At 67.8% G+C, this 55568-nt stretch carries 52 protein-coding genes and 1 pseudogene (1 of these 53 cut by a window edge); 29 read left to right on the forward strand and 24 right to left on the reverse strand.

Going from position 1 to position 55568, the window contains the following annotated elements; translation table 11 throughout:
• Positions 1 to 9: 9 nt before the first annotated feature.
• From HMPREF2914_RS13340 to HMPREF2914_RS13345, 4 genes and pseudogenes are all read left to right on the forward strand, one after another.
• Entirely contained in the window at positions 10 to 702 is a 693-nt protein-coding gene (locus HMPREF2914_RS13340) for a transposase (RefSeq protein WP_023092233.1), read from the forward strand.
• Positions 703 to 1049: 347 nt separating this feature from the next.
• Positions 1050 to 1643, forward strand: coding sequence for a hypothetical protein (locus HMPREF2914_RS31565; protein WP_071537894.1), 594 nt, complete (start codon positions 1050 to 1052; stop codon positions 1641 to 1643).
• 112 nt (positions 1644 to 1755) lie between these two features.
• Positions 1756 to 1952 (forward strand): annotated as a pseudogene (locus HMPREF2914_RS32370) (transposase); the annotation flags it as partial.
• Positions 1953 to 2132: 180 nt separating this feature from the next.
• Positions 2133 to 2528 carry a hypothetical protein gene (locus HMPREF2914_RS13345; protein WP_003083536.1) on the forward strand — a complete coding sequence of 132 codons (396 nt, stop codon included), beginning with the start codon at positions 2133 to 2135 and terminating at the stop codon, positions 2526 to 2528.
• A 270-nt stretch (positions 2529 to 2798) separates the two neighbouring features.
• Here HMPREF2914_RS13345 and HMPREF2914_RS13350 read toward each other — a convergent pair whose 3' ends face one another.
• Positions 2799 to 4208, reverse strand: coding sequence for an MgtC/SapB family protein (locus HMPREF2914_RS13350; RefSeq protein ID WP_031278341.1), 1410 nt, complete (start codon positions 4206 to 4208; stop codon positions 2799 to 2801).
• 163 nt (positions 4209 to 4371) lie between these two features.
• Between HMPREF2914_RS13350 and exoT the strand changes: the two genes are divergently transcribed.
• The 4 genes from exoT (at position 4372) to HMPREF2914_RS13370 (ending at position 7973) form a co-directional block, all read left to right on the forward strand.
• Positions 4372 to 5745, forward strand: coding sequence for a T3SS effector bifunctional cytotoxin exoenzyme T (gene exoT / locus HMPREF2914_RS13355; protein WP_023092236.1), 1374 nt, complete (start codon positions 4372 to 4374; stop codon positions 5743 to 5745).
• A 495-nt stretch (positions 5746 to 6240) separates the two neighbouring features.
• Positions 6241 to 6927, forward strand: coding sequence for a CsgG/HfaB family protein (locus tag HMPREF2914_RS13360; RefSeq protein ID WP_003104306.1), 687 nt, complete (start codon positions 6241 to 6243; stop codon positions 6925 to 6927).
• 30 nt (positions 6928 to 6957) lie between these two features.
• The gene (locus HMPREF2914_RS13365) at positions 6958 to 7311 is read left to right on the forward strand and encodes a DUF4810 domain-containing protein (protein WP_003083569.1); all 354 of its coding nucleotides are present in this window, start codon (positions 6958 to 6960) and stop codon (positions 7309 to 7311) included.
• Entirely contained in the window at positions 7308 to 7973 is a 666-nt protein-coding gene (locus HMPREF2914_RS13370) for a DUF799 domain-containing protein (RefSeq protein ID WP_003083573.1), read from the forward strand. Before HMPREF2914_RS13365 ends, HMPREF2914_RS13370 begins: the two co-directional genes overlap by 4 nt.
• Before the next feature lie 14 nt (positions 7974 to 7987).
• Here the strand turns inward: HMPREF2914_RS13370 and HMPREF2914_RS13375 are convergent, their stop codons facing one another.
• Both HMPREF2914_RS13375 and HMPREF2914_RS13380 read right to left on the reverse strand, forming a co-directional pair.
• Positions 7988 to 8371 carry a helix-turn-helix domain-containing protein gene (locus HMPREF2914_RS13375; RefSeq protein WP_023092237.1) on the reverse strand — a complete coding sequence of 128 codons (384 nt, stop codon included), beginning with the start codon at positions 8369 to 8371 and terminating at the stop codon, positions 7988 to 7990.
• 281 nt (positions 8372 to 8652) lie between these two features.
• The gene (locus HMPREF2914_RS13380) at positions 8653 to 10314 is read right to left on the reverse strand and encodes a hypothetical protein (RefSeq protein ID WP_023092238.1); all 1662 of its coding nucleotides are present in this window, start codon (positions 10312 to 10314) and stop codon (positions 8653 to 8655) included.
• A gap of 611 nt (positions 10315 to 10925) precedes the next feature.
• Between HMPREF2914_RS13380 and HMPREF2914_RS13385 the strand changes: the two genes are divergently transcribed.
• Positions 10926 to 11066: a PA0050 family protein gene (locus HMPREF2914_RS13385; protein WP_003083582.1), complete on the forward strand. Its 141-nt coding sequence runs from the start codon at positions 10926 to 10928 to the stop codon at positions 11064 to 11066.
• A gap of 822 nt (positions 11067 to 11888) precedes the next feature.
• The gene (gene asnB, locus HMPREF2914_RS13390; RefSeq protein ID WP_023980974.1) at positions 11889 to 13721 is read left to right on the forward strand and encodes an asparagine synthase (glutamine-hydrolyzing); all 1833 of its coding nucleotides are present in this window, start codon (positions 11889 to 11891) and stop codon (positions 13719 to 13721) included.
• 52 nt (positions 13722 to 13773) lie between these two features.
• On the opposite strand, the gene HMPREF2914_RS13395 is transcribed toward asnB, so the two are convergent.
• Entirely contained in the window at positions 13774 to 14202 is a 429-nt protein-coding gene (locus tag HMPREF2914_RS13395) for a cupin domain-containing protein (protein ID WP_003083588.1), read from the reverse strand.
• A gap of 266 nt (positions 14203 to 14468) precedes the next feature.
• Here HMPREF2914_RS13395 and HMPREF2914_RS32650 point away from each other — a divergent pair, with 266 nt between their 5' ends.
• Positions 14469 to 14639, forward strand: a complete 171-nt coding sequence (locus tag HMPREF2914_RS32650; RefSeq protein WP_003111525.1) for a hypothetical protein — start codon at positions 14469 to 14471, stop codon at positions 14637 to 14639.
• Positions 14640 to 14641: 2 nt separating this feature from the next.
• Positions 14642 to 15112: a type II toxin-antitoxin system death-on-curing family toxin gene (locus tag HMPREF2914_RS13400; protein ID WP_003111524.1), complete on the forward strand. Its 471-nt coding sequence runs from the start codon at positions 14642 to 14644 to the stop codon at positions 15110 to 15112.
• Between the two features lie 16 nt (positions 15113 to 15128).
• Here the strand turns inward: HMPREF2914_RS13400 and HMPREF2914_RS13405 are convergent, their stop codons facing one another.
• The 3 genes from HMPREF2914_RS13405 to osaR form a co-directional block, all read right to left on the reverse strand.
• A complete protein-coding gene (locus HMPREF2914_RS13405; protein WP_003104297.1) occupies positions 15129 to 15677 on the reverse strand; it encodes an RNA 2'-phosphotransferase in 549 nt (182 codons plus the stop codon).
• A gap of 38 nt (positions 15678 to 15715) precedes the next feature.
• The gene (locus tag HMPREF2914_RS13410; protein ID WP_003083593.1) at positions 15716 to 16222 is read right to left on the reverse strand and encodes a DUF1993 domain-containing protein; all 507 of its coding nucleotides are present in this window, start codon (positions 16220 to 16222) and stop codon (positions 15716 to 15718) included.
• 65 nt (positions 16223 to 16287) lie between these two features.
• Entirely contained in the window at positions 16288 to 17208 is a 921-nt protein-coding gene (gene osaR / locus HMPREF2914_RS13415) for an oxidative stress response transcriptional regulator OsaR (protein WP_003083596.1), read from the reverse strand.
• Positions 17209 to 17315: 107 nt separating this feature from the next.
• On the opposite strand from osaR, the gene HMPREF2914_RS13420 reads away from it, so the two are divergent.
• The 4 genes from HMPREF2914_RS13420 to HMPREF2914_RS13435 all read left to right on the forward strand — a co-directional run bounded on the left by HMPREF2914_RS13420 (position 17316) and on the right by HMPREF2914_RS13435 (position 19853).
• Positions 17316 to 18203, forward strand: coding sequence for an MBL fold metallo-hydrolase (locus HMPREF2914_RS13420; protein WP_003083599.1), 888 nt, complete (start codon positions 17316 to 17318; stop codon positions 18201 to 18203).
• Positions 18204 to 18265: 62 nt separating this feature from the next.
• A complete protein-coding gene (gene dsbM, locus HMPREF2914_RS13425; protein ID WP_003136951.1) occupies positions 18266 to 18970 on the forward strand; it encodes a disulfide reductase DsbM in 705 nt (234 codons plus the stop codon).
• Positions 18971 to 19053: 83 nt separating this feature from the next.
• On the forward strand, positions 19054 to 19509 hold the full coding sequence (locus tag HMPREF2914_RS13430; protein WP_003118563.1) for an OsmC family protein: 456 nt from the start codon (positions 19054 to 19056) through the stop codon (positions 19507 to 19509).
• Between the two features lie 110 nt (positions 19510 to 19619).
• Positions 19620 to 19853, forward strand: coding sequence for a DUF1161 domain-containing protein (locus tag HMPREF2914_RS13435; RefSeq protein WP_023083844.1), 234 nt, complete (start codon positions 19620 to 19622; stop codon positions 19851 to 19853).
• Between the two features lie 11 nt (positions 19854 to 19864).
• Here HMPREF2914_RS13435 and HMPREF2914_RS13440 read toward each other — a convergent pair whose 3' ends face one another.
• Entirely contained in the window at positions 19865 to 20302 is a 438-nt protein-coding gene (locus tag HMPREF2914_RS13440; protein ID WP_003083612.1) for a PA0061/PA0062 family lipoprotein, read from the reverse strand.
• Between the two features lie 56 nt (positions 20303 to 20358).
• Positions 20359 to 20775, reverse strand: a complete 417-nt coding sequence (locus tag HMPREF2914_RS13445) for a PA0061/PA0062 family lipoprotein (RefSeq protein ID WP_003083614.1) — start codon at positions 20773 to 20775, stop codon at positions 20359 to 20361.
• Between the two features lie 91 nt (positions 20776 to 20866).
• On the opposite strand from HMPREF2914_RS13445, the gene HMPREF2914_RS13450 reads away from it, so the two are divergent.
• Positions 20867 to 21994, forward strand: coding sequence for an aminopeptidase (locus HMPREF2914_RS13450; RefSeq protein WP_023092240.1), 1128 nt, complete (start codon positions 20867 to 20869; stop codon positions 21992 to 21994).
• 7 nt (positions 21995 to 22001) lie between these two features.
• Here the strand turns inward: HMPREF2914_RS13450 and HMPREF2914_RS13455 are convergent, their stop codons facing one another.
• The 3 genes from HMPREF2914_RS13455 to HMPREF2914_RS13465 are packed head-to-tail and all read right to left on the reverse strand — an operon-like array spanning position 22002 to position 24218.
• Positions 22002 to 22985 (reverse strand): hypothetical protein, encoded by a 984-nt coding sequence (locus HMPREF2914_RS13455; RefSeq protein WP_003114660.1) that lies wholly within the window; start codon positions 22983 to 22985, stop codon positions 22002 to 22004.
• A 32-nt stretch (positions 22986 to 23017) separates the two neighbouring features.
• Positions 23018 to 23683, reverse strand: coding sequence for an HAD family hydrolase (locus HMPREF2914_RS13460; RefSeq protein WP_003111507.1), 666 nt, complete (start codon positions 23681 to 23683; stop codon positions 23018 to 23020).
• Positions 23676 to 24218, reverse strand: a complete 543-nt coding sequence (locus tag HMPREF2914_RS13465; RefSeq protein WP_003083618.1) for a gamma carbonic anhydrase family protein — start codon at positions 24216 to 24218, stop codon at positions 23676 to 23678. Before HMPREF2914_RS13465 ends, HMPREF2914_RS13460 begins: the two co-directional genes overlap by 8 nt.
• A gap of 77 nt (positions 24219 to 24295) precedes the next feature.
• On the opposite strand from HMPREF2914_RS13465, the gene prlC reads away from it, so the two are divergent.
• The 3 genes from prlC (at position 24296) to HMPREF2914_RS13480 (ending at position 27760) form a co-directional block, all read left to right on the forward strand.
• Positions 24296 to 26341 carry an oligopeptidase A gene (gene prlC / locus HMPREF2914_RS13470; RefSeq protein ID WP_016852309.1) on the forward strand — a complete coding sequence of 682 codons (2046 nt, stop codon included), beginning with the start codon at positions 24296 to 24298 and terminating at the stop codon, positions 26339 to 26341.
• Positions 26338 to 26613 carry a YheV family putative zinc ribbon protein gene (locus HMPREF2914_RS13475; RefSeq protein ID WP_003083624.1) on the forward strand — a complete coding sequence of 92 codons (276 nt, stop codon included), beginning with the start codon at positions 26338 to 26340 and terminating at the stop codon, positions 26611 to 26613. The genes prlC and HMPREF2914_RS13475 overlap by 4 nt, the downstream gene beginning before the upstream one ends.
• An 88-nt stretch (positions 26614 to 26701) precedes the next feature.
• Positions 26702 to 27760 (forward strand): PA0069 family radical SAM protein, encoded by a 1059-nt coding sequence (locus HMPREF2914_RS13480; RefSeq protein WP_003083628.1) that lies wholly within the window; start codon positions 26702 to 26704, stop codon positions 27758 to 27760.
• Positions 27761 to 27990: 230 nt separating this feature from the next.
• Here the strand turns inward: HMPREF2914_RS13480 and tagQ are convergent, their stop codons facing one another.
• From tagQ to tagH, 12 genes are all read right to left on the reverse strand, one after another.
• A complete protein-coding gene (gene tagQ, locus HMPREF2914_RS13485; RefSeq protein WP_003083630.1) occupies positions 27991 to 28905 on the reverse strand; it encodes a type VI secretion system-associated lipoprotein TagQ in 915 nt (304 codons plus the stop codon).
• Positions 28906 to 28966: 61 nt separating this feature from the next.
• Positions 28967 to 30679, reverse strand: coding sequence for a type VI secretion system-associated regulator TagR (gene tagR / locus HMPREF2914_RS13490; protein ID WP_003106615.1), 1713 nt, complete (start codon positions 30677 to 30679; stop codon positions 28967 to 28969).
• Entirely contained in the window at positions 30672 to 31871 is a 1200-nt protein-coding gene (gene tagS / locus HMPREF2914_RS13495; RefSeq protein WP_003128189.1) for a type IV secretion associated ABC transporter permease TagS, read from the reverse strand. Before tagS ends, tagR begins: the two co-directional genes overlap by 8 nt.
• The gene (gene tagT, locus HMPREF2914_RS13500) at positions 31871 to 32590 is read right to left on the reverse strand and encodes a type IV secretion associated ABC transporter ATP-binding protein TagT (RefSeq protein ID WP_023092241.1); all 720 of its coding nucleotides are present in this window, start codon (positions 32588 to 32590) and stop codon (positions 31871 to 31873) included. Before tagT ends, tagS begins: the two co-directional genes overlap by 1 nt.
• A complete protein-coding gene (gene ppkA / locus HMPREF2914_RS13505; RefSeq protein ID WP_023092242.1) occupies positions 32587 to 35685 on the reverse strand; it encodes a serine/threonine protein kinase PpkA in 3099 nt (1032 codons plus the stop codon). The genes tagT and ppkA overlap by 4 nt, the downstream gene beginning before the upstream one ends.
• Before the next feature lie 7 nt (positions 35686 to 35692).
• Positions 35693 to 36421 (reverse strand): serine/threonine phosphatase PppA, encoded by a 729-nt coding sequence (pppA, locus tag HMPREF2914_RS13510; protein WP_003083639.1) that lies wholly within the window; start codon positions 36419 to 36421, stop codon positions 35693 to 35695.
• Positions 36422 to 36430: 9 nt separating this feature from the next.
• Entirely contained in the window at positions 36431 to 37111 is a 681-nt protein-coding gene (tagF, locus tag HMPREF2914_RS13515) for a type VI secretion system-associated protein TagF (RefSeq protein WP_023092243.1), read from the reverse strand.
• Positions 37108 to 40647 carry a type VI secretion system membrane subunit TssM gene (gene tssM / locus HMPREF2914_RS13520; RefSeq protein ID WP_023092244.1) on the reverse strand — a complete coding sequence of 1180 codons (3540 nt, stop codon included), beginning with the start codon at positions 40645 to 40647 and terminating at the stop codon, positions 37108 to 37110. The genes tagF and tssM overlap by 4 nt, the downstream gene beginning before the upstream one ends.
• A complete protein-coding gene (locus HMPREF2914_RS13525; protein ID WP_003118500.1) occupies positions 40644 to 41993 on the reverse strand; it encodes a DotU family type VI secretion system protein in 1350 nt (449 codons plus the stop codon). The genes tssM and HMPREF2914_RS13525 overlap by 4 nt, the downstream gene beginning before the upstream one ends.
• 6 nt (positions 41994 to 41999) lie before the next feature.
• Positions 42000 to 43334: a type VI secretion system baseplate subunit TssK gene (gene tssK / locus HMPREF2914_RS13530; RefSeq protein WP_019485614.1), complete on the reverse strand. Its 1335-nt coding sequence runs from the start codon at positions 43332 to 43334 to the stop codon at positions 42000 to 42002.
• Positions 43335 to 43349: 15 nt separating this feature from the next.
• Positions 43350 to 43814, reverse strand: coding sequence for a type VI secretion system lipoprotein TssJ (gene tssJ, locus HMPREF2914_RS13535; RefSeq protein WP_023092245.1), 465 nt, complete (start codon positions 43812 to 43814; stop codon positions 43350 to 43352).
• Positions 43815 to 43858: 44 nt separating this feature from the next.
• On the reverse strand, positions 43859 to 45328 hold the full coding sequence (gene tagH, locus HMPREF2914_RS13540) for a type VI secretion system-associated FHA domain protein TagH (RefSeq protein WP_070702825.1): 1470 nt from the start codon (positions 45326 to 45328) through the stop codon (positions 43859 to 43861).
• Between the two features lie 367 nt (positions 45329 to 45695).
• Here tagH and tssA point away from each other — a divergent pair, with 367 nt between their 5' ends.
• The 9 genes from tssA to tssH all read left to right on the forward strand — a co-directional run.
• Complete coding sequence (gene tssA, locus HMPREF2914_RS13545) at positions 45696 to 46730, forward strand: type VI secretion system protein TssA (protein ID WP_023092247.1); 1035 nt, start codon at positions 45696 to 45698, stop codon at positions 46728 to 46730.
• 88 nt (positions 46731 to 46818) lie between these two features.
• The gene (tssB, locus tag HMPREF2914_RS13550; protein WP_003083666.1) at positions 46819 to 47337 is read left to right on the forward strand and encodes a type VI secretion system contractile sheath small subunit; all 519 of its coding nucleotides are present in this window, start codon (positions 46819 to 46821) and stop codon (positions 47335 to 47337) included.
• A gap of 12 nt (positions 47338 to 47349) precedes the next feature.
• On the forward strand, positions 47350 to 48846 hold the full coding sequence (gene tssC / locus HMPREF2914_RS13555) for a type VI secretion system contractile sheath large subunit (protein ID WP_003111626.1): 1497 nt from the start codon (positions 47350 to 47352) through the stop codon (positions 48844 to 48846).
• A gap of 75 nt (positions 48847 to 48921) precedes the next feature.
• Positions 48922 to 49410: a type VI secretion system receptor/chaperone Hcp gene (gene hcp / locus HMPREF2914_RS13560; protein WP_003083670.1), complete on the forward strand. Its 489-nt coding sequence runs from the start codon at positions 48922 to 48924 to the stop codon at positions 49408 to 49410.
• Between the two features lie 167 nt (positions 49411 to 49577).
• Positions 49578 to 50423, forward strand: coding sequence for a type VI secretion system accessory protein TagJ (gene tagJ, locus HMPREF2914_RS13565; protein ID WP_073665600.1), 846 nt, complete (start codon positions 49578 to 49580; stop codon positions 50421 to 50423).
• 1 nt (position 50424) lies between these two features.
• Positions 50425 to 50934, forward strand: coding sequence for a type VI secretion system baseplate subunit TssE (tssE, locus tag HMPREF2914_RS13570; protein WP_003111625.1), 510 nt, complete (start codon positions 50425 to 50427; stop codon positions 50932 to 50934).
• Positions 50931 to 52790 carry a type VI secretion system baseplate subunit TssF gene (gene tssF / locus HMPREF2914_RS13575; protein ID WP_003083676.1) on the forward strand — a complete coding sequence of 620 codons (1860 nt, stop codon included), beginning with the start codon at positions 50931 to 50933 and terminating at the stop codon, positions 52788 to 52790. Before tssE ends, tssF begins: the two co-directional genes overlap by 4 nt.
• A complete protein-coding gene (tssG, locus tag HMPREF2914_RS13580; protein ID WP_003104969.1) occupies positions 52754 to 53800 on the forward strand; it encodes a type VI secretion system baseplate subunit TssG in 1047 nt (348 codons plus the stop codon). The genes tssF and tssG overlap by 37 nt, the downstream gene beginning before the upstream one ends.
• Positions 53793 to 55568, forward strand: the 5' portion of a protein-coding gene (gene tssH / locus HMPREF2914_RS13585) for a type VI secretion system ATPase TssH (protein WP_023092249.1). It continues 933 nt past the right edge of the window; the window shows 1776 of its 2709 coding nt (coding positions 1–1776); the start codon lies at positions 53793 to 53795; its stop codon lies off the right edge, out of view. The genes tssG and tssH overlap by 8 nt, the downstream gene beginning before the upstream one ends.

The raw sequence follows: 55568 nt of genomic DNA on the forward strand, positions 1-55568 counted from the left end.
GGCTCCGCGATGCCTAGGCAAGGGCGAGTGGTTTTACCGAATTATCCGTTTCACGTGGTCCAGCGGGGACACAATCGGCAAGTGGTATTCGCCGAGGACGAGGACTACCAGCGTTACCTCTCCGATCTACGGGACCTCAAGGATGCCTTTGGTATCAAGGTCTACGCATTTTGCCTGTTGACCAACCATGTCCATCTGCTCTTGGCGCCTGGTGATTCGCTGTCTGGCTTGGCGCAACTGATGAAAACGCTGGCGGCGCGCACGACACGATATCGGAATCGCTTGGAGGGCCGTTCCGGAACGTTGTGGGAAAGTCGCTATAAATCGAGTGTCGTACAGAGCGATGCCTACCTGCTGGCGTGTTGCCGGTACATCGAACTGAACCCTGTTCGGGCGCGGATGGTGGACGATGTGGCGGCCTATCCCTGGTCAAGTTATGGGCTGCGGGCGGATTGGTTGAAGGAGCCAAACTGGTTGGATATGGATCCCTGCTTCATTGAGCTAGGTCAGACGGCCGAAGAGAGATATCGGCGATACGTAACGTTCATGAAAGAGGCGATACCGGCCGAGGAATTGAGGCTGATTCGCGAGGCGGTTCAGCGTGGACAACTGACGGGCAATCAACGGTTCGTGGACGAGACCGAGCGGGTAGCCGGGGTGAGAATAGAGCGGCGTGGGCAAGGGCGGCCGAGATTAGAGTAGGGAAAATAAATCTGTCCCCTTTTTTCCGCAAGGGATAATTCGCTAGGAGAGGTTGTTGCTAGTAACCCGTTCATTCCAAAGAGTGCGGGCGGTACTAAATCAATGATGGATTTTCTGCCGGAAGCTACTCGTGTGATAGAGCCTGGGGGAAAGATATTTATCAATGCGAACGCTGCAAACCCTTACGGAAAGATCCCAAGTGCATCTGAATTAGAGTCTCTAGGGCTGCGAATTATACAAAATGGCCCTCTTGACTCCAGATTCTCAGGGCAAACATTTCTCCGTACAGATGGAAGTGTAATTACGAATCTCGACAGCATGAAAACTATCGTTCTGGAGAAAATCAAATGATGATTTTCGTTGATTTTGATGAGCTTGATACATTTAACTGCACATATGGGTTTTCGGAAGAAAAGTCTGGTGCGCTTAGAGTCTTTGTTGAGGGTGGGCTGGCGTTCCCATATGGGATTTTTTTAAAGGAAGAAAATGGTGTTCGCTTTTTTAAATGTGAAAAAGATAATTCTGAGAATGTGGGGGAGATATTTCCAAGACACTATATTTACGATCCATCAAGGCGGGTTGAATATGTTGAATGGGAGTTGAGTGACGATCATCTTTTGAGGGCTCGCACTAAATCTGGCGAGTGGGTTCAATATACAAGCAAAGCCGACAGTCAATACGCTATGCATGAGTTTGTTGGTGGTTGCTGGTTTGTTTTTGAAGGCGCTCACTTTTCAAAAAGGATAACTAATGAATATACAGATGGTCGAGAAAAGTCTGCTGGAAATAAAGTGATTCAAGAGTTTGGTTCCCGTTCTTGTATTGATGCTCTTTCCAGAGAGTATTTGTTAGAGGGGGTTCTCGAAGTTCAGCCGGGGCCGGGCTGGATGCTTTGGTATATTTATGCGAAGTCATTTCACATTGAGATTCCAGACGTTTGAAGCCCCCCCGGTTCTCGCCCGGGATAGAGAACAAAGGGGACAGATCTATTTTCCCTACTCTAATTCTCTAAGCAGGGAGGCTCCAGCGCAGACGCCGTAAGGAGGCTCCGCGATGCCTAGGCAAGGGCGAGTGGTTTACCGAATTATCCGCTTCACATGGTCCAGCGGGGACACAGTCGCCAAGTGGTATTCGCCGAGGACGAGGACTACCAACGCTACCTCTCCGATCCTCAAAACCTCGAGGATGCCTTCGATAACAAGCTCCATGCATTTTGCCGAATAACCACCCATATCCATCTGCTCCTGGCGGCTTGCCGGTCCTCCTTTCTACTGCTCCCGTCGCACAGCGCCCCAATGTACTAGTACACCGGAAACCGCCGTCTCCCGTTGAACGGGCGGGCCCCGGCCCCCTACCATTCGCAGCACACCGACCCGCGCAAAGGGAGCGGGATGCCGCGCAGGCAGACCGCCATGGAAGGAGAAGCACATATGCCGGTACTGGCTCTGAGACTCACCGCCCTGGCGGCCCTTGCGATCAGCGTGTCGGGGTGCGTCATGGAGGCCTATGGCAGTCGCGCGCGTAGCGATGCGCAGTCCTGGATCGGCTTGCCGATCCAGGACGTGATCAAGCGCTTCGGCGAGCCGGAACGCGTGACGGGGGATGCCGCCAGGCAGAAGTACGTGTGGAAGGAGTACGAGAACTATAGCCACGACTACGACTACACCTACTACGAGCAGGGCCATGGCAATACGCCCAACAGCTCGGTCCTGAACCAGAAGACCGGCACGGCCAACCAGAGCGGCTATTACACCTGCATCTACGAGTTCTTTGCCGACGCCTCGGGCAGGGTGGTCGATGCGACCGCGCGGGGTGAGTGCCGCTAGTTCCAGGCGCTCTTCACGCCGCAAAGGGCGATTGGCTCAGCCAGCCACCGCCTTGTCTCCGACGTCGCAGAGACGCCTCAGTCCAACGCGGAGGCGTCCCCTCCCCTCGCTCCGCCGTGATCGCCAGGCCGCCCTGCCTCACCCGGGTCCTGGTTCGGTCCTTGGCCTTGAAACCCGGCCGTTGCAGCCAGTAGCCGCGCAGGTTGATGCGGGGCGCCAGGCGGTTGTCGTCGCGTTCGCCCAGCGGCGCTCCGGAGTTTCCCCGGCGCCTCACAACAGGATCAGCAGCGCTCCTACCAGCAGCCCCGCCAGGCTGAAGGGCAGCGTTTGCAGGGCCAGCCGCTTGCCGCCCACCAGCACGACCAGGCCGGCCTTGACCAGGCTGTTGCTCAGGGCGGCAAGGGCGATGCCGCGGCTGGCCACGCCTGGATCGAGTTCGCCCTGCGCCGCGCGGGCCAGGGACAGGGTGATCGCGTCGACGTCGGCGAGGCCGGAGAGCAACGCGACCGCATAGATGCCGGCGTCGCCGAACAGCCGCCGGCCGACCTCCACCAACAGCAGGATCGTGCTCAGCAGGGCGGCGAAACGCAGGGCCGGGAGCAGTTCGAAGGGGTTGCGCAGGCCTGGCTCGTCGGGTGCCTCCTGGCTGGCGCGGCCGCCGCGCAGGGCGTGGAACAGCGTGCCGCCAAGGTAGACGAGGGTGGTGGCGGCGAATGGCAGGGCCAGTTCCTTCAGCAAGGCCGGGTGTATCGCGCCGATCTCGACGAGGATGCGCGGGAACATCAGCGCCGAGGTCGCCAGCAGGGCGCACGCCAACAGGGCGTCGGGCATGCGCTCGCGCAGGCGCGCCAGGGTCAGGGTCATCACCGTGGAGGACACCAGGCCGCCGAGCACCGCGGTCAGCAACAGGCCCTTGCGCGAGCCGATCAGGCGGATGGCCAGGTAGGCGGAGAAACCGAGGGCGGCGATCAGCACCACCATCCACCAGGTCAGGTAGGGATTGAAGAACGCCCAGGGACCATAGCCCTGGTTGGGCAGCACCGGCAGCAGGACCACGGAAATGAACAGCAGCTTGAGGGTGCCCGATAGCTCCTCGGCGGTCAGGCGCTTCAGCAGGGCGTGGAGCTTGTCCTTGAGGCTCAGCAGCAGGGTCAGCACGATGCCGCCGGCGGCAGCCAGCAGGCGCTGTTCGGTGAGGGCGAGGCTGCCGAGGAGGAAGGTCATCAGCAGGGCGATCTCGGTGGTCATGCCCTGGTCGCCGCCACGCCTGACATCGCTCACGTAGCCGGCCACGGCCAGCGCCGCGAGGGCCAGCAGCAAGGCTACCCAGACTGCGCTGCCCAGTTCGCCAGCGAGCAGGGTGGCGAAGCCGCCGAGCAGGCCGGCCAGGCTGAAGGTGCGGATTCCGGCGATCTGCCGCGCATCTTCGTGGTCGCGCTCCTGCCAGCCGCGCTCGGCGCCGATCAGAAGGCCGATGGCCAGGGCCGTGCACAGGCTCAACAACAGATCCAGGGAAAGCGTCATGCTCGATTCCATTCGCCGGGAGAGAGGATGGCGACGTGCCTGTGCGCACCATAGCAGCAGACGACCCCGAGGTGCCTGCACGGTGGTACGCCGTCCGCCATGAGGCCGGCGCTGCCGCCGGTATCCATCGGGTTCTCCGCCCCGGTGTAGGCGCACGGGAGCTGGCGTAGGGAAAGTCCGCTGTTTTTCGGCCGCTGACGGTTCTCTTTCCGCGTGCTCCGACGGCCGCCAACAGTAAAAAAACCACGGCCAATCCTGATAGGCGGAGGGGCGCCTCGTTCCTAGACTGGCGGGGAAACATCAGGAGACGTCAATCATCATGCATATTCAATCATCTCAGCAGAACCCGTCTTTCGTGGCTGAGTTGAGCCAGGCCGTGGCCGGGCGCCTGGGACAGGTCGAGGCCCGCCAGGTGGCCACTCCCCGGGAGGCGCAACAACTGGCCCAGCGCCAGGAAGCACCGAAGGGCGAGGGCCTGCTCTCCCGCCTGGGGGCCGCCCTCGCGCGTCCCTTCGTGGCGATCATCGAGTGGCTGGGCAAACTGCTGGGGAGCCGTGCCCACGCCGCCACCCAGGCGCCGCTCTCCCGTCAGGACGCGCCGCCTGCCGCCAGTCTCTCTGCCGCCGAGATCAAGCAGATGATGCTGCAAAAGGCACTGCCCCTGACCTTGGGCGGACTTGGCAAGGCGAGCGAGCTGGCGACTTTGACAGCGGAGAGACTGGCGAAGGATCACACGCGCCTGGCCAGCGGCGACGGCGCCCTGCGCTCGCTGGCCACCGCCCTGGTCGGGATTCGCGATGGCAGCCTGATCGAAGCTTCCCGTACCCAGGCTGCCCGCCTGCTCGAACAGAGCGTTGGGGGGATCGCGCTGCAACAGTGGGGGACCGCGGGCGGTGCCGCCAGCCAGCATGTACTCAGCGCAAGCCCGGAGCAACTGCGCGAAATCGCCGTCCAACTGCATGCGGTAATGGACAAGGTCGCCCTGTTGCGCCACGCGGTAGAGAGCGAGGTAAAGGGCGAGCCTGTCGACAAGGCACTGGCGGATGGCCTGGTGGAGCACTTCGGGCTGGAGGCGGAGCAGTACCTCGGCGAACACCCGGGCGGGCCGTACAGCGATGCCGAGGTGATGGCGCTCGGTCTCTATACCAACGGCGAGTACCAGCACCTGAATCGTTCCCTGCGTCAGGGACGGGAGCTGGATGCGGGCCAGGCGTTGATCGACCGGGGCATGTCTGCCGCGTTCGAAAAGAGCGGACCGGCTGAACAGGTCGTGAAGACCTTCCGCGGCACCCAGGGCAGGGATGCCTTCGAGGCGGTGAAAGAGGGCCAGGTCGGCCACGACGCCGGCTATCTCTCCACCTCCCGGGACCCCGGCGTTGCCAGGAGCTTCGCGGGCCAGGGCACGATAACCACCCTGTTCGGCAGATCCGGGATCGATGTCAGCGAGATATCGATCGAGGGCGATGAGCAGGAGATCCTCTACGACAAGGGGACCGACATGCGCGTGCTTCTCAGCGCCAAGGATGGGCAGGGTGTGACCCGTCGGGTGCTCGAAGAGGCCACGCTGGGGGAACGGAGCGGCCACGGTGAGGGACTGCTCGATGCCCTGGACCTGGCAACCGGGACGGATCGTTCAGGCAAGCCCCAGGAACAGGACCTGCGCCTGAGAATGCGCGGCCTCGACCTGGCCTGACCGGTCGACGGCAGAGACGGACACTCCCAAGGGGTGTCCGTTTTCATTTGCGCCGTACAGCGTCGGGCGCAATGGGCGGCAAGGATGCCTGCCTGGCTGCCACCGGTTGGTGGCGGACACCGGTGCCCGGCGTCCCACCTCGATCCTGCGAACGAGACGCAGTCAGAATTCTCCGAGTATGCTTCCTGCATAACGAAACGATCGGAATAACTGTGGTAACTTTGCCGCCCACCGAGATGGCCTATTGATGGCTCATACGGTTCGTGCATCGCTTCCCGCACGATTGTTTCGGATTTCCAAGGCCGGCCGGGAGCGCCGGTTGATCGACGCATTCGTATTTCAAGGAAAGAAAACGTGGCCACCCCATTTCGCCCCTCGCCTTGGCGCGCCGCCGTGCCGCCTGGCCTTCCTCGATTTTCACTACGCCCTCTTTTCCGCACACGGGTCGGCTAGAAGCCGCTCCGCGTCGATAGCGTTTTTTTCCAGGAGAACCCCATGAGTCACAGCGCCAAGAAAACACTACTGCCGCTCCTCGCCGTCGCCACCCTGGCCGGCCTGGCGGGCTGCGCCACCGAGACCTCCACCGCGTTGCCGGTACAGCAGGTCGAGAGCGTCAACCGACCCTACAGCGGCGTGCGTTCGCCGATTGCGGTAGGCAAGTTCGACAACCGCTCCAGCTACATGCGCGGGATCTTTTCCGATGGCGTCGACCGCCTCGGCGGCCAGGCCAAGACCATTCTCATCACCCACCTGCAGCAGACCAATCGCTTCAACGTGCTGGACCGCGACAACATGAGCGAGATCCAGCAGGAAGCGGCGATCAAGGGCCAGGCCCAGCGCCTGAAGGGTGCCGACTACGTGGTGACCGGCGACGTCACCGAGTTCGGCCGCAAGGAAGTCGGCGACCGCCAGCTGTTCGGCATCCTTGGCCGCGGCAAGTCGCAGATCGCCTACGCCAAGGTGGCGCTGAACATCGTCAACATCTCTACCTCGGAGGTCGTCTATTCGACCCAGGGCGCTGGCGAGTACGCCCTGTCCAACCGCGAGGTGATCGGCTTCGGCGGCACCGCCAGCTACGACTCGACCCTCAACGGCAAGGTTCTCGACCTGGCCATGCGCGAGGCGGTGAACAAGTTGGTCAACGCGGTCGATAGCGGGGCCTGGAAGCCACAGAACCAATAATCCACCAGAAACCAGGGAATCACGGCACACATGAGCAAGACGATCACATGGACGGCGGCGCTGCTGGGGAGCATGGCGCTGGCCGGGTGCAGCGGACCGAAGACGCTGTACCAGTGGGAGGGCTACCAGGCCCAGGTCCACGAATACTTCAAGGGTGAATCCAAGGAGGCCCAGGCGCAGGCGCTGGAAGCCGACCTCGAGAAGATCCGGGCGAAGAATGGCGCGGTGCCGCCGGGCTACCACGCCCAGCTGGGGCTGCTCTATTCCAGCATCGGCAAGGACGACCAGATGGTCCGCGAGTTCGAGACCGAGAAGGCGCTGTTTCCCGAGTCGGCGACCTACATGGACTTCCTCCTGAACAACGCCCGTGGAGGTGCCCGTTGAAACTCGCCCGACTGTCCGGCCTGGTGGCCGGTTTCACCCTGCTGGCCCTGCTCGGCGGCTGCGCGCCGACCAAGAGCGTCGACTACTCGGCGTTCAAGCAGGCCAAGCCGCGCTCGATCCTGGTCCTGCCGCCGCTGAACGAGTCGCCCGACGTGAAGGCGACCTACAGCATGCTCTCGCAGGTCACCTTCCCGCTGGCCGAGGCCGGCTACTACGTGGTGCCGGTGGCGCTGGCCGACGAGACCTTCCGCCAGAACGGCCTGACCAGCGCCGGCGACGTGCACCAGGTGTCCCCGGCCAAGCTGCGCGAGATCTATGGCGCCGACGCGGCGCTGTACGTCACGGTGAGCGACTACGGCACGCGCTACATGGTGATCAGCAGCGCGACCATCGTCACCGCCAGCGCCAAGCTGGTCGACCTGCGATCCGGCACCACCCTGTGGACCGGCTCGGCGACCGCCTCCAGCGAGGAAGGCAACGGCGGCAACAACGGCGGCCTGGTGGGCATGCTGATCACCGCGGCGGTCAAGCAGATCATCAACAGTTCGGTGGAGGACGCCGGTTATCCGATCGCCGGGATGACCAGTGCGCGCCTGCTCTCGGCCGGCCAGCCGGGCGGACTGTTGTACGGCCCGCGCTCGCCGAGGTACGGCAGCGACTGAGCCGTGCGCCGGGGCTACGGGGACGTTTCCGTGGCCTCGGCGCAAGCCGCCGGGAGGGGCTTGGCCGCTGCGTTGCGCTTGGCCATGTACTGGCGGATCAGGTCGTCGAGCAACGCCCGGATGGCGCGCCGCTCGTCCAGCCGCAGGCGGCCGATGGCCTCGAACTGCAGGCGCAGGTCTTCCGGTAGCGCCTGCCGCTCGCTGCGCTCGCAGACCAGCCAGTCGAGGGGCACCGCGAAACGTCCGGCGATGGTTTGCAGCACCACCAGCGACGGCTGCCCGCCCTTGGTTTCGAAGTGCCGCAACTGGCTCACGGTGATGCCCAGTCGCTCGGCCATCTGCCGTTGGGTCAGGGCGTTCTGCTGGCGTAGGCGTAGGAGATTCTGCGCGAAGCTCATGGAAAACTCTCCAAGTCAGGGGAAATCCTTGCCACCGCCCCGGTGATGCGGGCGATGGCGGTTGTCTCCATCATCGGCGTTCGCACTCTTCGACTCTGCCCTACCGTTCCGGCGCGGGCCTGGGAAAGCTCCGGGTGGTGAGTCCGAGGTTTCCCCGCGTGCCGCCTTTTTCGATTCAGTAGAGGCGGAAGCGACGGGCTACCGTCCCGTTGGCCTGCGTCGGCGGCAGTTCGGCTCTGCGGCGAAGCGATAGATCGCGAGGGCCTTACGCCTGGCAAGGACTAGTCCGCTTGCGCCCCCTGCGCCAGGGCGTTGCCGACGCCCACCAGCAGCGCCCGGGTCTGCGCCACGATGGCGCTGCGGTAGGCCTCGTAGCGGGCGTCGCTGATGGCGTTGTCGTTGCGCGCGCCGCCGCCGCTCGCCGGTACGCCGGTGTAGTAGTTGTTCATCACCGGGACATGGATGTGCCCGGCGGGAATCTCCAGGCGGAACGCGTCGCGCAGCACCGTGTTGCGGTAGGCGCTCTCGTTGGACAGGTAGTCGCCGCCACCGCCGTTGCGCGCGCAGATCCGTCGGTTCGGCGGGAGCACCAGGGAGGGATCGGGCATGGCGTTCATCACCCCGTTGGTCGGCACGTTTTCGGTGCGCGGGTTGGCGCAATCGGGGAAGAAGTCGTAGTTGGTGTGCCAGGTGACGTCGAAGCCTTCCGCGGCCTGGCTGGTAGCGCCCGGCGGCCGCTCGATGCCGCGCCAGGTATCGGCGGCGAGCAACTGGCGGACCGGCAGCGAGGCCTTGGAGAACTGCGCCGGCAGGTTCTGCCGCCAGCGGCTGGCGCTGTCGTAGCCGAGCCAGCGGCGCGGCGGGTTGATATTGCAGCCGGAGCCCCGCAGGGAAATCGGTGCGGTGCCGGGATTGGTCACGCTGCCCAGGGGAAGCACGTAGTTGGGCAAAGCGCTGTCGGCGGGGCAGTAGACGATGCCGTCGTTGCCGGCGGAGGAGCCGTGGAAGCGGCCGTTCCAGGCCTCCAGCCAGAACTGGTTGGCGCCGCCCTGGCTGATGGTTATGGAGGCGTCGACCCGGCGCGGGCCGGGGCGGAACCAGGGGCCCAGGGTGTCTTCCTGCATGCCGCGGTTGAACGGGTCGTAGCTGACCGGCAACAGGTAGGCCTCGATACGCAGCAGGCTGCCGTCGGCCAGCCTGAACTCGCGGCCGTCCAGCGCAAGGGCGGTGGCGCCCGAGGGGTTGCCGTTGCGCAGGCCGGTGTTCGCTGTCCCGGGAGTGCCCAGGGTGAAGACGTCGAAGCCGCTGATGATCATCCGCCGGTAGCGCGAGCCGTCGGCGGCGTAGCGGCGCGGCAGGTCGATGTCCAGCTGTCCGCGCGAGGCGCGTTCGAAGCGCCATTGCAGCGCCTGGGCCTGGGCCTTGCCGAGGTGGAAGGATGGCGCCCACTGGCGCAGGGTGCGGGTCATGTAGAGGCGCGTCCAGTAGAGCATGCGGTCATCGCTGGCCGGCAGCGCGCCGGCGGGAATGGCACGGCGCCCCTGGGCCCGGTCGACGGCGGCGCGCCACAGCGCGCGGCCCTCTTCGGTGACCAGCTTCAGTGCCTTGGCGTAGCTGGTGACCGGGGTGCGGCCGTCGGCGGCGCACAGGCGCTTGGCGAAGGCCGGTTCGAAGCCGTCGAAGCCGGCGCCCTTGACGATGCGCTCGGCCAGCGGCGTCTGGTCGTGGGTGACGACGTTGGCGCCGCTGAATGGCAGCGGCGTGTCGAGCCGGCGCTCCTCGTAGGACAACGCTGCCTCGCGGTTCCAGGAACAGGCAACGCTGGGCGGCTTGCGGGCGCCGGCGAGGTCGCCGTTGGCGGCCCAGCCGGCGCCGGGCAGCAGGGCCGCCGAGACGGCCAGGGCGAAGAGGGAGTATCGGCTTGCGTGAGGGGCGTAGCGCATCGGGTGGACTCCTGTTCTTGTTCGGTTCATGGGTCGATCGGTGCGGCGGGCGGAGCGCGGGCGAGCGGCGCCCGCCGGCGGCGCGGGGGCCGGCGCCGACGCAAGGTGCGTCGCGGGTTGCTGCGGTGGCGGACGGGAGGGCGGTGCTAGGGGGCGCGTGTCGCCGGTAGACGGAGGCGCGCGGAGGGAGGGTTGCGGGACGACGCGGAGGCGTCTGGGGAAGTCAGGTCCTTTGCCATGGATGCACCGATCGTTGTTCTTGCTGTTGTGGGGCGTCGGTGGGTGCACGGCCGGACTTCGCACCCGTGCGGCATTCTTGGAGGCGCCGGAGCGAGGCGTCCAACGAATTTATGTGGCCGCCGGGGATAGGAAAAGTTGATGGCGAACCGGTGCCGAAGCCCCCTGCCCCGGTACTTTCGCTGGCGCTGCGGCAATCCACCGCACTGGCGCGTTCGCTCGGGCTGGTCTTTGCTCTCCGGGGTCCGGCGGCTCGCCGGCGAGTCTTGCGGTGCGCCGCGAGCGGACGGGCGTTCGGTCCTTCTGCAGGCAAATGCCCTTGTTTTCGGAGAAGGACACGGATCGTTGATCGCTGTTTCGACCAAGGAGGTCAGATGAAAAGGAAGATGCTGGCGGCTTCGCTGCTGCTGTGGATGTTCTCGCTCACGGCGCAGGCGGACTGCGCGGTGCTCGGGCCGGGGGAAGATCCCTGCGCGGGCCCGGTGCTGGGACCGACCGTCTGCGAGTGCCCGTGATGACCGACTGTACCCTCGACCAGGGACAGGGAGCGTTCGATTACCAACCAGGAGGTTGCAAATGAAGAAAGTACTGTTGGCTGTGTTCCTGCTCTGTAGCTTCTCTCTTACCGCCCAGGCCGCGTGCCCGGTTTTCGGCCCATCCGAGGACCCGTGCAGCGGGCCGGTGTTCGGTCCGTCGACCTGCGAATGCCCTTGAGGTAGGTCGTCTGGCGGGCCCGGTGCAGCGGGCCCGCTTCCGGATGGATCGCTCGAAGTTGCCTGCTTTAATTCTCCATTCCCCGCGCCGCCCTACTTTTCCCGCTCGTCCATCGTCGCGTCGAACGTTGCCACGAAATCAGCGTCGGTGGACAACTCTTATATTCAATAGTTGTACGATCTGAGTTTGTTGTAGTCATTTGCTTAGTTGGCTATCCATATGATTGCCGTAAAGCAATTATAAGTTTAATTGGATTAGCTTTCTAAGTCTTTGGAAAGAGCCGGGAACGACCCTGTAATATCTGGTTGTAGAGGCCGCGTAATGATGTTTCAGGATGTTTCATTAATTTTGTAGATTATTGTTTTTCCTTTGTTTTTTTAAAAACAGCTACCAGATTTAGATAGATATTAATTAACTCGGCCACGTTTTTTCCTGTTCTATCATTGGCCTTCCTTGGGCGCAGGCCTGCCGAAACTGCTTATCTTCAGGTCCTCGAAAAGTTCATACATCGACCGCCTTGGGCGAAGCATTCGTACGCCGGCAATCTGGCCGGCCGCACGGATGTTTTCAGCATGTTCTCTGGATGAATTTCCCGATAAAACATCAATTAGAGGAGTTTCCCTATGTGCGGTCTCGCGGGTTGGGTGGATTACACGCGCAAGCTCGACGACGAATTTCCGGCGATTTTCGCCATGACCGATACGCTCGCCTTGCGCGGGCCGGATGCCGAGGGCATCTGGAAGCACCGCAACGCCCTGCTGGGTCACCGGCGGCTGGCGGTCATCGACCTCAGCGGCGGCGTGCAGCCGATGTCCTATCGCTTTCCCACCGGCCAGGAGGTCACCCTCGTCTACACCGGCGAGGTGTACAACCACGATGCCCTGCGCGAGCGGTTGCGCCGGGCCGGACACGAGTTCCGCACCCGCAGCGATACCGAGGTGGTCCTGCACGCCTATCTGCAATGGGGCGAGCGTTGTTGCGAGTACCTGACCGGGATGTTCGCCTTCGCCGTCTTCGATGGCCGCGACGGCCACCTGCTGCTGGTGCGCGACCGCTTGGGCATCAAGCCGCTGTATTACGCGCGGCACCGCGAGGGACTGCTGTTCGGCTCGGAGATCAAGTCCATCCTGGCGCATCCGGAATTCGCCGCCAGGCTCGACGCGGTCGGCCTGGCCGACCTCCTGACGCTGTCCCGGGGCACTTCGCAGACGCCGTTCCGCGAGGTCCAGGAACTGCTGCCCGGCCACCTGCTGTCCTGGCGTCCCAATTCCCAGGCGAAGTTACGCCGCTACTGGGAGGTGCGCCGCCAGGAGCATGCCGACGACCTGCAGAGCACCGTGCAGCGCACCCGCGAACTGGTCACCCGCGCCCTGGGGTCGCAATTGCACGCCGACGTTCCGGTGTGTTCGCTGCTATCGGGTGGGCTCGATTCGACCGCCCTGACCGGCATCGCCCAGCGCATCGCGAAGGCGGAGCACGGCGGCGACATCAATTCATTCTCGGTGGACTTCGTCGGTCAGGCCGAGCAGTTCCGCAGCGACGACCTGCGTCCCGACCAGGACCAGCCGTTCGCCCTGCTGGCCGCGCAGTACATCGGCAGCCGTCATCGCACCGTGCTCATCGACAATGCCGAACTGGTCTGCGAACGAGCGCGCGAAGAGGTATTCCGGGCCAAGGACGTACCTTTCACCTTCGGCGACATGGATACCTCGCTGCACCTGATGTTCGGCGAGATCCGCCGGCATTCCACGGTGGCCATCTCTGGTGAAGGCGCCGACGAGCTGTTCGGTGGCTACGGCTGGTTCCGCGATCCGCAGGCGGTGGGTGCGGCGCGCTTCCCCTGGGCCTCCAGGGTGCATTTGCCGGCCGGCTTCATCGACGCCGGTTTCAACCGCCGCTGCGATCTCCTCCAGTACCAGCAGGCCAGCTACGACGATGGGCTGCGCCAGGTCGAACACCTGGCCGGCGACAGCCCGGAGGAGCGGCGGATGCGCGAGTTCAGCCACCTGCATCTGAAGCGCTGGATGGTGCTGCTGCTCGAACGCAAGGATCGCCTGAGCATGTGCAACGGCCTGGAGGTGCGGGTGCCCTACACCGACCATGAGCTGGTGGAGTACGTCTACAACGTGCCCTGGTCGATCAAGAGCCGGGACGGCGAGGAGAAGTGGCTGCTCAAGCGGGCCTGCGCCGACTATGTCCCGGAAGCCGTGCTCAAGCGCCGCAAGAGCCCTTATCCGACTTCTGCCAACCTCGGCTACGAGCGTTTCCTGCGCGGGAGCGTGCGGCGCTTGCTGGAGGACGCGGCGAACCCGGTGTTCGGCATCGTTTCGCGAGAGTTCCTGGCCGCCGAACTGGAGCATCCGGAGGGGTACTTCAACACCCAGGTGAGCCGCCACAACCTGGAGACCGCGCTGGCGCTGGAAGGCTGGCTCAGGTTGTACGGGCTCTCCGCCTGAGCGTGACGCGGGGCGTGGCGGGTTCGGGCTGCTGTCCGGCCCGCCGGCGTCTTCAGGCGTCGGGCATTTCGCCGCGTTCGCCGAGCCCCACCGGCATGCCTTCCACGCCGGCATGGAACAGCAGGGCTTCCACCGGTTCGGCCCCGGCTATGAGGCGATGGATGATGTTCATCAGGCAGCCCGCCGCCTCGCCTTCCAGCACCCGGGTGCTCTGGGCACCGTCGCGGGTCTCCAGGCGCAGTTCGCCCTTGAGCACGTAGAGCGCGCTGGGCATCGGATGGACCTGCCAGTCCAGGCGTTCGTGGGCGGCCAGGCTCAGGCGCTGCACGGTGAGCTGTGGCTGGCCGAGGGGATAGCCGAGGTAGAGCGAGCCGTTCCAGGCGCAGCCGCTGCGCAGCAGGGTTTCGCGGTGCGGACTGGTTGCGGCCGGGAGGTCGCGGCTGGGTGGGAACACATGCACGTGGCTGGGGCGAAGGTCCATCGGGCGTCCTGCGCTTGTCGGTATCTTTCCTCAGTCAAGCCGGCTTTCACCGCCTGCTCCACTGCCGCTTCTGCTAGGCGGCAGCGGGCCATCAACGTTCGAGGCTGGTCTGCAGGCTGCTAGGCCATGTTGCGGTGCGCCTTGCCAGTGCTTCCGGTTTCGAGAGGACATCTGTTCCCTGCCTGCACTGGTATATGCTTGAACACTGAATATTCGTCCCCTGCCCGGGGCAGGCAGGTCCGGGAAGTGGATCCTTGGAGGTACATATGTCGCGATCGCTGCGCAAATCGAAGAAACTCGTCATTCCTCCCCGTCCTCGCGATGAGGTCGTGCGCGCGCGCCCGGCCTTGGGAGAACATCAGAAGCAGGTCGAGAACGCCTTTGCCCTGGCCTTCGAACGCTACGAAAAAACCTTCGAAGAGCTGGCCAAGGTTTAAGCATGTCGCAAGACCAGCAAGGGATACGCTATCTCTCCGTTGCAGATCTCGTTCGCCTCAATGAGTTGCTCATCCTGGCCCAGACTCCGGACGAGCCGATAGGCGTCCTCAAACCGAACGAGTTGGAGTCCGCACAGCAACGGCCAGCCAACCATCGTTACTATGCTCGAACCGACGATATCATCACGCTGGCTGCGGTCTTTGCGGAAAGCTTGGCAATGAACCACTGCTTTGCCAATGGCAACAAACGCACGGCGGCGGCGGCCGCTACGGTTTTCCTCCTGCTCAATGGCATAGAGCTGACGGGGCCCGCTCAGGACTTCGTCGACATCATGGTCGCCCTCGTGACTCGTGAAGCGAGCGTTCAGGACCTGGAAGACTGGATGTTCTACTGGCACAGACCATTCGACGCTTACAACCTGCCGGACAGCGACGCTTTCGAGCGAATGGTCGCCCGCTTGGGCATTGGTTAGTCCGTAGAACGCCTTCTCAAGCCTCGCGGATGAACCGCACGGGTACCCGCTCGGTCAGCCAGACGCCGTTCTCCGCCTGGTGGAATAGGTGCCCGGCCAGGTGCATGTCGCGCGCGTCGATTTCCAGCAGAACCGGGCTGCCGTAGCGGCGGCCGACTTCCAGGGCGGTGGCGCGGCGGGCGGAGAGATGGACGTGGTGGCGGCTGCCGGGAACCAGGCCGCGCTCGCGGATGGAGTCGAGGAAGCGGCTGGCGGTGCCGTGGTAGAGCACTGCGGGCGGGACCGCGGGGGCGTAGGCGATGGCCACCGCGGCATGCGAGTGGCCTTGCACGGCGCGGATGCGCTGGCCATCGGCGGAGAGGGCGAAGCGCTTTTTGTCGTTGTTCTCGACCACCGCGCCGAGCAGCACGCGGTCGAGGGCGCGGCCGTCCCGCGCCGCGCCGGCGATCAGGGCGTCGATGTCGGCCCAGCCTTCGCCGTCCAGCGTCAGGCCGATGGCCTCGGGCTGGTGGCGAAGGACATAGCTGAGGAACTTGCTGGTGTCGTCGAGGGTTTTCCGATCCATTCCATGGTCCTTGTGCGTGCCATCCCGGCGCGGGAACCTCAGGCGCCGCCGAGGAAGTCCATCTTGCCCAGTTCGACGCCGTTGTGGCGGAGGATGGCGTAGGCGGTGGTGACGTGGAAGAAGAAGTTGGGCAGGGCGAAGCCGAAGAGGAAGTCGCGGCCGTTGAAGCTGATCTCCTGGCCGCGCACCTTGAGGGTCACGTTGCGCTCTTCGGCGCCGTCCAGTTGTTCCTCGCGGATGCCCTCGAGGAACTCGACGGTGCGGGCGATGCGTGCCTGGAGTTCGTCGAAGGTGGTTTCCGTATCCGCGTAGCTCGGCACTTCCAGCCCGGCCAGCCGCGCGCCGGCGCCCTTGGCGGCGTCGCTGGCGATCTGTACCTGGCGCGCCAGGGGGAACATGTCCGGCGCCAGCCGGGCGTCGATGAAGATGCGCGGATCGATGTTCTTCGCTTCGGCGTGGGCGGCGGCTTTCTTCAGGATCGCCGAGAGGTTGCCGAGAGTGCGCAGGAAGGTCGGGATCGAAGCCTGGTAGATCGACAGGGACATGGACGTGCTCCAGACAGGGGATAAAGGTGCGTCGAAGGCGGCGCGTCCAGCAGTCTACCCGGCTTTCACGCCAGCGCCAGGGGGCCCGCCTCGTCCCAGTGCGGATCGGCCGCCATCCGTTCGACCAGGAAGTCCAGCAGCGCCCGCAGCGCCGGCGGCATCTGCCGGCGCGAGGCGTACACCGCGTGGATGCCGAGCACCTGCGGCGACCACTCCGGCAGCAGCGCCACCAGGCGTCCGCTACGGATCAGCGGGGCTGCCGAGTACAGCGGCTGCTGGCTGATCCCGGCACCGGCGGCGGCGGCCTCCAGCAGCACGGTGGATTCGTTGGCGCTGAGACTGCCACCCACCGGCACGCTGGTCGGCTCGCCGTCGCGCTCGAACTGCCAGAGACTGCGGCCGAAGTAGGAGTAGGTCAGGCAGTTGTGCAGCGCCAGGTCCTCCGGGCGTCGCGGAGTGCCGTGGCGGCGCAGGTAGTCCGGCGCGGCGCAGATCACCGAGCGGCATTCGCCGAGGCGGCGGGCGATCAGGTTGGGGTCGAGCTGGTTGGCGATGCGCAGGGCCAGGTCGATGCGCTCCTCCACCAGGTTGACCACCTGGCTGTTGACCTGCAGGTCGATGGCGGTGCCCGGGTAGCGCTCGACGAAGGCGGCGGCGGCACGGGTCAGCCAGGCCTGGGCGAAGGACAGGCTGCTGGTGATGCGCAGGGTGCCGCGCGGGCTGTCGCGGCGGGTCTGGCCAGTGGCCTGCATGGCGTCGGCCACGGCGAGCATCTCGCGGCACTGCGGCAACAGCTCCGCGCCGGCGTCGGTCAGGCTCAGGCGGCGGGTGCTGCGGTGCAGCAGGCGTGCGCCGACCCACTCCTCCAACTCGGCGAGGTAGCGCGAGACCATCGCCCGGGACATGTCCAGACGCTCGGCGGCGGCGGTCTGGCTGCCGCTGTCGATGACCTCGACGAAGACGCGGGTGGCGGTCAGGCGGTCCATGATTCGCTCGATCCATGCAACAAAGCTGTGATTATTGCGGGGCTTTTTGCGCGCTTTCAAGCAACTAACATGGCAAGCCTCTGATCCCACTGCCTGGAGAACCGCTCATGTCGCGCCATGGATTGCTTCGTTCCCTGTTCGCCGCCGCCGCCCTGCTGGGTGCCGCCGGCGTCTTCGCCGCCAGCGCCGAACCGCTGCGGCTGGAGGTCTACAACCCCGGCGAGAAGGCGATCTTCGCCGTGTCCTCGGAACTGCTGGTGGGCCAGCGCGAGGCGATGCTGATCGACGCGCAGTTCTCCCGCGCCGACGCCGAGCAACTGGTCAAGCGTATCCAGGCCAGCGGCAAGACCCTCAGCACTATCTACATCAGCCACGGCGACCCGGACTTCTACTTCGGCCTCGACGTGCTGAAGGCCGCCTTCCCCGAGGCGAAGATCCTCGCGACGGCGCAGACCGTCGCACACATCCAGGCGACCAAGGACGCCAAGCTGGCCTACTGGGGGCCGATCCTCAAGGACAACGCGCCGACGTCGCTGGTGGTGCCGGAGCCGCTGAAGGGCGACCAGTTGAAGCTGGAAGGCCATGCCCTGAAGGTGGTCGACCTGAAGGGGCCGAGCCCGGACCGCACGGTGCTGTGGATTCCGTCGCTGAAGACGGTGGTTGGTGGCGTGCTGGTGGAATCCGGTTCGCACGTCTGGACCGCCGATACCCAGACCCAGGCCTCGCGCCAGGCCTGGGTGGCGATGCTCGACCGGATCGAGGCGCTGCAACCGCGGCGCGTGGTGCCCGGCCATTTCACCGGCGAGGAGCCGAAGGGCCTGGACGGCGTGCGCTTCACCCGTGACTACCTGAAGGCCCTGGAAGCCGAACTGCCCAAGGCCAGGGATTCCGCCGCGCTGGTCGAGGCGATGAAGCGCCGCTACCCGAACCTGCCGGGCGAGGAAGGCCTGGAGCTGAGCGCCAAGGTGCTCAAGGGCGAGATGCAGTGGCCCTGAGCCGCGCCCGCCGATAGCCGCTGATCGAGGCGTCCCCTGCGGGGCGTCTCGTGGAGACCGAGATGAACGACCTCACCCTGCATTACCTCTACGATCCGCTCTGCGGCTGGTGCTACGGCGCCTCGCCGCTGCTCGCCGCCGCCCGCGAGGTGACGGGTCTGGACGTACGCCTGCATGGCGGCGGCATGATGACCGATGCCAACCGCCAGCCGGTCGGCGCCGGTCTGCGCCACTACGTGATGCCCCATGACCTGCGGATCGCCCAACTGACCGGCCAGCCGTTCGGCAAGGACTACTTCGACGGTCTGCTGCGCGACACCAGCGCGGTATTCGACTCGGCCCCGCCGACCGCCGCCGTGCTTGCCGCCGAAGCGCTCGACGGCCTCGGCGCGGCGATGCTGGCGCGGATCCAGCGTGCCCACTACGTCGAGGGCCGGCGTATCGCCGAGCGTCCGGTGCTGCTCGAGCTGGGTGCCGAACTGGGGCTTGGCGAGGGCTTCGCCGAGGCGTTCGACGCCTGCTCCGGCGAGCCGCTGCGCGCGCACTTCGCCGACAGTCGGCGGCTGATGAACCGTCTCGGCGCCGCTGGCTTCCCGACCTTCGCCCTGGAGCGCGACGGCCGCCTGCAGGTGCTCGACACCGGGCGCTACCTCGGCCAGCCGGACGACTGGCGGGCTTTCCTCGAAACGCAGCTGCGCCTTGCCGGCGGCAGCGGTGCCTTGGGCGGGGCCGCGGCGCCGCTCTGCCGCATCGACGGTTGCGCCTGAATCCCGCCGCCGCGCAAGCGGACTGAACTTGTCCGGCTGCGTCGTCCTCCCATGTAGACATGCCCGCTCGCCGACGCGAGCGGATGTCCATCCACAGCTCCGGAGGAGTCGACATGAAGAAGACGGCATCGGCGGTCTGGCAAGGCGGCCTGAAAGACGGCAAGGGCACCCTTTCCACCGAAAGCGGCGCGCTCAAGGACAACCCCTATGGCTTCAATACCCGCTTCGAGGGCGCACCGGGAACCAACCCGGAAGAGCTGATCGGCGCGGCCCACGCCGGCTGCTTCAGCATGGCCCTGTCGATGATGCTCGGTGAGGCCGGCCTGACCGCCGAACGTATCGAGACCCGCGCCGAGGTCACCCTCGACAAGCAGTCCGACGGTTTCGCCATCACTGCCGTGCACCTGGTGCTCAGGGCGCGCGTGCCGGGGGCGGACGCGCAGACCTTCGAGCAGATCGCCAACAAGGCCAAGGCCGGTTGCCCGGTATCCAAGGTGCTCAACGCGAAGATCAGCCTGGACGCCAGCCTCGACGGCTGAGCGGAACGCTTCCCCAGCCCGGCGAACTGGCCCTGGCCTGCCGCAGTCGAATGCGGCAGGATGCGCTGCGCAGCACTCGGCTGCCAGGCATCGACGAGGAGTGACGGGTCATGAAAACCATCGGGCTGGGGATTGTCGCCTTGCTGTTCAGCGCCACGGCGCTGGCCGCGCCGAAGCCGTGCGAGGAACTCAAGGCGGAGATCGAGACCAAGATCCAGTCGGCCGGGGTGACCTCCTACACCCTGGAGATCGTGCGCAACGACGAAGTCAGCGACCCGAACATGGTGGTCGGCAGTTGCGAGAACGGCACCAAGAAGATCATCTACCAGAAGAACGACGACTGAGCCGCTGCGTTTCAGTACGGCGGGCAGCGGCTGGTCTGGAAGTTCGAACGGGCGACCACCTCGCCACGCTCGTCGCTCAGTAGCGCCAGCGCCCTGCGCAATTGCGGGCGCACCTCCAGGCGATAGCGCCGGCCCGCCTCGAAGCCGTCATAGACCACCTGCTGGTAGCAGTTGATCTGCACCGGCTCGCCGAAGCCGCCGCCCCCGCCGCCGGAACCGCCATAGAGTTCGTACTGGAAGCGCACCTCCAGCACATGGCGTCCCGGGGTGACCTGGAAGTAGCGCCCGTCGCTCAACCGCTCGCCGTCCAGGCGCTCGGCCAGCAGGGTATTGGCCGGCGCGCTGCGCAGCTCGACCCAGGCCATCTGCGGGTCCGGCTGCGGCAGCGGTCCGGCGCAGCCGGCGAGGAGCAGCAGCGCGAGCGGGACGAGACGGGTGAGTGGACGCATGGGGCGGGCTCCGGAGGGCGTTCAGCTCCTAGCATAGCGCCCTCGCCTTGCGCCGTTCAGACCTTCGCGCAGCGCCCCTCGCGGCCGCGCGCCAGTTCCCTGTTGTCCTGGTCGTAGAGCTTCGCCCAGGGACGGAAGCCGATGTGCCCGGCCTCCAGGCGGTAGCGCTGGCCGGCGCTGAAGTCCTTGAACTTGAGGTTGAGCTGGCAATCGCGCCAGAGCGGGCTGTCCACGGGGCCGATGTTGGTCGGGTCGACGGTGAACTGGTAGCGCACCGTGAGTTCGCGGGTGCCGGGATCGACCTCGAAGTAGCGCGTGCGGTCCCAGCTCTTGTCGTCGACTTCCACGGCGGCGAGATCGGCGTCGGGCTGGGTATCGAGGTCGACCCAGGCGCGGTTCGGGTCGGGGGTGGGCATCAGCAGTGAGCAGCCGCTCAGGACGAGCAGGCCACCGGCAAGCAGCAGCGTACGCATAGAAGACTCCGAAGCTCCTTTAACCCGGCCGCCATCCGTCGCGCCTTGGAAAAACGCCTTGCGTTCCTCCGCCTCGCCGGATCGCGGACCGGTGCTGGTAGGGCGGCGGGCGGTCCGCGTGCTGTGCTATGTTCCGCCCATGCCACGCCGCCTTCGCCATCCGCTTGCTGACCTTCGACTGCCCCGTTGGGTTCCCTGCCTGGCGCTGTTGGCGCTGAGCGGTTGCTCGACCGTCTCCTACTACGGGCAACTGGCCAGCGGCCAGTTCGCCCTGCTGCGCGCCCGCGAGCCGGCCGCCGCGGTGATCGCCGACCCGCAGCGCGACGCGCGCTTGCGCGAACGCCTGGCGAAGGCGGAAAAGGCCCGGCAATTCGCCAGCGAACGCCTCGGCCTGCCGGACAACCGCAGCTATCGCCTGTACGCCGATATCGGCCGGCCCTACGTGGTATGGAACGTGTTCGCCACCCCGGAGCTGTCGCTGCAGCCGGTCACCCATTGCTTCCCCATCGCCGGCTGCGTGGCCTACCGCGGCTACTACAGCGAGGCCGCCGCGCGCGCCGAGGCGGCGCGCCAGCGGGCGCTCGGCGACGACGTCTACGTCGGCGGGGTGCAGGCCTACTCGACCCTCGGCTGGTTCGACGATCCGATCCTCAGCAGCATGCTGCGCTGGGACGACGAACGGCTGGCGACCTTGATCTTCCACGAACTGGCGCACCAGAAGTTCTACCTGCGCGACGACACCGCCTTCAACGAATCCTTCGCCACCTTCGTCGAACAGGAAGGCACCCGCCAGTGGCGCGAGTATCGTGGACTGCCGCCGGCGGACGGCCGCGAGGAGAAGCGCCGCGAGCAGTTCACCGCGCTGGTCCTGGCCAGTCGTGCGCGCCTGGAAGCACTCTATGCCGGGCCGTTGGACGATGCCGCCAAGCGTGCCGGCAAGGCTGCCGAATTCCAGCGCCTGCGCCGCGAATATGCGGCGCTGAGCCAGCGCGAATGGGGTGGCGAGTCGCCGTTCAAGGCCTGGATCGACGCGCCGTTCAACAATGCCAAGCTGCTTCCCTTCGGCCTCTACGACCAATGGGTGGCGGCGTTCGCCGCGCTGTTCCGCCAGGTCGGCGGCAACTGGCCGGCGTTCTATGCGCGGGTCCGTGCCCTTGGCCAGCTCCCCCTGGCAGAGCGCCAGGCGGCGTTGCAGCGGCTGGCCGTCGCAGCGCCCTGACGCCTGCTCAGGCGGCGAGCTGGTCGGCGTAGCACCAGCGCGTGGCCAGCCGGCCGATCGGCCAGAGCAGCGCCAACAGGCCGACGCCGAGCAGCGCCACCAGCAGCGTATAGCCGATGCCAGCGGGCGCCAGGCCGAGGATCATCAGCAGCGCCAGCCCCCCGCCGACCGCCAGCAGCGCCACGCTCCAGAGCAGCATGGCGACCACCGCGAGCAGCAGCGCGCGACCGGCGGCGAAGCGCTGCAGGCGCGCCGGCAGGCGCGTGCAGACGGCGCCGAAGAGCAGCGCCGCGGGCAACGCCACGCCGCTCAGGTACAGGCCGTATAGCCAAGGCTCGTCGTAGCGCAGCAGGGCGTAGGGAAGGAACTGCATCAGCTTGAAACACAGCGTGGCGAAACACAGCGCGGCGCCCAGGGCGACCTGCCAGGCAGCGACGCGGGCTTCTTCCCCTTCGGCCAGGCGCGGCGAGTTCACCCGGCTGCCGAGCAGCACCAGCCCCAACGGCAGCAGGCTGCCCAGGAGCAGGTAGACCCAGCTCATCGCTTCGTTGAACGCCATCAGCCAGACGCCGTAGCTGGATTGCGCCGTCACCCACTGGTAGAACGGCAGCGTCAGCGGTGCCAGGCCGATCCCGGCGAGCATGCCGCAGACCAGGTTGAGTAGGCCGTAGCCGATCAGCAGCAGCGCCAGCGGGCGGAACTCGACGAGCTGCCGCTTCTCGCGGTAGGCATGCAGCACCAGCAGGTTGGCCGCCGCGTAGAACACCAGGCCGGTGAACCAGTGCGGCGCCATCAGTTGCAGGTGCTCGGAGAAACGCTGGCGGATCTCGCCGATGTCGTTGTACCACTGGATGCCCAGGCTCACGGCGAAGGACAGGCAGGTGACCAGCGCCAGCACCGCGATGAACGCATAGGGCTGGGTGGTGGCGGGCACCTCTCTGGCCGGCGGCTGCACCGGGGCGGTGGGGGTGGCGAAGGGATTGTCGGTCATGTCAGGCGTCCTTGTCTGAAACGGAGCATGGGTCAGTGGGATTCCAACACCTGCCGCAGGGCGGCGAGGTCGGCGCAGTAATGGGTCGGCTGGTGCGCGCGCAGTTCGTCTTCGCTGCCGAAGCCGTAGCCGACGCCGATGCAGGCGACACCGTTGCGGCTGGCGCCGAGCAGGTCGTGCATGCGGTCGCCGATCATCAGGCAATGCTCCGCTGCCAGGCCTTCGCTGTCGAGCAGATGGCGGATCAGTTCGTCCTTGTGCGTGCGCGTGCCGTCCAGCTCGCTGCCGTAGATCGCCTTGAAGTGACGGTCGAAGGCGAAGTGGCGGGCGATCTCGCGGGCGAACACGCCGGGCTTGCTGGTCGCGACGTAGAGCGTGTGGCCGCGTCCGACCAGGGCTTCGAGCAGCTCGGGAATGCCGTCGAACACGCGGTTCTCGTAGAGACCGGTGACCCTGAAGCGCTCGCGGTAGTGGTTCACCGCCTCCCAGGCGCGCGCTTCGTCGAAGCCGTAGGTCTGCATGAAGCACTGCAACAGCGGGGGGCCGATGAAGTGTTCCAGGCGCGCCAGGTCCGGCTCGTCGATGCCCAGGCGGGCGAGGGCGAACTGCACCGAGCGGGTGATGCCCTCGCGCGGGTCGGTGAGGGTGCCGTCGAGATCGAAGAGGATGTTCGGGTAGTGCAGCGCGGCGTCACGCATGGTAGTCCTCGGCGATGTGCAGGTCCTTGAGCTTCACGTAGTTGCCGGCGGTGTAGGCGAAGAAGCCGCGCTCCTTGTCGCTCAGCGGACGGGCCTTCTTCGCCGGGCTGCCGACGTAGAGGAAGCCGCTCTCCAGCACCTTGCCCGGCGGCACCAGGCTGCCGGCGCCGAGGATCACTTCGTCCTCGATCACCGCGCCGTCCATGACGATCGAGCCCATCCCCACCAGCACCCGGTTGCCGATGCTGCAACCGTGCAGCAGGACCTTGTGCCCGACGGTCACTTCGTCGCCGATGCTCAGCGGAAAACCGTCCGGGTTGAAGGGGCCGGCGTGGGTGATGTGCAGCACGCTGCCGTCCTGGATGCTGCTGCGCTGGCCGATGCGGATGCGGTGCATGTCGCCGCGGATCACCACCAGCGGCCAGACCGAGCTGTCGGCGCCGATCTCGATGTCGCCGACGAGCACGGCCGAGGGATCGACGAAGACCCGCTCGCCGAGCAGTGGCGTTTTGCCCTGGTAGGAACGAATGGTCACGATAGTTTTCCTCAGGCTGCGGATGCCGCCGATTGTATTTAAGATGGTCGGGTATTTCCTTAGCCAAGGTTGCCAACGTGAGCGCGAATCCCCTTCTGCAGGCCTACGACCTGCCGCCTTTCTCCTCCATTCGCCCGGAACACGTGAAGCCGGCCATCGAGCGGATCCTCGCCGATAACCGCGCCGCCATCGCCCGCCTGCTGGAAACCCAGCGCGAGCAGCCGACCTGGAAGGGCCTGGTGCTGGCGATGGACGAACTCAACGACCGCCTGGGCGCCGCCTGGAGTCCGGTCAGCCACCTCAACGCGGTGTGCAACAGCGCCGAGCTGCGCGAGGCCTACGAGGCCTGCCTGCCGGAGCTGTCGGCCTACTCCACCGAGCTGGGGCAGAACCGCGCCCTGTTCGAGGCCTACGAGGCGCTGGCGAAGAGCCCCGAGGCGGCCGGCTTCGACGTGGCCCAGAAAACCATCCTCGAACATGCCCTGCGCGACTTCCGCCTGTCCGGCATCGACTTGCCGGCGGACAAGCAGAAGCGCTATGCCGAGGTGCAGTCGCGCCTGTCCGAGCTGGGTAGCCGTTTCTCCAACCAGCTGCTCGACGCCACCCAGGCCTGGACCAAGCATGTCACCGACGAAGCCGCGCTGGCCGGCCTGACCGATTCGGCCAAGGCCCAGATGAAGCAGGCCGCCGAGGCCAAGGGCCTGGACGGCTGGCTGATCAGCCTGGAGTTCCCCAGCTACTACGCGGTGATGACCTATGCCGATGACCGCGCCCTGCGCGAAGAGGTATACGCCGCCTACTGCACCCGCGCCTCCGACCAGGGCCCGAACGCCGGGCAGAACGACAACGGTCCGGTGATGGAAGAGATCCTCGACCTGCGCCAGGAGCTGGCCGGCCTGCTCGGCTTCGCCAACTACGCCGAGCTGTCGCTGGCGACCAAGATGGCCGAGTCCAGCGACCAGGTGCTCAGCTTCCTCCGCGACCTGGCGGTGCGCAGCAAGCCGTTCGCCGCCCGCGACCTGGAGCAGCTGCGCGCCTACGCCGCCGAGCAGGGCTGCGCCGAATTGCAGAGCTGGGACGCCGGCTACTACGCCGAGAAACTCCGCGAGGCGCGCTACAGCGTGTCCCAGGAGGCGCTGCGGGCCTACTTCCCGGTGGACAAGGTGCTTTCCGGCCTGTTCGCCATCGTCGAGCGCCTCTACGGCATCCAGATCCGCGAACTGCACGATTTCGAACGCTGGCACGCCGACGTACGCCTGTTCGAGATCCTCGAGAACGGCGAGCACGTCGGCCGCTTCTACTTCGACCTCTATGCCCGCGCCAACAAGCGCGGCGGTGCCTGGATGGACGGCGCCCGCGACCGCCGGCGCGACGCCCAGGGCCGGCTGATCGACCCGGTGGCCTACCTGGTGTGCAACTTCACCCCGGCGGTGAACGGCAAGCCGGCGCTGCTGACCCACGACGAGGTCACCACCCTGTTCCACGAGTTCGGCCATGGCCTGCACCACCTGCTGACCCGCGTCGAGCATGCCGCCGCCTCCGGGATCAACGGGGTGGCCTGGGACGCCGTCGAGCTGCCCAGCCAGTTCATGGAGAACTGGTGCTGGGAGCCGGAAGGCCTGGCGCTGATCTCCGCCCACTACGAGACCGGCGAGGCGCTGCCGCAGGACCTGCTGGAGAAGATGCTGGCGGCGAAGAACTTCCAGTCCGGGATGATGATGGTCCGCCAGCTGGAGTTCTCCCTCTTCGACTTCGAGCTGCACGCCACCCACGGCGACGGCCGTAGCGTGCTGCAGGTGCTCGAGGGCATCCGCGACGAAGTGGCGGTGATGCGTCCGCCGGCGTACAACCGCTTCGCCAACAGCTTCGCGCACATCTTCGCCGGCGGCTACGCGGCCGGTTACTACAGCTACAAGTGGGCCGAGGTGCTGTCCGCCGATGCCTTCTCGCGTTTCGAGGAAGAAGGCGTGTTCAACCCCGATACCGGGCGTGCCTTCCGCGAGGCGATCCTGGCCCGCGGCGGCTCCCGCGAGCCGATGCTGTTGTTCGTCGATTTCCGCGGTCGCGAGCCGTCCATCGACGCCCTGCTGCGTCACTCCGGGCTGGTCGGGGAGGCCGCATGAGCCCGGCGATCACCAGGAAGCGCTTCATCGCCGGGGCGGTCTGCCCGGCGTGCAGCGAACAGGACAAGATCCAGATGTGGGAAGAGGACGGCGTGCCGCACCGCGAATGCGTGGCCTGCGGCTACGCCGACACGCTCAACGCCCAGGGCCAGTCGATCCCGAAGGAGCTGGGTACGCGGGTCAACCAGAACGCGCCGAAGCCGGCCAACCCGAAGGTGCAGTCGGTGCAGTTCTTCCCCAATCCCAAGCTGAAGAAGAAGCCCGACGCCTGACCGCTCGCCGCCGACCGGCGGCGATGGCTGTGGGCCGGGGCCCGGTGCGATACTGTATCCATATACAGTATTTCGCCGGGTTCCCCTCATGAGCGCTCCCCTGCCCCCGCGCGGTCGCGGTACCGCCAGCAACCCCCTCAACCGCTTCGCCCCGACCCACAGCGAGGCCTTCGACGATGGCTGGGAGCAGGACGTGCCGCCGATCCAGCTCACCGAGGTGCGCGAGGAGATCGCCCGCACGGTGATCTCCCGCAACCAGTCGCCGGACCTCCCTTTCGATCGCTCGATCAATCCCTACCGTGGTTGCGAGCATGGCTGCATCTACTGCTATGCGCGGCCCAGCCATGCCTATTGGGACCTCTCGCCGGGGATCGATTTCGAGACCCGGTTGATCGCCAAGAGCAACGTCGCCAGCGCGCTGGAGCAGGAACTGAGCAAGCCCGGCTATCGCTGCGCGCCGATCAACCTGGGCGCCAATACCGACCCCTACCAGCCGCTGGAACGCGAACGCCGCCTGACCCGCCAGGTGCTGGAGGTGCTGCTGCGCTTCCGTCACCCGCTGACCATCGTCACCAAGGGCTCGCTGATCCTTCGCGACCTCGACCTGCTGCGCGAACTGGCGGAGCAGAACCTGGTGGCGGTGATGATCAGCCTGACCACCCTCGACGACGAGCTGAAGCGCATTCTCGAACCGCGCGCGGCGGCGCCCTCGGCGCGACTGCGGGCGATCCGCACGCTCAGCGGTAACGGCATCCCGGTGGGCGTGCTCTGCTCGCCGATGATCCCGATGGTCAACGACATGGAGCTGGAGCGCCTGCTCCAGGCGGCGCGGGACGCCGGCGCGCGCAGCGCCGCGTACATGCTCCTGCGCCTGCCGCGCGAAGTCGGCCCGCTGTTCGAGGAATGGCTGGCGGCGCACTACCCGCAACGCGCCGAGCATGTGATGAGCTTGGTCCGCCAATGCCGTGGCGGCGAGGTCTACGACAGCCGCTTCGGCCACCGCTTTCGCGGCCAGGGACCGTTCGCCGACCTGCTGGCGCAGCGTTTCGCGGTGGCGATGAAGCGCCTCGGGCTGGACCGCCGCGAGGGCTTCGGGCTGGATTGCAGCCGGTTCGCCGTGCCGGGGGCGCAGATGGCGTTGTTCTAGCGTTTTCCCCGCGGCGCAGCATTTCGTATAGGGCGGAGTAGCGGCGGAGCGTGCCGGTGGCGGTATCCGCCCTGCGGGAAGAATCGCTGCCGCCGGGGAAGCCGGAAACGTCGGAAGCAGCCGTCCCGGCGAACGCTCGCCCTTCAGGCCGGCCGGGTCAGCGCGCCAGGCCCATCAACGAAACGGCGACCCGAAGGTCGCCGTCGCGTTCGTGCTGGTAACGAGGCCGATCAGGCCTTGGCGCAGCTCGGCGGTGCCCAGTCGCCCATGTCCGGGCTGTTGCAGACTTCCTGGATCATGCCCTGGCCCCGGGAGGCCACCTTGTTGCCTTCGCTTTGCGCGTCCTGGGCCTTGCGGATGGTCTGCTCGGTGGCGACCGCTTCCTTCGGCACCTTGGGATTGCTGCCGGTCTTGGGCTTGCTGCCGCCTTTCGTAGTGCTGGCGCGGTTCTCGGCCTCGGCGACCTTGGTCACTTCGGTGCGCGGTACGCCGACCTGCTGCAGGTCTTTCTCGTAGGCCTGGGTGTAGTTGTTGATGTTCTCGCCGGCACGGCCGTTGGCGGCGACCAGCAGGGCGTTGGTCTCCTGCAGGCCGCTGACGATCTCGGCCAGGCGCTTGCGCCCTTCGGCTTCGTTGATCGACTTGTTCTTGCGGCCGTCGAGCAGGGCCTTGAACTGGCTCTGGTAGCAGCTTTGCGCCGACTTGGCGTAGGCCACGCTACGGTTGATCTCGACGGTGCTGCGGTCGACGTCGGTAGCGTAGGAGCCGATGCGCGCGCGGTCGTCGCTGATCTGCTTCTGCTTCTCCATGTAGTAGCCCGCCGCGCCGCCGGCCAGGGCGCCGCCTGCGGCAGCGAGGGCGGCATTGCGGCCGCGGTTCTCGTCGCTGGCCAGGCCGCCGGCCAGGCCGCCCAGCAGGCCGCCGGTGATGGCGCCGGTGATGGCCGAGTTGCGCACCGCGTTATCGGTGCTGCGCAGGTGCGACACCGGCTCGTAGCAGGACGGGTAGTATTCCGCGCGGGTGGTCTGGGCGACCGAGCCGACGCCGCTGCTGGCGCAGCCGCTGAGCAGCACGCCGCTGGCGGTCAACAGGCAGAGCGCGTAGCGCGCCGAGGTGATCAAACGGTTTTCGCTGGGTTGGCTCATTGCATCTCACTCCTGGTTTGATGAACCGCCCGGCTGCCGAGAGGTGCCGGACGGAACTCCTTCAACGCCCGCTGGACGCGAGCAATTCCTTCAATACCGCCTCCGGCTCGGCCCGGTGCTGCTGGCGATAATCTCCGACGTGTTTGACGAACAGGGTCGCGCGCTTGACCAGGCTCTTGCCCAGAACCGGGTTGCGATTGAGTTCTTCCTGGATGCGCTGGAACTGCGCCTGGATCACCGCGTCGGTGTAACGGGTGCCGGTGGCGAGGTTGTCGATGTAGATGGCCAATGCGCCATCGAGGGCGCTGCGCCCGTTGGCGATGGCGCCGGCATAGAGCTGGGCGGTCGCCTGATCCCTGGCTGCCACGGCTTTCTCCCTGTCCTTCTTGAGGTTGGTCAGGCGTATGTTGTAGTTGTTGATCGTCTCGGCGACCAGTGCCGCCGACTGTATCAGGTTTCCGGCGGCCTCTTCGCGCTGCCGGGCGATCAACGAAACGTTACGCTTGAGTTCCTCGTTTATCTGGGCCAACTGCGCCTGCATCTGCGGGTCGCGGGTGGCGGCAATGATTCCGTCCAATTGCTTGGTGGGATCTTGAGCGTCATCGATGGCATCGGTCAATGCCGCTAGTCGGCCTTCCTTCTGCCATTGGGCGAACAGCTCGGGATAGCGCGAGCGCGGCGCGGACAGCGCGCCGATGGCGACACGGAAACCGGTGGTCTCGTTGCGCTGTTCGCTGCCGTCGGCGGCGAACAGCGGGTATTCGCGGCGCATCCCGGTGAATAGAGTCATCTCGCCTTCGAGATAGTTCCCGCCCTTCACCACGAAACCGCCATATGTGCCCTGCCGGCGACCGGCGTGGACCAGTTGGAAGGACTCCTGGACCATCTCCGCGGCATTGCCGATCACGTCGAACAGGCCCAGCGGGTTCGGCCGCTTCATCCCTACCGGCAACAGTCGCGCGGCCTGGCCGGTGCCGCCGGCGACCTGGTTGTACACCGCCCAGTCGCCCAGCGGGCCTTCCTGGTCGCTGCCCTCGACCTTGCGCGGGAACAGCCGGCCTTCCAGTTCCTGGCGGCTGACCGCCTGGCCGCCGCGCGCGGCGAACTCCCACTCGACCTCGGTGGGCAGGCGGACGAAGCCGATGCCGCCGTCCTCGGGATTCTTGCCGCGGCCGCTGACCGGCAGCAGTTCCGGGTGATTCTTCAGCAGCCAGGCGCTGTACACCGCGCCGAAGCGTTCGGCGTCGAAGCGCGAGAGATTGACCTTGGGCAGCCGCGCGGCCATTCCGTCCGGCACGTCGCAGGCCGGCGCCTCGCCCTGGCCGGAGAGCGCGGCCGCCTGGCTCATCACCGCGGCGTACTGGCGGGCGGTCACCTCGTACTTGCCGATGAAGTACAGCATCGGCTTCAGCGGGGTGCCGGCGGCAGGCTTCGGCAGGCTGGCGGAGAGCTTCTGCTGCCAGGCCGGTGCCAGGTCGGCGAGGCTGAACTGGCCGTTCACGTAGTCGCGCCGGTAGCCGGAGATGAACGACTGCTGGTAGCCCGCCTCGCCTTCGTTGAAGGCGTAGCCGAGGTTGACCTCGCGATCGTCGAGGGCGCCTTCGGCGAGTACGTAGACATGCCGGAAGACCATCTCGCCGCCACACGGCAGCGGCAGGGCGACGTCGTCGGCCAGCGGCTTGGGATTGTCCGGCGAGTCGCCTTCGGCCCAGGCCGGCGCGGCAAATGCCAGGCAGGCGCCGAGGGCGAGCGGAAGAATGGCTTTCTCAAACATCGCGTAATCCCTCTGCGGCTTCGATCCGCGCCGCGCGCCAGCCGCCGCTGGCGGCGGCCAGGACGCTGCACAGCAGCGTGGCGAGCAGCGCCGTCAGGTAGTGGCTGGGCAGCAGGCGGCAGACGAACTCGCCGCTCTGGTTGTCGAACAGGTGGTTCAGCGCGCCGGCCGTGGCGGCGTACAGCAGCCCGGCGAGGAACAGGCCGAAGACGGCGCTGAACAGCGCCAGGAGCATGACGAAGCCGACTAGCGCGGCGGTCGGGAAGCCCAGCAGACGCAGCACCGCCAGGGCGCGGCGCTTGCGTTCGACGGCGGCCAGGCTGCTGGCGGCGATGGCCGCGAAGGCACCGCCGATGGCCAGCGCGGCGACGATCCAGAACACCAGGCCGAGGTTGCGGCTGAGGCTGCGCACCTGGGCGATGGCCTCGGCCTGGGTGGCGACTTCCACGCCACTCGCGACGAAGTGCCGGCGCAGCCCTTCCACCGCATCGAGGTCGCGGGCGTACAGGCGGAAGCCCGGGTAGATGCGTGCGCGCGGCGCCTCACCGGCCTTCCCCGGCCAGCCATAGGCGGCCACCGCGCGACCGTCGCGATAGTCCTCGGCGGCTTCCAGCAGGGCCAGCGGGGCGAACAGCGCGTCGCGGGCGAAACGCTCCTGTGGCAGCACTGCGAGCACTTCCAGCTCCAGGCGCTGGCTCTGTGCCTGGCCATCCATGCGCCGGCCGATGCGCGCGACGATGCGCTCGCCAGGCTGGGCGCCGAGTTTTTCCGCGGCGCCGTGGCTGAGCACCACGCGGGTCGGCCGGTCGGGTTGCGGCAGGCCGGCCAGCAGCGGGTCGCCGGCGGCGCTGGGAATCATCTCGACGCTCAGGGCGGTCTCGCCGCCGCCGCTGAGGTCGGCGGTGGCGGCGATCTGCCGGGTGCGCGGCACGGCGAAGGCGACATCCGCGCGTGCGGCCAGGGCGGCGATGTCCTCGGCACGGTAGCGGGCGCCGCCGACCGGAATGATCTCGCGCACCGAAGGCGCGCGCTCCAGCCGCTCGGTGAGGGTGCTGACCAGGCCGTACTTGAGGCCGAACAGCACCAGCAGCGGGGTGATCACCGCTGCCAGGGCGAAGATCGCGCAGAGCGACAGGCGCGCCTCGCCGCGATAGTCGGCCCAGGCCAGCGAGAGCAGCAGGCCGGCGCGCATCAGCCGACGTCCTCGAGGCAGGCGCCGACGCTGTCGTCGGCCTCGCGTTGCCAGCGGATGGCCAGGACTTCGAGGCCGGCGGCGCGGGCCAGGCGCTCGTCGTGGGTGGCGACCACGGTGCAGGCGCCGCGCTCGCGGGCCTGTTCCACCAGCAGGCGCATCACCCGTTCGGCGTTCAGCGGGTCGAGCGCCGCGGTCGGCTCGTCGGCCAGCAACAGGCGCGGCGCATGCACCAGGGCGCGGGCGATGGCGACCCGCTGGCGCTGGCCGACCGACAGCGCCGCCGGTTTTTTGTCCAGCTGGTCGCCGATTTCCAGCCGCTCGGCCAGCGCCTGCACGCGCTCGGCGGACGGGGCGCCGAGCAATGTGCAGGGCAGTCCGATGTTGCGCCGCACATCGAGGAACTCGAGCAATCCGCCGCTTTGCAGCACGTAGCCGCAGTGCTGCCGGCGCAGCGCCGCCAAGCGGTCCTGGCGGCCGTCGCTCCAGAGCGCGGCGATGTCCTGCGGGCGTTCCCCGGCGAGGAATTCGAAGCGCCCGCCCGGGTCCGGCGCCAGGGCCAGCGCCAGCAGGTCGAGCAGGGTGCTCTTGCCGCAGCCGCTGGGGCCGACGATGGCCAGCTGGCGACCCGCGCGCAATTCCAGCGCCGGCACCCGCAGGCGGTAGCGCTGGCGACCGGCGCCGTGGCTGCGGGCGACCTCGTGCAGGCGCAGGATCATGGCAGCGTCGACAGCGGCACGCGGTACAGCGCGTCGCCGGCGTCGGCGTCGCCGAACCGGACCCAGTTGGCGACGTCGTTGTGGAAGGTTTCGTAGAGGCGGATCTTCGACTCCAGTTCGTCGATGAAGTCCTGCTGTTCGGCGACGCTCAGCGACAGCCAGAGGTCCTGGGTCATGTTCAGCGACTTGCTGCGGTACGGCAGGCCTTCCAGGTATTCGCCGAGCACGCCGCTCTGCGCCAGGTTGCTGCCCTTCACCAGTTGCGCCGGGTCGCGGCTCATGTAGGCGCTGGCGCTGGCGATTTCCTGGAAGAAGTCCTTGGGCGAGGTCTGGGTGCGCTTGGCCGCGTCGACGATCAGTTTCAGCGACTGTTGCAGTTCGTTGAGTTGCAGCTTGCTCAGCAGCACGCAGACCTGGAACGCCGGCAGCGCCGGGTTGGTCAGGTCACGGTCGGCGGTCCAGGCGGTGACGACCTGCGGCGCGCGCACCGGGTCGCGGCGACCGAGGAATTCCATCTGCATGGCGTAGCCGATGGCCGCCGACTTGCTCGCCACGCTTGGCGCGGCGTCGAAGCGCGGCGCCTGCGGCTTGCGGTTGCCGGCGTCGTGGACCAGGTCGGCGAACACCGTGCCGATCTCCTTCACCGTGTTGCCGAAGGCGTTCACCTCGCCGCCGGCCACCGGGATGTAGAGGTCGGCGATCTTCGGGTTGGCGTCGGCGGTGAGGCTGCGGTACTGCTGCTCGGCGTAGCCGTGGTTGTTCTTCCCGGCCGGGGTGCGCAGGTGCAGGGCATAGATCTTCACGCCCTTGCGCAGCGCCGCCTGGCGGACCTCGGCCTCGTTCATCTGGGTGCGCCCGAGCGGGTCGTTCTTGCGCAGCGCGCCGGCGTCGGTGACCAGCAGCACCACGCGCCCGGCGTAGGGCGACCAGTCCATTTCGTCGACCGCCTGCATGATCCCGGCGAAGGCGTCTTCGTTGAACGAGTGGCTGGAGACGTCGGTGGCGCGCACCTGGCTGCTCAACTCGGCGAAGCGCTGCGCGTCGTTGCCCGGTTGCAGCGGCACCAGGGTCTTGCTGACGTATTCCAGGCCGGGGGTCTTGTCGGTGTTGTTGCGGAAGCCGACCAGGCCGAAGCTGACCTTGTCCAGGTCGCCGCGCTCGCCGATCTGCCGCTGCAGGCCGTCGATCACCTCGCGCACGCGGTCGATGTAGGGCTGCATCGACACCGAGGTGTCCACCACCAGGACGATGCCGGTGCGGAAGGTGTCGCTCGCCGCGCCGCTGGCGCCGCCCCGCCCGGCCTGGCCCGGCGCCTGGGGTGCCGTGGCGCTGCCGCCGGGGTCGATCGAGGCGACCTCCAGCAACTGCGCCGGCTGGCCGTCGGCGTCGAAGCTCTCCTTCGAGTCGAAGATCGGCAGCAGGTAGAACTGGTCCTGGGGGATCGCCCGGTCGTTGGGCTCGACCGCGACCACCTGCGGATCGCCCTTGTGGTCCACCGCCTGGGTCAGGGTGTCGCGCGCCGCGCGGGTATCGCCGAGCAGGCGTTCGACCTGCTCGGCGCTGTTGAGGAACATCACCGGCGCGCGGCCGGAGCGTTCGGTGAACTTCAGCACCAGGCTCTGCTTCCAGTCGCTCACCGCGCTGGCCGGCAGCCAGCCGTCGCCCTCGCCGTTGCTGGAGGCGCCGACGCGCAGCCAGGGGCTGCCGCCGACCTGCTTGCGGGCGTACACGTAGAGCACCGAGAAGGCCGGCACCGCGCCGGCCCGGGGCGGGCCGCCAGCCTCGGCGGAGATGGCCGCGCCGGGCTTGGTCAGGACGCGCTGGAACAGCGTCTTCTTGCCCGGCATCAGCAGCGGACGCTCGCCGCCGTCCTGTTCGGCATCGGCCACCGGGGTCTGCTGCTGCGGCTTGTCCGCCGGCGTCTGTCCCAGCGGCGCTGGATCGGCAGCGCTCGGCGCGTCGTCCGAGCCCAGCAGCCACCAGGCGCCGCCGCCGATCGCCAGGAGCACGGCGGCCGCAGCGGCGGCGATCAGCGGCGTGCGGCTGCCGCCGGCACGTGGCTTCGCCGGCGGCAACGGAGGCGGCGGGGGCGATGGCGGTTTCGCCGCTTGCGACGGCGGAGGCGGGGGCGGCGTGGCGCCGCCGGCGCTGGGCGTGACCGGCGGCAACTGGATCGACACCGGTTGCAGGCCGCCGAGGTCGGCGGGCGGCAGGGGCGCGGGTTCGGCCGGCGGCGGGTTGCTCGCTCGCGGCGAGCCCTGCGGCGTCGCCAGCGGACGGATCTGGGTGGCTTCCAGGGCGCTCGGCGCCAGGCGGTCGAGGGCGGCGATCAACGCGCCGGCGGTGGGGAAGCGCTCGGCCGGGTCCTTGGCCAGCAACTGGCGCAGGATGTCCTGGTAGCGGCCCTGCTCGATCGGCAGTTCCGGCAGCGGCTCGGTGAGGTGGGCCAGGGCGGTGGAGAGCGAGTCCTTGCCGTTGTAGGGCAGCTTGCCGGTGAGGATCTCGTAGAGCACCACGCCCAGCGCGTAGAGGTCGGCGCGGCCGTCGATCTCCTGCCCGCGGGCCTGCTCCGGGCTCATGTAGCTGGGGGTGCCGACGGCGAAGCCGACCTGGGTGAACTGGGTATTGTCCTCGATCGACTTGGCGATGCCGAAGTCCGAGAGCACCGCGGTGCCGTCGGCGCGGAACAGGATGTTGGCCGGCTTCACGTCGCGATGCACCAGGCCCTGGGAGTGCGCGTAGCCGAGCGCGGCGGCCACCTGCCGTACGTAGGCCAGGCCCTGCTCGGGATCGAGGCCCTGCTGGATGCGCTCCTTGAGCGTGCCGTTGGGCAGGTATTCCATGGCCATGTAGTAGCAACTGCCGACGTTGCCGATGTCGTGGATGGTCACCGTGTTCGGGTGCGACAGCCGCGCCAGGGTCCGACCTTCGCGCAGGAAGCGTTCGGCGAAGCTCGGGTCGGCGGCCAGCGCCGCGGCCATCACCTTCAGCGCCACCTTGCGCTGCAGCGAGCGCTGGGTGGCCAGGTAGACCGTGGCCATGGCGCCTTCGCCCAGCTCGCGTTCGATGTCGAATCCCGGAAGTTCTATGTCCATGTCCGTCTCAGAAGGCCCTGACCACCAGGGCCGTGATGTTGTCCGGGGCGCCGCGGGTCAGGCCCAGGTGGACCAGGCTGCGGACCACCGCATAGGGATCGCTGTGGCTGAGCACGTCGCGCAGTTCGCTGTCGTCGGCGGTCTTGTTGAGGCCGTCGCTGCAGAGCAGGAAGCTGTCGCCGGGCAGCACGTGCAGCGCGGCTTCCGACAGTTCCAGTTGCTCGTGCACGCCGACCGCGCGGGTGACCACGTTGGCGCGCGGATGGTGGCGCGCCTCTTCCTCGCTGATCAATGCGTTGTCGAGCAGCTCCTGGACGTAGCTGTGGTCCCGCGAGATGGCTTCCAGCACGCCGCCGCGCAGGCGGTACAGGCGGCTGTCGCCGGCCCACAGGCAGCTCGCCTGGTTGCCGCGCGCGGCGAGCAGTACCAGGGTGCTGCCCATCACGCTGACGCCACGCAGGCCGGCCTCCTGGCGAACCCGCTCGTTGACCTGGGCGAGGCCGGTGCGCAACGCGCCGACGTAGGCCGGTAGCGAGGAGGCCGCCGGGATGCGCCGCAGGGTATCGACGATCAGGCTGCTGACGAAGTCGCCGGCGGCGTGGCCGCCCATGCCGTCGGCGACCACCCAGAGTCCCGACTCTGGGGCGTCGAGACTGGCGTCTTCGTTGACCTTGCGGACCATGCCGACGTGGCTGTAGCTGGCCGACCTGTAGTAGCTGACTGAGTTGGGCACCATCAGTTGTCCTTAACCGGGTATGCCGGGAAAGAGCGGGATCACCTCGCCCTCTCCGGTGAGGAATCGTCCGAACGCCGGCGCCGGCGGCAGGCCCTGGTAGTGCATCAGGCCGGCGGAGATCCGTGCCGAGCCGCGTCCCCACCAGTGGCTGGCGCCGTCGCAGGCATGCTGGGCCAGCGCGGCGAGGCGCTGCGCCGGGGTCACCGCTTCGCTGCGCAGCAGGTTGCCGCTGATCAGCGATTGTTCGATGCGCGGTCCGCAGGGAGGGGCCGGGAGCTGCGCCACCGCCTGCTCGAAGGCCTCGACCTCGGCCTCCGGTTCGAGGGTGGAGAGCAGCAGGCTCTCGACCTGCTCGAACCAGCCGTCGTCGCCGCCGACCAGCCCGCCGAGGTCGGCGTTCGCCGGCAGCAGGCAGGCGACGGTCAGCGGGAAATAGCGACCGACCCGGTCGATGCTCGGCATCACCACCCCGGCCACCGCTTCGCCGCCGAGCAGGCCGGGGGCGATGGCGAAGCGCCACAGCGGGCTGGTCAGGTAGGCGTCGAGCCAGGCCGCGCCGAGTTCGTCCTGGCTGGCGCGCATGCCGCTGGCCAGCCAGGCGTCCCAGGGTTCGACGAAGGTGTTCGGCAGGCCGCGGCTGACGAAATCGCCGCGGCCGGCCAGCTTGCCGTAGAAACCGACGCTGTTCAAAGGCGCTCCGGGAGGCTGAAGCCGGACACGACCCGGCTCTTGAAGGGGTTGAAGGCGCTGCTGGCGCGCAGCTCGCAGGCGATGCTGGAGCCGTCGATGCGCAGCCGCAGGGTGAAGCGGTCCGGCGAGTTGCCGCGTTCCAGGTCCGACTGGTCGAGCAGGCGGAACCAGGCCCAGGGGCCCTCCAGGGTCAGGCCGGAACGGCCGCTGCTGGGCGGCGGCGTCACCGTCAGGCGGACCACGCCGAGGCCGTTGGCGCTCGGCCACTGCATCGCCACCGGGCGGCTGGGGCCGTGGTCGTAGGTCAGCTGCTGGCCGTCGAGGTCGAGGATGAACTGGCTGATCGCCGCGTCCATGGTCACCGGCTTGAGTTCGAAGCGCACCGCCGGCTGCATGCCGCCGGAGCGGAAGAAGGCGTCGCGGATCGCCGCCGCGCGCTGGAAGGTGTGCAGCACGCCGGGGTTGATGCCGAGCTTCTGCGCCGCGCCGGGCTGCCAGCGCCAGGTGCTGGCGGAGGTGTCGACGTAGGGTTGCAGGTACTGGCGGAAGTAGCTGTCCATCACCCCACCGGCACCGAAGAAGTGGCCGAAGTCTTCCAGGGTGGCGTCGCGCGAGCTGCCGGCGGCGATCGGGTAGCGCCCGGCCAGGGACTGCCGGTAGACGCTGACCACGTCGCTGATCCAGGCCGCGTTGAGCTGGTTGCGCACGCTGCCCATCATGCTGCTGGTGGTGGAGTTGACCACGTTCTTCACCAGGCCCTGGACCACCGGCGGCTGGCGCTCGGCGCTGAGAGCCACGCGCGAGGCGGCGGCGGCCACCTGGTTCTTGGCGTCGCCGAGCAGCGAGTCGCCGCTGGCTCCGGCCATGGCGCTGACCTGTACGTAGAGCGCGTTCATGTCCTCCAGCAGGCTGTCGATCGGCGCCGGCTCGTTGCCGCCCTCGCCCTTGCTGACCAGGCTGTTGAGTTCGGCGAAGTGGGCGCTGATCGGGTCGCTGTCGGCCTGCTGCGGCTGTTCGCGGGCGCCTTCCTCCTCCTCCTCCTCCTGGCCGACCAGCGAGCCGAGGCGCTGCTTGAGCTTGTCCACGGTGCCGTCGGCGGCCTTCTTCACTTGCGCGGCGACCAGCCGGTCGCCCTTCTGCAGGTCGGTCTCGCGGGCCACCGCCTCGAGCAGCTTGCGGAACGGCGAGGTCGGCCCGGAGAGAATGCGCAGCACGTCGGCGGCCTGGGTGACGTTGGTGATCGGCACCACGGTGAGGTCGGCGAGCAGGTCGTCCCATTGCCGCAGGTAGTCCTGGAAGTACAGGCGACGCACGTCGAGGGCCAGGTTGGCGGCATCGCCGGCATCGTTCAGGTCGCGCCCGAGCACCCACTGTTCCTCGGCGATGGTGCCGGCCTGGCTGAGGCTGGCGGTGAGGAACACCTCGCGATAGCCGCGGTAGGTGAAGAAGCCGCTGAGCGGGTCGGTGAGCGGCTTGCCGCTCTTGCGCGCGAACACCAGCGGTGCGTCGCGGCCGGCGGCGTCGCTGATGCGGAAGTCGGGCACGTCCTTGGGCAGCCTCTGCCGCTTGACCCGGTCGTAGACCCGCTGCGCCACCGGCAGTTGCTGCAACTGGCGGCGCAGGTCCTCGACCAGGTCCTGGTCCAGGCGCGCCGACGGCGGCCGTCGTTCGAGCAACGCGTCGAGGTGCGCGTGCAGCGCCTGGCGCTGTTCCGGCGAGAGGTCGCGCGGCAGGTTGCGTTCCCAGTCGAGGCTGATCCAGGCCTTGATGAAGTCGGCGTCGTAATGGTCCGGGCTGCCGAGCATCAGGTAGGCCTTCAGGCCCTCGTAGAGGAAATCGCTGCTGCCGCCGGAGCGCAACTGTTCCTCGATGCGGGTCACCAGGCGCGGGGCGAACACCGCGATCAGCAGCTTGCGGTAGACGCTGGCGGACTCCTCGCCGAGCATGTCGCCCTGGTACAGCCCGTAGCCTTCGGCCCAGCTCGGCGCGTCGCCGGCGAGATTCTGCACCGCGTTGAGCTGTGGCAGTACGGCCAGGACGTCGCGCTGGGCCGGGCTCAGCGACTCGATGCCGCGCGCCAGCGGGTCGACGCGCTGGTCGACCGCGGCGATGTAGCTCTGGTTGGCGCGGTAGCTGGCGATCCATACCGCCGTCACCGCCAGCACCACCAGCGCGGTGGCGCTCAGCGCGCCGATGGTCAGCCACTTGCGGCGGCGCTCGACCTTCGGGTTGGTGCCGACCAGGCCGCGTTCGCCGAACGCCACTTCGCGGAACAGCCGCTCGATGAAGTAGCTGCGCCCGGTTCCGGTCTGCCGCGCCAGGTGCTGGCGGTCGAGGTTCATCGACTGCGCCATGCTGCCGATCAGGCGGTCGATCGGACTGCCTTCCTGGGTTCCGCTGGTGAAATACAGGCCGCGCAACAGCGGGCGTTCCTCGTAGGGGTTGGGCTTGAACACGCCGTTGAGGAACTCGCCGAGGCATTCGCGCAGGGCGGCGAATTGCTGCGGGAAGCCGTAGACCAGGTCGCGCCGCGCCGGGTCGCGCTCCTGCTGCAGGCGTTCCACCAGGCGCGCGGTGAGACGCTGTTCGAGCAGGGCGAATTCGCTGTCGAACACCGCCAGCGGGCCTTCCGCGCTCTTGCCGTCGTCGAGGGCGAAGGTCATCCCCCAGACCTGCGCGCGTTCCTCGCGGTTCAGGCTGTCGAAGAACTCCATGAAGCCCGGCACCAGGTCGAACTTGGTCAGCATCACGTAGATCGGGAAGCGCACCCCGAGCTGCTGGTACAGCTCCTGGATGCGTGCGCGGATCGCCTGGGCATGGGCGGCGCGCTCGGCGTCGCTGCCCAGCAGCAGGTCGGAAAGGCTGATGGCGATGAACGCGCCATCGATGGGGCGGCGCTTGCGCTGGGTCTTGAGCAGGTCGAGGAAGCCCAGCCAGGCGGCCTTGTCCACCTGGGCGTGGCTGTCCTGGGTGGTATAGCGGCCGGCGGTGTCCAGCAGCACCGCTTCGTCGGTGAACCACCAGTCGCAGTTGCGCGTGCCGCCGACCCCGCGGATCGCCCCGGCGCCCATCTGTGCGGCGAGCGGGAAGTCCAGGCCGGAATTCATCAGCGCGGTGGTCTTGCCCGAACCGGGCGGGCCGATGATCACGTACCAGGGCAACTCGTACAGGTTGCGCCGCTCGCTGCCGCCCAGCTTGGCCCGCTTGAGCAGGGCCAGGGCCTCGTCCATGCGTTGCTTGAGGGTCGCCAGCTCTTCGGCGGTGGCGACGCTGGCGGCGTCCGGCGCGCTGACCTCGGCGAGACTCTGCATGACCTTCGCCGCGTTGCGCCGGGCCTGCACGATGCGCAGCACGCGGAAGCCGATCCAGACCAGGAACAGCAGGACGATCAGCACCCAGCGGCTGGTCGCCGAGGCCAGCGGTTCGTAGTTGCCCAGGCGCAGCAGCGGGCCGAGGAACCAGATGATCAGGCTCAGGGCGAGCAGGCCGAGCACCGGCACCACCCAGCGCGCGAAGAAGTTGAGGAAGCCTTTCATTGCGCGCCCTCCGCGAATACGGTGATTTCCACCCGGCGGTTGCGTGCGCGGCCTTCGGCGCTGGCGTTGCTCGCCACCGGCTCGGTGTCGCTGCGCCCTTCGGCGGTGAAGCGGCCGGCGTCGCCGGTGGTCGCGCCGAGCAGGTCGGCGACCTCCTGGGCGCGGGCCTGGGACAGTTTCCAGTTGGACGGGTAGCGCAGCGTGGCGATCGGCCGGTTGTCGCTATGGCCGGTGACCAGCACCTGGCCCTTGACCTTGCGCAGGGCGTCGGCGATGCGCAGCAGCAGCGGCTGGAACTCGTCGCGCACGCTGGCGCTGGCGCTGGCGAACAGCTCGTCGCCGCGGATGGTCACCACCGAGCGGTCGACGGCGTCCTCCACCGCCACTCGCTGGGCCTTGATGTCGTCGGCGAGGAAGCGCGCCAGGCGTGGCCGTTCGATCACCCGCGGCTGCACCGCCGGGCGGTCGATGGCCTGCACCGGGATCTCGCCGATGGCGTGGATGCGCTTGAACACCGGCTCGGCGTCGGCGGCCAGCTTCATCCGCAGGCCGAACAGCAGGGCCAGCAGCAGGGCCAGGCCGATGGCGATACCGACCCACGGCGGCAGGTATTGCGAAAGGCGATCGCGCATCACGCTGAGGCCGCGCCAGTGCGGCGACAGTTCGTGCTCGTACTCGCCGCGGGTGCTGCGGATCACCGCCGCGGTGCGCTCGCGCAGCGCCTCCAGTTGGCTGCGGCCGTCGTGCATGACCCGGTAGCGGCCTTCGAAGCCGAGGCTGGTGCACAGGTACAGCAGCTCCAGCAGGTGCAGGCGCTGGTGCGGGTTCTGCAGGCAGTGTTCGAGCAACTGGAAGACCTTCTCGCCGCCCCAGGCCTCGTTGTGCAGGGTGATCAGCAGGCTCTGCTTGCCCCAGTCGCTGGTGCTGCCCCACGGCGTGCTGAGCACCGCTTCGTCGAGGGCGGTGCAGAGCACGTAGCGCGCCAGCATCACTTCGTCCGGCGCCACGCCGGCCTGGCGTGCCTTCTCCTCGAACTGGCGCAGGTAGCCGAGCAGTTGCGCGCGCAGGCTGGCCGGCGCCGGATGGGCGATGGTGTTGCGCAGGCGGGTGAGCATCGCCAGCAGTGGGCCGGCGGCCTGCTCCAGCGGGTTGAGGCCGTCGCCGCGGCCGCTCAGCGGCGCCAGGCTGGCCATCGGCGGCGGCGTGTAGGGATCGCCGCCGCGGGGGCCGCCGGCCGGTTCCGGGGCGCGGCCGCCGGGACGCGGCATGATCATGGTGCGGTCGTCGGGCGGGCTTCCGTTGCCGCCGCCGGCCGGGGTGCCGAAGGGATCGTCGATGGGAGGCATCGTTGCTTATCCTCGAATGGCCCAGAAGGCCAGGTTCAGCCCGGGGAACTGGCCGGCGATGTGGAAGGCGAAGCCGCCGGAGTGCGTCAGCTGCTTCCAATGCGCGCTGCCGCGGTCCAGTTCGAAATAGGTGGAGCCGGCGTGGTAGGGGATCTGCCGCGGCGCCACCGGCATCGGCAGCAGGCCGATACCCGGCAGCTGCAGGTTGACCAGGTCGCGGATGTGCTCCACCGAGCCGACCTTGGCCTGCTGCGGGAAGTGCCCGCGCAGGCTCTCGCCGGGGACGTCGGCGCGCACCACCAGGACGAAGCTGGCGTTGTCGATCAGGCTGCGGTCGCTGAGCATCGCGACGTGCACGCCGTAGGCCTTCTCGACGATCGGGATGGCGATCGCCTTGGCGTCGATCACCGTCGCCAGCGCCTGGCGCAGGGCGAGCATCACCGGGGCGAAGCTGGCGGCCAGGTCGTCGTGGTTGTACACCGGGTACTCCTCGGGACGCCGCTGGCTGGCGGTGAAGGTGCAGAACTCGCCGGCCAGGGCCACCAGTTCGCGGTACAGCTCCTGCGGGTGCAGCGGGCGCACGCGGGACAGGTGACCGGTGAGGGCCTCGGCGCGGTTGACCAGTTGCAGCAGCAGGAAGTCGGCGATTTCCGAGGCGCCCCCGGCGCTGGAGGCCACCACCCGCCCGGCGAGGGCTTCGCCGCGCTGGTGGAGCAGGCCCAGCAGCTCCTTGGCGAAGGACGCCAGGGGCGGCGCGGCGGCAATGTCGAGTACCGGCGGCAGGTAGTCCTCGTCCAGGCTCAGGGCCTGGTCCGCGCGCTTCTCGCGGACCCGCGCGACGCCCACCGCGGCGTATTCGCCGAGGCCGTCGCGCTCGGTCAGCAGGCGGAACGCCTGGCTGCCCAGGGCCACTGGCGCGCGGCTCTCGAAGGCGGCATTGTCGTCGCGCACTTCCTGCACCTGGCTGACGTAGCGGGCGCCGCCGAGGGCCTCGCCCTCCTCTACCGTGTCGCGGGTGCCGACGCGCTTCAGCGGCAGGCCGAGGTAGACGATGCCATCACGCAGGCTTTCCTCGACATTCAGCGGCGCCGGCGCCGGATCGTCGGCGGGGATGTTGAACGGCGTGCCATCCGGCAGCACGCCGCGGGCGCTGGCGATGGCCAGCTTGCCCTGGGTCAGCAGGGCATCGTCCAGCTTCAGCTCGGAAAAGCCCCAGCCGCCCGCCAGGAGCGAGCGGCAGCGGCCATCCACCAGGGTTTCCAGGTAGCGGTCGTGCTGCTGGAAATGCTGTGGCCGCAGGAACATGCCTTCGGACCACACCACGCGGTTATTCCAGGACATAGGGACTCCGAAGGTTCAGGGCGCGGGACGCGCGACGATGCCGATGGCCTGCGCGCCGAGCGTGATGTCGAGATGGCTGGTGCGTTGCCCCGGCACGTCGAGGACCTGGCGCCAGGTGGCGCGGTCGAGGTCGCGGTAGGCGGCGACGAAGCCGAGCTGGCGGGTCTGCTCGTCGAGCGTGCGTTCGATGCGCCGTTCCTCGCCCGGACGCAGGAGGAACTCGTCCTGCTCCACCAGGTCGCCGCCGAGGGTCGACTGGGCGTTGTCGGTGAGGGCGAAGTAGTCGGCGCGGCTGAACGCGGTGTCTTTCTTCAGCTCGTACAGCCGCAGGCGCAGCGGCGCCGCCTGGCCGGCGGCGGACGGGTTGAGGTTCGGTGCGGCGTGGAGCCAGATCACCACCCGGGTCGGCGGGGTTTCCGGCGGGCTGGACGAACAGGCGGCGAGCAGCAGCCCGAACAGCGCGACGATCAGTTTCTGCATGGTGTCGTCCTCATTGACGTTGTTTCTCCTGGTGTTCGTTGGCGTCAGGAACGCCGTAGTCGAGCGCTGTGTTCCTCGTAGGCGCGGCTGAATTCGCGGCCGAAAAGCTCCTGGAAGTCGTCCTCCGCCTCGCGCAGGATCTTCGCGTACAGCTCGGTGAAACTGTCCCAGTTCTGTGCCTGGCGGGCCCCCGGCAGCAGGCCGGAAAGCCCGGCCGGCTTGCCGAAGCGGGCTTCCAGCGCGGCCGGTTCGAAGCGCGCCAGCAGGTGGCGGATGGCGGCCTGCACGCCGGCCATCACCGCCAGCTGGTGCGCCTTGAGGTCTTCGAAGCTGTCGGCCACCGCGCGATCCGGCGCCATGAACGCCTGGTTGTCGCGGCGCAGCAGGAGCAGCATGGCTTCGTCGACGTTCGGCGCGAACTTCAGCGGGTTGTTCTGCACCGGCTGGATCATGGTCTGCGCCATGCGGAACTCGCCCTTCAGGCTGGCCCGCGCGCGCAGCACGTCCACCAGTCCTTCCACCAGGCCGCGATAGCTGCGGCCGATGGCTTCCATCTGCGCTTCGGCGCCGGCCGGGTCGACCTTCAACTGGGTCATGCCGGCGCCGCGCAGGAACGCCTGCAGCAGGTCGCCGCCGGCCGTCGCGGCGGCGCTTGCCGGTGGCGTCGGCGCCGCCACGCTGGCTGGCTGTGGCTGTGGCTGTGGCTGTGGCTGTGGCTGTGGCTGTTGGGTGATCCCTGGGTCGGCGAAGGGCATCGCCAGCGGCGTCGGTTCGGCCGTCGGCAGCGGTTGGGCGACGGGCGTGGCGCTTGGCGCGGGCGTGTTGCCGAGCAGTTCGGCGAACGGGTCCCAGTCGGCCGGAATCAGCGGTGCGCCGCCAGCGGGCGGTGGCGCCGGGGTGGTCGCGGGGGGCGGCGGGATCACCGGTTCCGGCGGGCGGAAGTCGTGCTGTTCGGCCGGTACATGGTCCGGACGCGGCGCCGCGCCGGGCGGCGGCGGGGTGAGGAAGTCGAACAGGTCGGGCTTGGTGTCCAGCGGCGAGCCGCCCTGGAAATGCGCCGTCACCGCGGGGTGCGGGGTGGGCGCCGGTTCGGCGAAGGCAGGCGCCGATCCGGCGGCCTGCCGGCTCATCAGGGCGTCGAAGCTGGTGAACGGATCGGTCTGCGGATTGCCGTTGCCGGGCAGGGCGATGTCATGGCCGAGCTGAACGAGGATGTCGTATTCGCCGAGGCGGACGGTCTCGCCGTCCTGCAGCGGCTCGCTGTTGCCGCGGCGCAGGCGGTGCCCGGCATTGACCAGCAGCACGCCGTTGGTGCTGGTGTCGGTGAGGTAGTACACCCCGTCGCGGTTGAGGATGGTGCAGTGGCGGCTGGAGACCAGGCGCTCCGGGTCCGGCAGGACCCAGTCGTTGTCCGGGCCCCGACCGATGGTCAGCTGTCCCTGGTCCAGTACCTTTTCCGAACACTGACCGGGGGTCAGCTTGTGGTAGCTGGTGATGGTCAATCGCAGCGGCATTGCTACTCCTTGCATTGCCAGCGCCCGGCTCTTCCAGGCGCTCACCCCCGTGCCCGAGGGATTTCGGTTCGCATCCAGGCTGGCCCGACGGCTTTCCGGCGTTTCGTCGCCTCGGGAAGACACATCGGGTGGTACCGGATTATAAAAGACTAATCCTACGTCTTTTAAAGATTTGTCCGATCTGCGGTGTCATGCAACTAGTGGCGTTGTGCCTTCCTTGACAAGCCTTGCGGCATGCCACAAGAATTTTGCCAACCTTTCGAGTCATCCGATATTCATCAATGGCTCCTACAAGATCCGACGGAGTGGATCTTACAAGCGAAGGTGAGGGCCGCGCAGCGGCTTCGATGATAGGGAGATCGTCACCGTGCTGGATGTACCCGTTTTGCTGGCTGCCGTATCCCCGGACTCGCCCTGTGGCGACGATCTGGAGTACGACGCCGCGTTCCTCGAACTCGAACGCATCGCCCAGGGCCAACCCGAGCGCCAGATGGGCGATGCCGTGCTGTCCGCCGAGCCGCCGGAGTGGCCGCGCGTACGCGCGCTGGCCAGCGAACTGTTCGGCCGTAGCAAGGACCTGCGGGTAGCCAACCTGCTGCTGCAGAGCAACGTCGCCCTCGACGGCCTGGACGGGCTCGCCGAAGGCCTGCTGCTGGTCCGCGAGCTGCTCGGCCAGTACTGGGACGGCGTCTATCCGTTGCTCGACGCCGATGACGACAACGACCCCACCTTCCGTATCAACGCCCTCACCGGCCTGGTCGCCGAACCGCTGCTGCAACTGGTCTGGGCGATCCCGCTGGTGCGCTCGCGGGCGTTCGGCCCGGTCAACCTGCGCGCCGCGCTGAACGCCGCCGGGCTGCAACGCTTCGCCAGCGAGACCCTGAGTCCCGAGCAGATCGCCGGCGCCTTCGCCGATGCCGACGCCGATGCGCTGGCCGCCACCCGGCGCGCCCTGGATGGCGCCCAGGAACATGCCCTGGCCATCGAGAGCGGCGTCGCCGAACGGGTCGGCTCGGCCCAGGGACTCGACCTCGGTCCCCTTCGTCAACTGCTGCGCCAGGCCCTCCAGGTGTTCGACCTGTACGGCCCGCAGGGCGCCGGCGAGTCCTTGGCGCCGGGTGCCGAGGCGGTCGCCGACGAGCAGGTGGGTGCCGCGCCTGTCGCAGCCGTCGCCGCGCCGGCACCGCGAGCCAGCGGCGAGATCGCCAACCGCGAAGACGTCCTGCGCCAGCTCGATCGCCTGCTCGAGTATTACGTTCGCCACGAGCCGTCGAGTCCGGTGCCGGTGCTGCTCAAGCGCGCCAAGACACTGGTGACGGCCGACTTCGCCGAAATCGTGAGGAATCTCATCCCTGATGGGATTTCCCAGTTCGAAACCCTGCGAGGCCCGGAAAGCGAGTAACGCCTAGCGGCCGTCCGGGCCAACGCTGCAAGCCGCCGGGGCGATTCCGACGGCGCTAACAACCGCCGTCGCGCGAGGGAGAAACAAGATGGGAAGCACTACCAGCAGTCAGAAGTTCATCGCCAGGAACCGGGCGCCACGCGTGCAGATCGAGTACGACGTGGAGCTGTACGGTGCCGAGAAGAAGGTCCAGTTGCCCTTCGTCATGGGCGTCATGGCCGACCTCGCCGGCAAGCCCGCCGAACCCCAGGCGGCGGTCGCCGACCGCAAGTTCCTGGAGATCGACGTGGACAACTTCGATGCCCGGCTGAAGGCGATGAAGCCGCGGGTGGCCTTCAACGTACCGAACGTGCTGACCGGCGAAGGCAACCTGAGCCTGGACATCACCTTCGAGAGCATGGACGACTTCAGCCCCGCCGCGGTGGCGCGCAAGGTCGATTCGCTGAACAAGCTGCTCGAGGCGCGTACCCAGCTGGCCAACCTGCTGACCTACATGGACGGCAAGACCGGCGCCGAGGAAATGATCATGAAGGCGATCAAGGACCCGGCCCTGCTTCAGGCCCTGGCCAGCGCGCCGAAGCCCAAAGACGACGAGCCGCAGGCGTAAGAGGATTCCAGCATGGCCGAATTGAGCACCGAGAACCTGGCCCAGGGCCAGACCACCACCGAGCAGACCAGCGAGTTCGCCAGCCTGCTGCTGCAGGAGTTCAAGCCCAAGACCGAGCGCGCCCGCGAAGCGGTGGAGACCGCCGTGCGGACCCTCGCCGAGCACGCCCTGGAGCAGACCAGCCTGATCTCCAACGACGCGATCAAGTCGATCGAGTCGATCATCGCGGCGCTTGACGCCAAGCTCACCGCCCAGGTCAACCTGATCATGCACCACGCCGACTTCCAGCAACTGGAAAGCGCCTGGCGCGGCCTGCACTACCTGGTCAACAACACCGAGACCGACGAGCAACTGAAGATCCGTGTGCTGAACATCTCCAAGCCGGAGCTGCACAAGACCCTGAAGAAATTCAAGGGCACCACCTGGGACCAGAGCCCGATCTTCAAGAAGCTCTACGAAGAGGAATACGGCCAGTTCGGCGGCGAGCCCTATGGCTGCCTGGTCGGCGACTACTACTTCGACCAGTCGCCGCCGGACGTCGAGCTGCTCGGCGAGATGGCGAAGATCTCCGCCGCCATGCATGCGCCGTTCATCTCCGCCGCCTCGCCGACGGTGATGGGCATGGGTTCCTGGCAGGAACTGTCCAACCCGCGCGACCTGACCAAGATATTCACCACCCCGGAATACGCCGGTTGGCGTTCGCTGCGCGAGTCCGAGGACTCCCGCTACATCGGCCTGACCATGCCGCGCTTCCTGGCGCGCCTGCCCTACGGGGCGAAGACCGATCCGGTGGAAGAGTTCGCCTTCGAGGAAGAAACCGACGGCGCCGACAGCAGCAAGTACGCCTGGGCCAACTCGGCCTACGCGATGGCGGTCAACATCAACCGCTCCTTCAAGCTCTACGGCTGGTGCTCGCGGATCCGCGGCGTCGAGTCCGGCGGCGAGGTGCAGGGCCTGCCGGCGCACACCTTCCCCACCGACGACGGCGGCGTGGACATGAAGTGCCCGACCGAGATCGCCATTTCCGACCGCCGCGAGGCGGAGCTGGCGAAGAACGGCTTCATGCCGCTGCTGCACAAGAAGAACACCGACTTCGCCGCCTTCATCGGCGCGCAGTCGCTGCAGAAACCCGCCGAGTACGACGATCCGGACGCCACCGCCAACGCCAACCTGGCGGCGCGCCTGCCCTACCTGTTCGCCACCTGCCGCTTCGCCCATTACCTGAAGTGCATCGTTCGCGACAAGATCGGTTCCTTCAAGGAGAAGGACGAGATGCAGCGCTGGCTGCAGGACTGGATCCTCAACTACGTCGACGGCGACCCGGCCCACTCCACCGAGACCACCAAGGCCCAGCACCCGCTGGCGGCGGCCGAAGTGGTGGTGGAGGAAGTCGAAGGCAACCCGGGTTACTACAACTCGAAGTTCTTCCTTCGCCCGCACTACCAGCTCGAGGGACTGACGGTATCGCTACGCCTGGTATCCAAGCTGCCTTCGGCCAAAGAGGCCTGAGGCATTCAACGACAGCGCCTGCCATGGTGGCGGGCGCTTGCATAGCGTAGTGGCGCGAGCCACACGGGAGGAAAGATGGCTGTTGATATGTTCATCAAGATCGGCGACGTCAAGGGTGAGTCCAAGGACAAGACTCACGCCGAGGAAATCGACGTGCTGGCATGGAGCTGGGGCATGTCCCAGTCCGGGTCGATGCACATGGGCGGTGGCGGCGGCGCCGGCAAGGTCAACGTGCAGGACCTGTCGTTCACCAAGTACATCGACAAGTCCACGCCCAACCTGATGATGGCCTGCTCCAGCGGCAAGCACTATCCGCAGGCGAAGCTGACCATCCGCAAGGCCGGCGGCGAGAACCAGGTCGAGTACCTGATCATCACCCTGAAGGAAGTCCTGGTGTCCTCGGTGAGCACCGGCGGCAGCGGTGGCGAGGATCGCCTGACCGAGAACGTGACCCTGAACTTCGCCCAGGTCCAGGTCGACTACCAGCCGCAGAAGGCGGATGGCGCGAAGGACGGCGGTCCTGTCAAGTACGGCTGGAACATCCGCCAGAACGTGCAGGCCTGATGAGCCGGCTGCCGGTCATGGCGTGGCCAGGCCATGCCGTGGCCGGTGCGAGCGCCCGCCATGCCGGGTGCCGAAGGCGCGCGCGGCGCGCCGCGGACCTCGTCCGCCCGACCTCCTGCCGGAGGTACTGAATTCCACCGGGTCGTCCGTCGCGTCCGCCGGGCGCCATGGCCGACCCTTCATTCGCATCCGGGCGCCTGGGCTCCCGGCTACAGGGAAGTATCGCGATGATCGCCGAAGAACTGTTGCGCGCCGGGCGCCTGGACGATGCCTTGAAAGCCTTGCAGGAACAGGTGCGCAGCCAGCCGTCGAACGCCACCCTGCGGATCTTCCTGTTCCAGCTGCTGGCCGTGATGGGCCAGTGGGCGCGGGCGCAGAACCAGCTCAAGGTGGTCGGCGAACTGGATGCCTCGGCGCTGCCGATGGTACAGACCTACTCCACCGCCATCGACTGCGAGGCGCTGCGCCGCGAGGTGTTCGCCGGGCGCCTGACGCCGGTGATCCTCGGCCAGCCGGCGGAATGGATCGCGCCGCTGTTGCAGGCCCTGAGCCTGGATGCCGAAGGCCACGGCGAGGCCGCCCAGGCCCTGCGCGAGCAGGCCTTCGACGCCGCGCCGGCGGTGCCCGGGCGGATCGGCGAGGCGCCGTTCGCCTGGCTGGCGGATGCCGACACGCGCCTCGGTCCGGTGCTCGAGGTAATCGTCAACGGTCGCTATGCCTGGTTGCCGATGAGCAACCTGCGCAGCCTCAAGGTCGAGGCGCCGAGCGACCTGCGCGACCTGGTCTGGCTGCCGGCCGAACTGACCCTGGCCAACGGCGGCGCCACCGTCGCGCTGCTGCCGGCGCGCTACGCGGACACCGTCGAGCACGGCGACGACGCCGCGCGCCTGGGGCGCAAGACCGAATGGCTGGACAGCGGCCTGCCGGTCGGCCAGCGGCTGTTCGTCACCGATGCCGGCGAGACCGCGCTGTTCGACCTGCGTGAGCTGGACTTCGAGCCGACGGACGCCTGACATGGCCGAACTGACCCTCCAGGAGCGCCTGCAGCCGTCGCTGCTCGACCGCCTCACCGACGACGAGCCGGGCAACCTCAAGGAAGCCGCGGAGCGCCGGGTGCTGACCCTGAGCCAGCTGAAGGCCTCGGTGCTGCGCGACCTGGCGTGGCTGTTCAACACCACTTCGCTGTTCGACCACGGCCCCGCCGCACGGATGCCGGCCGGCAACTCGGTGCTCAACTACGGGCTGCCGGCGCTGGCCGGGCACACCGCGTCGAGCGTCGACGTGCATGCCATCGAGGCGCTGCTCACCGAGACCATCGCCACCTTCGAGCCGCGCATCATCCGTTCTTCGTTGCGGGTGCGCGCGCAACTGCTGCCCGGCGAGATGGACCACAACGCCCTGAGCTTCGAGATCGAGGGCGATCTCTGGGCCGAACCGGCGCCGCTGCGCCTGCTGCTGACCACCAACCTGGACCTGGAGACCGGTCACGTGCGCGTCGCCCAGGGCGAGCGGAGGCGTACATGAACCCGCGCCTGCTCGAGTACTACAACCAGGAATTGCAACACATCCGCGAAAGCGCCGCGGAGTTCGCCGAGGAGTTCCCGAAGATCGCCGGGCGCCTGTCGCTGTCCGGCTTCGAGTGCGCCGACCCCTACGTCGAGCGCCTGCTGGAAGGCTTCGCCTATCTCACCGCGCGGGTCCAGCTGAAGCTCGACGCGGAGTACCCGACCTTCACCCACAACCTGCTGGAAATCGCCTACCCGCACTACCTGGCGCCGACTCCGTCGATGACCGTGGTGCAGCTGCGCCCGGACCCCAACGAAGGCGCCCTGAGCAGCGGCTTCAGCGTCGAGCGCGGGGCCTCCCTGCGCGGCCAGCTCGGCCCCGACGACCAGACCGCCTGCGAATACCGCACCGCCCACCCGGTGACCCTGTGGCCGCTGGAAGTGGCCCAGGCCGACTACTTCGGCAATCCCGCCGCGGTGCTCGGCCGCCTCGCCGCCAGCGAGCCGCGGGCCAAGGCCGGCCTGCGCATCCGCCTGCGCAGCGGTGCCGGCATCCCGTTCGACAGCCTGTCGCTGGACGCCCTGCCGCTCTACCTGCACGGTGCCGACGAACAACCCTACCGCCTCTACGAACAATTGCTCGGCAACGCCTGCGCGGTGTTCGTCCGCGCCCCGGACAACGCCTGGGTCGAACGCCTGCCGACGAGCAGCCTGCGCGCGCGCGGCTTCGACGACGAGGACGCGCTGCTGCCGGTGGTGCCGCGGGCGTTCCAGGGCTACCGCCTGCTGCAGGAATACTTCGCCCTGCCGGCGCGCTTCCTGTTCGTCGAGTTCTCCGGCCTGAACCGCGCCCTGCGTCGATGCCACGGCGAGGAGCTGGAACTGGTCGTGCTGTTCGGCAAGCACGACCAGCGCCTGGAGGGCACGGTGGACGCGGAGCAACTGGTGCCGTTCTGCACCCCGGCGATCAACCTGTTCCCGCGCCGCTGCGACCGCATCCACCTGTCCGACCGGGTCAACGAGCATCATGTGATCGTCGACCGCACCCGTCCGCTGGATTTCGAGGTGCATTCGCTGCAACAGGTGAGCGGCCACGGCAGCGGTCCGGAGCAACCCTTCCAACCGTTCTACGCGGTGCGCGACCCGGCGCGCTACGGCCGTGAGCAGGCCTACTTCAGCGTGCGCCGCGAACCGCGCGTGCTGTCCAGCAAGCAGCGGCGCAAGGGCCCGCGCTCGACCTACGTCGGCAGCGAGACCTTCGTCGCCCTGGTCGACGCCAACCAGGCGCCCTATCGCCACGACCTGCGCCAGCTCGGCATCGCCGCGCTGTGCACCAACCGCGACCTGCCGCTGTTCATGCCGATCGGCGCGCACAAGAGCGACTTCACCCTGGAGGACAGCGCCCCGGTCATGCAGGTGCGCTGCCTCGCCGGACCGAGCCGGCCGCGCGCCAGCCGTGCCCACGATGCCAGCGCCTGGCGGCTGATCAGCCAACTATCGCTGAACTACCTGTCGCTGGCCGAGCGCGGCCAGGGCGCCGCCGCCCTGCGCGAGCTGCTGCGGCTCTACGGCGACAGCGGCGATCCGGCGCTGCAACTGCAGATCGAGGGCCTGCGCGAGGTCAGCAGCAAGCCTTGCACGCGGCGCCTGCCGATGCCCGGGCCGATCGTCTTCGGCCGTGGCCTGGAGATCACCCTGGACTTCGACGAGAACGCGTTCCGCGGCACCGGGGTGTTCCTCCTCGGCGCCGTGTTCGAGCGCTTCCTGGCACGCTACGTGTCGATCAACAGCTTTACCGAGACGGTGCTGCGCACCGGCGAACGGGGCGAGGTGATGAGATGGCAGGCGAAGCCGGGCAGCCGTCCGAACCTCTGAACCTGCTCGCCGGGATGGCGGCGGCGCCCTGGGATTACGACTTCTTCCAGGCGCTGCGGCGCATCGAGTGCGAGTCGCCGCAACTGCCGCGCCTCGGTCATTCGGTGCGGCTGGCGGACGACCCGCTGCGTCTCGGGCAGAAGCCCGACTGCACCTTCGCGCCCTCGACCCTGGCCTCGGTGAGCCAGGCCGGCACCGCTGCGGTGCCGCGCCTGGACCAGTTCTTCTTCGGCCTCACCGGCCCCAACGGGCCGCTGCCGCTGCACCTCACCGAATACGCCCGAGAACGCCAGCGCAACGTCAACGACGCGACCTTCAAGCGCTTCATGGACGTCTTCCACCACCGCCTGCTGACCCTGTTCTACCGGGCCTGGGCCGAGGCGCGGCCGGAGATCAGCCACGACCGGATCGACGACGACTACTGGTCGGCGCGTCTCGCCGCGCTCTCCGGGCGCGGCATGCCGAGCCTGCGGGGGCGCGAGCCGCTGGCGGATACCGCACGCTACTACTACACCGGCCACCTCGCCGCGCAGACCCGCTACCCGGACGGCCTGCGGGTAATCCTCGCGGAGTATTTCGAGGTCCCGGTGGCGGTCGAGGAATACGTCGGCCAGTGGCTGGAGTTGCCCGAGCGCAGCCGCCTCGGCGTCGACTCGACGAGCCTGGGCATGGACGTCTGCCTGGGCACCCACGTCTGGGACCGCCAGCACAAGTTCCGCCTGCGCCTGGGGCCGCTGGACCTCGATCAATACCAGCGCTTCCTGCCCGACGGCGACCACTTCGTCGAGCTGGCCGCCTGGGTCGCCGAATACCTGGGCGAGGAGCTGGACTGGGACGTCAACCTGGTCCTGCAACGCCACGAAGTACCCCCGCTGGGCCTGCAGGGCGGCGGGCGGCTCGGTTTCAACACCTGGCTGGGCGATCCCGGCCAGGACGCCAGGGATCTACTGCTGGCCCGCCAGTACGCCACTGCGCGGCCGCACGAGCACAAGGAGAAGGAACATGAGTGAGATCAGTCGCGTTGCGCTGTTCGGCAAGCTGAACAGCCTGGCCTACAAGGCCATCGAGGCCGCCACGGTATTCTGCAAGCTGCGCGGCAATCCCTATGTCGAGCTGGTGCACTGGTTCCACCAGATCCTCCAGTTGCCGGACTCGGACCTGCACCAGATCGTCCGCCAGTCCGGGATCGACCCGGCGCGCCTGGCCAAGGACCTGACCGAGGCCCTCGACCGCCTGCCGCGCGGCTCGACCTCGATCACCGACCTGTCCTCCCATGTCGAGGAAGCGGTGGAGCGCGGCTGGGTCTACGGCAGCCTGATGTTCGGCGAGAGCCAGGTGCGCACCGGCTACCTGGTGATCGGCCTCCTCAAGACGCCGAGCCTGCGCCATGCCCTCACCGGGCTGTCGGCGGAATTCGCCAAGCTCAAGGTCGAGGCGCTCACCGAGCGCTTCGACGAGTACGTCGGCGCCTCGCCGGAGAACGGCCTGTCGGCCAGCGACGGCTTCAACGCCGGCGCCGCCCCGGGCGAGGCCAGCGGCGCCCTGGCGCCGAGCGCGATGGGCAAGCAGGAGGCGCTCAAGCGCTTTACCGTGGACCTCACCGAGCAGGCCCGCAGCGGCAAGCTCGACCCCATCGTCGGGCGTGACGAGGAGATCCGCCAGTTGGTGGACATCCTCATGCGCCGCCGGCAGAACAACCCGATCCTCACCGGCGAGGCCGGCGTCGGCAAGACCGCGGTGGTGGAAGGCTTCGCCCTGCGCATCGTCGCCGGCGACGTCCCGCCGGCGCTGAAGGACGTCGAACTGCGCGCCCTCGACGTCGGCCTGCTGCAGGCCGGGGCGAGCATGAAGGGCGAGTTCGAGCAGCGCCTGCGCCAGGTGATCGAAGACGTGCAGAGTTCCGAGAAGCCGATCATCCTGTTCATCGACGAAGCCCACACCCTGGTCGGCGCCGGTGGCGCGGCCGGAACCGGCGACGCCGCCAACCTGCTCAAGCCGGCCCTGGCGCGCGGCACCCTGCGCACCGTGGCGGCGACCACCTGGGCCGAGTACAAGAAGCACATCGAGAAGGACCCGGCGCTGACCCGGCGTTTCCAGGTGGTGCAGGTGGACGAGCCGTCCGAGCACAAGGCCATCCTGATGATGCGCGGTGTCGCGTCGACCATGGAGAAGCACCACAAGGTGCAGATCCTCGACGAGGCGCTGGAGGCGGCGGTCCGGCTGTCGCACCGCTACATCCCGGCGCGCCAGCTGCCGGACAAGTCGGTGAGCCTGCTGGATACCGCCTGCGCGCGCACCGCCATCAGCCTGCACGCGGTGCCGGCCGAGGTCGACGATAGCCGCCGGCGCATCGAGGCGCTGGAAACCGAGCTGGCGATCATCCGCCGCGAGAGCGCCATCGGCGTCGCCACCGCCGAACGCCAGCGCAACGCCGAGACCCTGCTGGCCGAGGAGCGCGAGCGCCTGGCCGCCCTGGAGCAGCGCTGGGCCGAGGAAAAACGCCTGGTCGACGAACTGCTGGAGACCCGCGCCCGTCTGCGTGCCGCCGCCGAAGCGGTGGACGCCGGCGGCGTGCCGCTGGGCGAAGGCGAGGCGCGTCTCGACGAGGAACAGCGCCAGGCGCTGCATGCGCGGCTGGCGGAGCTGCAGGCGCAACTGAGCGCGTTGCAGGGCGAAGAGCCGCTGATCCTGCCGACCGTGGACTACCAGGCGGTGGCCTCGGTGGTCGCCGACTGGACCGGCATCCCGGTCGGCCGCATGGCGCGCAACGAGATCGAG

The sequence above is a fragment of the Pseudomonas sp. HMSC067G02 genome (assembly GCF_001813485.1).
GTDB classification, from domain to species: Bacteria; Pseudomonadota; Gammaproteobacteria; order Pseudomonadales; family Pseudomonadaceae; genus Pseudomonas; species Pseudomonas aeruginosa.

Bases quoted from the DNA above. Each gene is read 5' to 3' on its own strand.
- exoT (WP_023092236.1), top strand. From the start codon at position 4,372: ATGCATATTCAATCATCTCAGCAGAACCCGTCTTTCGTGGCTGAGTTG.
- HMPREF2914_RS13385 (WP_003083582.1), top strand. From the start codon at position 10,926: ATGAAAAGGAAGATGCTGGCGGCTTCGCTGCTGCTGTGGATGTTCTCG.
- osaR (WP_003083596.1), bottom strand. From the start codon at position 17,208: ATGGACCGCCTGACCGCCACCCGCGTCTTCGTCGAGGTCATCGACAGC.
- HMPREF2914_RS13405 (WP_003104297.1), bottom strand. From the start codon at position 15,677: ATGGATCGGAAAACCCTCGACGACACCAGCAAGTTCCTCAGCTATGTC.
- tagS (WP_003128189.1), bottom strand. From the start codon at position 31,871: ATGCGCGCCGGCCTGCTGCTCTCGCTGGCCTGGGCCGACTATCGCGGC.
- tagH (WP_070702825.1), bottom strand. From the start codon at position 45,328: ATGCCGCTGCGATTGACCATCACCAGCTACCACAAGCTGACCCCCGGT.
- HMPREF2914_RS13360 (WP_003104306.1), top strand. From the start codon at position 6,241: ATGAGTCACAGCGCCAAGAAAACACTACTGCCGCTCCTCGCCGTCGCC.
- HMPREF2914_RS13400 (WP_003111524.1), top strand. From the start codon at position 14,642: ATGTCGCAAGACCAGCAAGGGATACGCTATCTCTCCGTTGCAGATCTC.
- HMPREF2914_RS13445 (WP_003083614.1), bottom strand. From the start codon at position 20,775: ATGCGTACGCTGCTGCTTGCCGGTGGCCTGCTCGTCCTGAGCGGCTGC.
- HMPREF2914_RS31565 (WP_071537894.1), top strand. From the start codon at position 1,050: ATGATGATTTTCGTTGATTTTGATGAGCTTGATACATTTAACTGCACA.
- HMPREF2914_RS13460 (WP_003111507.1), bottom strand. From the start codon at position 23,683: ATGCGTGACGCCGCGCTGCACTACCCGAACATCCTCTTCGATCTCGAC.
- HMPREF2914_RS13440 (WP_003083612.1), bottom strand. From the start codon at position 20,302: ATGCGTCCACTCACCCGTCTCGTCCCGCTCGCGCTGCTGCTCCTCGCC.
- HMPREF2914_RS13430 (WP_003118563.1), top strand. From the start codon at position 19,054: ATGTCCATCCACAGCTCCGGAGGAGTCGACATGAAGAAGACGGCATCG.
- HMPREF2914_RS13480 (WP_003083628.1), top strand. From the start codon at position 26,702: ATGAGCGCTCCCCTGCCCCCGCGCGGTCGCGGTACCGCCAGCAACCCC.
- asnB (WP_023980974.1), top strand. From the start codon at position 11,889: ATGTGCGGTCTCGCGGGTTGGGTGGATTACACGCGCAAGCTCGACGAC.
- HMPREF2914_RS13475 (WP_003083624.1), top strand. From the start codon at position 26,338: ATGAGCCCGGCGATCACCAGGAAGCGCTTCATCGCCGGGGCGGTCTGC.
- HMPREF2914_RS13395 (WP_003083588.1), bottom strand. From the start codon at position 14,202: ATGGACCTTCGCCCCAGCCACGTGCATGTGTTCCCACCCAGCCGCGAC.
- tssG (WP_003104969.1), top strand. From the start codon at position 52,754: ATGGCAGGCGAAGCCGGGCAGCCGTCCGAACCTCTGAACCTGCTCGCC.
- HMPREF2914_RS32650 (WP_003111525.1), top strand. From the start codon at position 14,469: ATGTCGCGATCGCTGCGCAAATCGAAGAAACTCGTCATTCCTCCCCGT.
- HMPREF2914_RS13365 (WP_003083569.1), top strand. From the start codon at position 6,958: ATGAGCAAGACGATCACATGGACGGCGGCGCTGCTGGGGAGCATGGCG.
- hcp (WP_003083670.1), top strand. From the start codon at position 48,922: ATGGCTGTTGATATGTTCATCAAGATCGGCGACGTCAAGGGTGAGTCC.
- tssM (WP_023092244.1), bottom strand. From the start codon at position 40,647: ATGAAAGGCTTCCTCAACTTCTTCGCGCGCTGGGTGGTGCCGGTGCTC.
- HMPREF2914_RS13375 (WP_023092237.1), bottom strand. From the start codon at position 8,371: ATGAGCTTCGCGCAGAATCTCCTACGCCTACGCCAGCAGAACGCCCTG.
- dsbM (WP_003136951.1), top strand. From the start codon at position 18,266: ATGAACGACCTCACCCTGCATTACCTCTACGATCCGCTCTGCGGCTGG.
- HMPREF2914_RS13435 (WP_023083844.1), top strand. From the start codon at position 19,620: ATGAAAACCATCGGGCTGGGGATTGTCGCCTTGCTGTTCAGCGCCACG.
- tssB (WP_003083666.1), top strand. From the start codon at position 46,819: ATGGGAAGCACTACCAGCAGTCAGAAGTTCATCGCCAGGAACCGGGCG.
- tssK (WP_019485614.1), bottom strand. From the start codon at position 43,334: ATGTCCTGGAATAACCGCGTGGTGTGGTCCGAAGGCATGTTCCTGCGG.
- HMPREF2914_RS13455 (WP_003114660.1), bottom strand. From the start codon at position 22,985: ATGACCGACAATCCCTTCGCCACCCCCACCGCCCCGGTGCAGCCGCCG.
- tagT (WP_023092241.1), bottom strand. From the start codon at position 32,590: ATGATCCTGCGCCTGCACGAGGTCGCCCGCAGCCACGGCGCCGGTCGC.
- HMPREF2914_RS13345 (WP_003083536.1), top strand. From the start codon at position 2,133: ATGCCGGTACTGGCTCTGAGACTCACCGCCCTGGCGGCCCTTGCGATC.
- HMPREF2914_RS13525 (WP_003118500.1), bottom strand. From the start codon at position 41,993: ATGCCTCCCATCGACGATCCCTTCGGCACCCCGGCCGGCGGCGGCAAC.
- HMPREF2914_RS13420 (WP_003083599.1), top strand. From the start codon at position 17,316: ATGTCGCGCCATGGATTGCTTCGTTCCCTGTTCGCCGCCGCCGCCCTG.
- HMPREF2914_RS13340 (WP_023092233.1), top strand. From the start codon at position 10: ATGCCTAGGCAAGGGCGAGTGGTTTTACCGAATTATCCGTTTCACGTG.
- tagJ (WP_073665600.1), top strand. From the start codon at position 49,578: ATGGCCGACCCTTCATTCGCATCCGGGCGCCTGGGCTCCCGGCTACAG.
- ppkA (WP_023092242.1), bottom strand. From the start codon at position 35,685: ATGGACATAGAACTTCCGGGATTCGACATCGAACGCGAGCTGGGCGAA.
- tssF (WP_003083676.1), top strand. From the start codon at position 50,931: ATGAACCCGCGCCTGCTCGAGTACTACAACCAGGAATTGCAACACATC.
- tssJ (WP_023092245.1), bottom strand. From the start codon at position 43,814: ATGCAGAAACTGATCGTCGCGCTGTTCGGGCTGCTGCTCGCCGCCTGT.
- HMPREF2914_RS13380 (WP_023092238.1), bottom strand. From the start codon at position 10,314: ATGCGCTACGCCCCTCACGCAAGCCGATACTCCCTCTTCGCCCTGGCC.
- HMPREF2914_RS13410 (WP_003083593.1), bottom strand. From the start codon at position 16,222: ATGTCCCTGTCGATCTACCAGGCTTCGATCCCGACCTTCCTGCGCACT.
- pppA (WP_003083639.1), bottom strand. From the start codon at position 36,421: ATGGTGCCCAACTCAGTCAGCTACTACAGGTCGGCCAGCTACAGCCAC.
- tagQ (WP_003083630.1), bottom strand. From the start codon at position 28,905: ATGAGCCAACCCAGCGAAAACCGTTTGATCACCTCGGCGCGCTACGCG.
- tssC (WP_003111626.1), top strand. From the start codon at position 47,350: ATGGCCGAATTGAGCACCGAGAACCTGGCCCAGGGCCAGACCACCACC.
- tagR (WP_003106615.1), bottom strand. From the start codon at position 30,679: ATGTTTGAGAAAGCCATTCTTCCGCTCGCCCTCGGCGCCTGCCTGGCA.
- tssE (WP_003111625.1), top strand. From the start codon at position 50,425: ATGGCCGAACTGACCCTCCAGGAGCGCCTGCAGCCGTCGCTGCTCGAC.